This is a genomic window from Algiphilus aromaticivorans DG1253, assembly GCF_000733765.1.
Taxonomy (GTDB): Bacteria; Pseudomonadota; Gammaproteobacteria; order Nevskiales; family Nevskiaceae; genus Algiphilus; species Algiphilus aromaticivorans.
Map to the genome: position 1 here is coordinate 3,679,405 of NZ_JPOG01000001.1, position 57,072 is coordinate 3,736,476.

General features: G+C 67.4%; 48 protein-coding genes, 1 tRNA gene and 1 pseudogene (1 of these 50 only partly in view). 32 read left to right on the forward strand and 18 right to left on the reverse strand.

What is annotated here, in order from left to right:
- Positions 1–44: 44 nt before the first annotated feature.
- The 3 genes from U743_RS17165 to U743_RS17175 are packed head-to-tail and all read left to right on the forward strand — an operon-like array spanning position 45 to position 2,413.
- Complete coding sequence (locus U743_RS17165; RefSeq protein WP_043770160.1) at positions 45–752, forward strand: Abi-alpha family protein; 708 nt, start codon at positions 45–47, stop codon at positions 750–752.
- Between the two features lie 41 nt (positions 753–793).
- Complete coding sequence (locus U743_RS17170) at positions 794–2,116, forward strand: DUF445 domain-containing protein (RefSeq protein ID WP_084191642.1); 1,323 nt, start codon at positions 794–796, stop codon at positions 2,114–2,116.
- Between the two features lie 27 nt (positions 2,117–2,143).
- The gene (locus U743_RS17175; protein ID WP_043770163.1) at positions 2,144–2,413 is read left to right on the forward strand and encodes a hypothetical protein; all 270 of its coding nucleotides are present in this window, start codon (positions 2,144–2,146) and stop codon (positions 2,411–2,413) included.
- Positions 2,414–2,419: 6 nt separating this feature from the next.
- On the opposite strand, the gene U743_RS17180 is transcribed toward U743_RS17175, so the two are convergent.
- From U743_RS17180 to U743_RS17205, 6 genes are all read right to left on the reverse strand, one after another.
- Positions 2,420–6,046 carry a translocation/assembly module TamB domain-containing protein gene (locus U743_RS17180; RefSeq protein ID WP_043770166.1) on the reverse strand — a complete coding sequence of 1,209 codons (3,627 nt, stop codon included), beginning with the start codon at positions 6,044–6,046 and terminating at the stop codon, positions 2,420–2,422.
- Positions 6,043–7,770 (reverse strand): autotransporter assembly complex protein TamA, encoded by a 1,728-nt coding sequence (locus U743_RS17185; protein WP_043770169.1) that lies wholly within the window; start codon positions 7,768–7,770, stop codon positions 6,043–6,045. The genes U743_RS17180 and U743_RS17185 overlap by 4 nt, the downstream gene beginning before the upstream one ends.
- A 21-nt stretch (positions 7,771–7,791) precedes the next feature.
- Positions 7,792–8,955, reverse strand: a complete 1,164-nt coding sequence (locus U743_RS17190; protein ID WP_043770171.1) for an osmoprotectant NAGGN system M42 family peptidase — start codon at positions 8,953–8,955, stop codon at positions 7,792–7,794.
- A gap of 20 nt (positions 8,956–8,975) precedes the next feature.
- Positions 8,976–10,718 (reverse strand): N-acetylglutaminylglutamine synthetase, encoded by a 1,743-nt coding sequence (gene ngg, locus U743_RS17195; protein WP_043770174.1) that lies wholly within the window; start codon positions 10,716–10,718, stop codon positions 8,976–8,978.
- Between the two features lie 89 nt (positions 10,719–10,807).
- Complete coding sequence (locus U743_RS17200; RefSeq protein ID WP_043770177.1) at positions 10,808–12,577, reverse strand: N-acetylglutaminylglutamine amidotransferase; 1,770 nt, start codon at positions 12,575–12,577, stop codon at positions 10,808–10,810.
- Between the two features lie 133 nt (positions 12,578–12,710).
- Entirely contained in the window at positions 12,711–13,643 is a 933-nt protein-coding gene (locus U743_RS17205; protein ID WP_043770180.1) for an oxidoreductase, read from the reverse strand.
- A 79-nt stretch (positions 13,644–13,722) separates the two neighbouring features.
- Between U743_RS17205 and U743_RS17210 the strand changes: the two genes are divergently transcribed.
- Positions 13,723–14,688, forward strand: coding sequence for an alpha/beta fold hydrolase (locus U743_RS17210; protein WP_043770182.1), 966 nt, complete (start codon positions 13,723–13,725; stop codon positions 14,686–14,688).
- 10 nt (positions 14,689–14,698) lie between these two features.
- Here the strand turns inward: U743_RS17210 and U743_RS17215 are convergent, their stop codons facing one another.
- Positions 14,699–15,382 (reverse strand): alpha/beta hydrolase, encoded by a 684-nt coding sequence (locus U743_RS17215; protein ID WP_084191643.1) that lies wholly within the window; start codon positions 15,380–15,382, stop codon positions 14,699–14,701.
- Positions 15,383–15,453: 71 nt separating this feature from the next.
- Here U743_RS17215 and lptM point away from each other — a divergent pair, with 71 nt between their 5' ends.
- Genes lptM through polA form a run of 3 tightly spaced genes read left to right on the forward strand, consistent with a single transcriptional unit; the run spans position 15,454 to position 19,631 of the window.
- The gene (lptM, locus tag U743_RS19190; protein WP_232226821.1) at positions 15,454–15,651 is read left to right on the forward strand and encodes an LPS translocon maturation chaperone LptM; all 198 of its coding nucleotides are present in this window, start codon (positions 15,454–15,456) and stop codon (positions 15,649–15,651) included.
- Positions 15,641–16,915: a diaminopimelate decarboxylase gene (lysA, locus tag U743_RS17220; RefSeq protein WP_043770185.1), complete on the forward strand. Its 1,275-nt coding sequence runs from the start codon at positions 15,641–15,643 to the stop codon at positions 16,913–16,915. Before lptM ends, lysA begins: the two co-directional genes overlap by 11 nt.
- The gene (gene polA, locus U743_RS17225; protein ID WP_043770188.1) at positions 16,908–19,631 is read left to right on the forward strand and encodes a DNA polymerase I; all 2,724 of its coding nucleotides are present in this window, start codon (positions 16,908–16,910) and stop codon (positions 19,629–19,631) included. The genes lysA and polA overlap by 8 nt, the downstream gene beginning before the upstream one ends.
- Positions 19,632–19,883: 252 nt before the next feature.
- On the opposite strand, the gene yihA is transcribed toward polA, so the two are convergent.
- Positions 19,884–20,483 carry a ribosome biogenesis GTP-binding protein YihA/YsxC gene (gene yihA / locus U743_RS17230; protein ID WP_043770190.1) on the reverse strand — a complete coding sequence of 200 codons (600 nt, stop codon included), beginning with the start codon at positions 20,481–20,483 and terminating at the stop codon, positions 19,884–19,886.
- 98 nt (positions 20,484–20,581) lie between these two features.
- On the opposite strand from yihA, the gene U743_RS17235 reads away from it, so the two are divergent.
- Together U743_RS17235 and U743_RS17240 are read left to right on the forward strand one after the other, a co-directional pair.
- Positions 20,582–21,208, forward strand: a complete 627-nt coding sequence (locus U743_RS17235; RefSeq protein ID WP_043770193.1) for a c-type cytochrome — start codon at positions 20,582–20,584, stop codon at positions 21,206–21,208.
- Between the two features lie 29 nt (positions 21,209–21,237).
- A complete protein-coding gene (locus U743_RS17240) occupies positions 21,238–21,876 on the forward strand; it encodes a thiol:disulfide interchange protein DsbA/DsbL (protein WP_052368342.1) in 639 nt (212 codons plus the stop codon).
- A gap of 3 nt (positions 21,877–21,879) precedes the next feature.
- On the opposite strand, the gene U743_RS17245 is transcribed toward U743_RS17240, so the two are convergent.
- From U743_RS17245 to U743_RS17255, 3 genes are all read right to left on the reverse strand, one after another.
- Positions 21,880–23,187: a L,D-transpeptidase family protein gene (locus U743_RS17245; protein WP_156966495.1), complete on the reverse strand. Its 1,308-nt coding sequence runs from the start codon at positions 23,185–23,187 to the stop codon at positions 21,880–21,882.
- A gap of 32 nt (positions 23,188–23,219) precedes the next feature.
- Positions 23,220–24,218 (reverse strand): YybH family protein, encoded by a 999-nt coding sequence (locus tag U743_RS17250; RefSeq protein WP_043770196.1) that lies wholly within the window; start codon positions 24,216–24,218, stop codon positions 23,220–23,222.
- Between the two features lie 95 nt (positions 24,219–24,313).
- A complete protein-coding gene (locus U743_RS17255; protein WP_043770198.1) occupies positions 24,314–25,234 on the reverse strand; it encodes a lysophospholipid acyltransferase family protein in 921 nt (306 codons plus the stop codon).
- Between the two features lie 108 nt (positions 25,235–25,342).
- Between U743_RS17255 and U743_RS17260 the strand changes: the two genes are divergently transcribed.
- From U743_RS17260 to U743_RS17290, 7 genes and pseudogenes are all read left to right on the forward strand, one after another.
- Positions 25,343–26,089, forward strand: a complete 747-nt coding sequence (locus U743_RS17260) for a 3-deoxy-D-manno-octulosonic acid kinase (protein ID WP_052368344.1) — start codon at positions 25,343–25,345, stop codon at positions 26,087–26,089.
- Positions 26,089–27,381, forward strand: a complete 1,293-nt coding sequence (gene waaA, locus U743_RS17265; RefSeq protein ID WP_043770201.1) for a lipid IV(A) 3-deoxy-D-manno-octulosonic acid transferase — start codon at positions 26,089–26,091, stop codon at positions 27,379–27,381. The genes U743_RS17260 and waaA overlap by 1 nt, the downstream gene beginning before the upstream one ends.
- 9 nt (positions 27,382–27,390) lie before the next feature.
- Entirely contained in the window at positions 27,391–28,389 is a 999-nt protein-coding gene (locus U743_RS17270; RefSeq protein ID WP_043770204.1) for a ligase-associated DNA damage response exonuclease, read from the forward strand.
- A complete protein-coding gene (locus tag U743_RS17275; protein WP_043770206.1) occupies positions 28,386–29,966 on the forward strand; it encodes an ATP-dependent DNA ligase in 1,581 nt (526 codons plus the stop codon). The genes U743_RS17270 and U743_RS17275 overlap by 4 nt, the downstream gene beginning before the upstream one ends.
- Positions 29,967–30,251: 285 nt before the next feature.
- Positions 30,252–30,671 (forward strand): VOC family protein, encoded by a 420-nt coding sequence (locus U743_RS17280; RefSeq protein WP_043770209.1) that lies wholly within the window; start codon positions 30,252–30,254, stop codon positions 30,669–30,671.
- Positions 30,672–30,783: 112 nt separating this feature from the next.
- Positions 30,784–32,052: an EAL domain-containing response regulator gene (locus tag U743_RS17285; RefSeq protein WP_084191645.1), complete on the forward strand. Its 1,269-nt coding sequence runs from the start codon at positions 30,784–30,786 to the stop codon at positions 32,050–32,052.
- A gap of 95 nt (positions 32,053–32,147) precedes the next feature.
- Positions 32,148–32,468, forward strand: a pseudogene (locus U743_RS17290) (GNAT family N-acetyltransferase); the annotation flags it as partial.
- Between the two features lie 202 nt (positions 32,469–32,670).
- Here U743_RS17290 and rarD read toward each other — a convergent pair.
- Positions 32,671–33,531 carry an EamA family transporter RarD gene (rarD, locus tag U743_RS17295; protein ID WP_043770215.1) on the reverse strand — a complete coding sequence of 287 codons (861 nt, stop codon included), beginning with the start codon at positions 33,529–33,531 and terminating at the stop codon, positions 32,671–32,673.
- 53 nt (positions 33,532–33,584) lie between these two features.
- Between rarD and U743_RS17300 the strand changes: the two genes are divergently transcribed.
- From U743_RS17300 to U743_RS17310, 3 genes are read left to right on the forward strand one after another with little or no spacing between them, the layout of a single operon-like run.
- Positions 33,585–33,824: a hypothetical protein gene (locus tag U743_RS17300; RefSeq protein ID WP_043770217.1), complete on the forward strand. Its 240-nt coding sequence runs from the start codon at positions 33,585–33,587 to the stop codon at positions 33,822–33,824.
- Entirely contained in the window at positions 33,821–34,513 is a 693-nt protein-coding gene (pdeM, locus tag U743_RS17305) for a ligase-associated DNA damage response endonuclease PdeM (protein WP_052368346.1), read from the forward strand. The genes U743_RS17300 and pdeM overlap by 4 nt, the downstream gene beginning before the upstream one ends.
- On the forward strand, positions 34,501–35,406 hold the full coding sequence (locus U743_RS17310; RefSeq protein ID WP_043770219.1) for a TIGR01777 family oxidoreductase: 906 nt from the start codon (positions 34,501–34,503) through the stop codon (positions 35,404–35,406). Before pdeM ends, U743_RS17310 begins: the two co-directional genes overlap by 13 nt.
- Positions 35,407–35,409: 3 nt before the next feature.
- Here the strand turns inward: U743_RS17310 and U743_RS17315 are convergent, their stop codons facing one another.
- Both U743_RS17315 and U743_RS19820 read right to left on the reverse strand, forming a co-directional pair.
- Complete coding sequence (locus U743_RS17315) at positions 35,410–36,951, reverse strand: cryptochrome/photolyase family protein (RefSeq protein WP_043770221.1); 1,542 nt, start codon at positions 36,949–36,951, stop codon at positions 35,410–35,412.
- Positions 36,944–37,108: a DUF2256 domain-containing protein gene (locus U743_RS19820; protein ID WP_084191647.1), complete on the reverse strand. Its 165-nt coding sequence runs from the start codon at positions 37,106–37,108 to the stop codon at positions 36,944–36,946. The genes U743_RS17315 and U743_RS19820 overlap by 8 nt, the downstream gene beginning before the upstream one ends.
- A gap of 169 nt (positions 37,109–37,277) precedes the next feature.
- Here U743_RS19820 and U743_RS17320 point away from each other — a divergent pair, with 169 nt between their 5' ends.
- The 9 genes from U743_RS17320 to U743_RS18415 all read left to right on the forward strand — a co-directional run bounded on the left by U743_RS17320 (position 37,278) and on the right by U743_RS18415 (position 46,887).
- Complete coding sequence (locus U743_RS17320) at positions 37,278–37,538, forward strand: hypothetical protein (RefSeq protein ID WP_156966497.1); 261 nt, start codon at positions 37,278–37,280, stop codon at positions 37,536–37,538.
- Positions 37,539–37,581: 43 nt separating this feature from the next.
- Positions 37,582–37,658: transfer RNA gene (locus U743_RS17325), tRNA-Arg, on the forward strand.
- A gap of 337 nt (positions 37,659–37,995) precedes the next feature.
- Entirely contained in the window at positions 37,996–40,221 is a 2,226-nt protein-coding gene (gene katG, locus U743_RS17330; RefSeq protein WP_043770224.1) for a catalase/peroxidase HPI, read from the forward strand.
- Positions 40,222–40,481: 260 nt separating this feature from the next.
- The gene (locus U743_RS17335) at positions 40,482–41,321 is read left to right on the forward strand and encodes a DUF6544 family protein (RefSeq protein ID WP_043770226.1); all 840 of its coding nucleotides are present in this window, start codon (positions 40,482–40,484) and stop codon (positions 41,319–41,321) included.
- On the forward strand, positions 41,318–42,265 hold the full coding sequence (locus U743_RS17340) for a M23 family metallopeptidase (protein WP_043770229.1): 948 nt from the start codon (positions 41,318–41,320) through the stop codon (positions 42,263–42,265). Before U743_RS17335 ends, U743_RS17340 begins: the two co-directional genes overlap by 4 nt.
- 373 nt (positions 42,266–42,638) lie before the next feature.
- Positions 42,639–43,307: an endonuclease NucS domain-containing protein gene (locus tag U743_RS17345; RefSeq protein WP_232226851.1), complete on the forward strand. Its 669-nt coding sequence runs from the start codon at positions 42,639–42,641 to the stop codon at positions 43,305–43,307.
- A gap of 544 nt (positions 43,308–43,851) precedes the next feature.
- Positions 43,852–44,274: a MarR family winged helix-turn-helix transcriptional regulator gene (locus tag U743_RS18945; RefSeq protein WP_198022105.1), complete on the forward strand. Its 423-nt coding sequence runs from the start codon at positions 43,852–43,854 to the stop codon at positions 44,272–44,274.
- Positions 44,271–45,134, forward strand: coding sequence for an alpha/beta fold hydrolase (locus U743_RS18950; protein WP_084191649.1), 864 nt, complete (start codon positions 44,271–44,273; stop codon positions 45,132–45,134). Before U743_RS18945 ends, U743_RS18950 begins: the two co-directional genes overlap by 4 nt.
- 253 nt (positions 45,135–45,387) lie before the next feature.
- Positions 45,388–46,887, forward strand: a complete 1,500-nt coding sequence (locus U743_RS18415; RefSeq protein ID WP_052368347.1) for a serine hydrolase domain-containing protein — start codon at positions 45,388–45,390, stop codon at positions 46,885–46,887.
- 31 nt (positions 46,888–46,918) lie between these two features.
- Here the strand turns inward: U743_RS18415 and U743_RS17360 are convergent, their stop codons facing one another.
- On the reverse strand, positions 46,919–48,577 hold the full coding sequence (locus tag U743_RS17360; RefSeq protein ID WP_043770236.1) for a dihydroxy-acid dehydratase: 1,659 nt from the start codon (positions 48,575–48,577) through the stop codon (positions 46,919–46,921).
- Between the two features lie 92 nt (positions 48,578–48,669).
- Here U743_RS17360 and U743_RS17365 point away from each other — a divergent pair, with 92 nt between their 5' ends.
- Positions 48,670–49,584: a LysR family transcriptional regulator gene (locus U743_RS17365; RefSeq protein ID WP_052368348.1), complete on the forward strand. Its 915-nt coding sequence runs from the start codon at positions 48,670–48,672 to the stop codon at positions 49,582–49,584.
- Between the two features lie 307 nt (positions 49,585–49,891).
- On the opposite strand, the gene U743_RS17370 is transcribed toward U743_RS17365, so the two are convergent.
- From U743_RS17370 to U743_RS17380, 3 genes are all read right to left on the reverse strand, one after another.
- Positions 49,892–50,557 carry a cupin domain-containing protein gene (locus tag U743_RS17370; protein ID WP_043770238.1) on the reverse strand — a complete coding sequence of 222 codons (666 nt, stop codon included), beginning with the start codon at positions 50,555–50,557 and terminating at the stop codon, positions 49,892–49,894.
- Positions 50,558–50,609: 52 nt separating this feature from the next.
- Entirely contained in the window at positions 50,610–52,640 is a 2,031-nt protein-coding gene (locus U743_RS17375) for a DUF1631 family protein (protein WP_043770240.1), read from the reverse strand.
- A 171-nt stretch (positions 52,641–52,811) separates the two neighbouring features.
- On the reverse strand, positions 52,812–53,939 hold the full coding sequence (locus tag U743_RS17380) for an aminotransferase class V-fold PLP-dependent enzyme (protein ID WP_052368349.1): 1,128 nt from the start codon (positions 53,937–53,939) through the stop codon (positions 52,812–52,814).
- Positions 53,940–54,045: 106 nt separating this feature from the next.
- On the opposite strand from U743_RS17380, the gene egtB reads away from it, so the two are divergent.
- The 3 genes from egtB to U743_RS17395 form a co-directional block, all read left to right on the forward strand.
- On the forward strand, positions 54,046–55,308 hold the full coding sequence (egtB, locus tag U743_RS17385) for an ergothioneine biosynthesis protein EgtB (RefSeq protein ID WP_043770242.1): 1,263 nt from the start codon (positions 54,046–54,048) through the stop codon (positions 55,306–55,308).
- Positions 55,308–56,291 (forward strand): L-histidine N(alpha)-methyltransferase, encoded by a 984-nt coding sequence (gene egtD, locus U743_RS17390; RefSeq protein ID WP_043770244.1) that lies wholly within the window; start codon positions 55,308–55,310, stop codon positions 56,289–56,291. The genes egtB and egtD overlap by 1 nt, the downstream gene beginning before the upstream one ends.
- A 75-nt stretch (positions 56,292–56,366) precedes the next feature.
- Positions 56,367–57,072, forward strand: the 5' portion of a protein-coding gene (locus U743_RS17395) for an efflux RND transporter periplasmic adaptor subunit (RefSeq protein WP_043770247.1). 458 nt of this gene lie beyond the right edge of the window; only the first 706 of its 1,164 coding nucleotides appear in the window; it begins with the start codon at positions 56,367–56,369; its stop codon lies beyond the right edge, outside the window.

Consider the following 57,072-nt stretch of genomic DNA (forward strand, 5'->3'; position numbering starts at 1 on the left):
GGCGCAAGCCGCGAAGCCGCCCAATGGCGGCATGGCAGGGAGACATGACGAGAGGAGGCCCCCGGCAATCCGACGAGCCCGAGCGCGAGGACGCCTCGCGTTTGCTGGAAACGTTGCCCTTCGCGGCGTACGCATTGCGGCAGGCGCAGGCTGTGGAGTCGCGCCTGCTCGCGACGCTCAAGCGCAAGCTCGACGACATGACGCCAGCCGGCGGCAGCGCGCCGCTGCCGCTTCGTGGAGAGGACCCCGGCGATGCCGAGCGCGAGCCGGGCGCGATCCTCGCGCAGCTGCTGGACCGTTCACTGGAGCAGCGCGAGGAAGCTGCCGAGCGCCAGCTGCTGCTGCGCGTGGTCGATCAGCTCGGCTGTGACGAGGCACGCATTCTCGCCGCGCTCTCCGACGGTCAGGCAGCAGCCGCCTGCCAGGTCGGCGCGGCCTCGCGCGTCGGTCTCACCGCCGTGCCGGTGCTGCGCTATGCCTCGCGCGTCGGTGTCGAGGCCGGCGTCATGCTGCGCGCCCAGGTGCCCGCCTACATCGGCCATCTGCTGGCGCTGGGGCTCATCGAGACTGCGCCGGAGGATCGCGAGCAGGCCGAGGCCTACGACATGCTGATGAGCGACGAGGCGGTGCGCGAGGCCGTGCGCCATATCCAGCAGGAACTGAAGCTGCAGGTGCGCATCAGCCGCTTCAGCCTGCAGCTTTCCGGCCTGGGTCGCCGACTCTGGGAGTGCGGCGACGCTGCACGTAGCTGAGACCGCCGCGCAGCGCACCGAAAAGAACTTGGGGGTGACTCATGATTGAAGCCGGTATCGCCGATTTCCTCGCCAATCCGTGGGTCTATCTTTCGATGCCGGTGATCAGCGCCATCGTCGGCTATGGCACGAATGTGGTGGCCATCTACATGATGTTCCACCCGGTAGAGTTCCTGGGCATCAAGGTCAAGGGCTGGCCGAACATCCTCGGCTGGCAGGGGATCATTCCCCGCCGGGCGGCACATATGGCCGGCGTCTGCGTCGACACCATCACCACCCATCTCATCACCCAGGAGGAGATGTTCGAGCGCCTCGACACCGAGCGCATCGCACGTGAGCTGGAAGGGCCGCTCAACACGATGGTCGAGGAGATCACCGACGCAGTGATGCTGCAGCACCAGCCAACGCTGTGGGAGTCGCTGCCGGAAGTGGTCAAGCGCCGGATCTACAAGCGCATCAAGCGCGACATGCCGGCGGTGATCAGCGAGATCATGGCTGAGATCAAGGTCAACATCAATCGCATGTATGACCTCAAGGACATGGTCATCACCAACCTCACCCGCGACAAGGCGCTGCTCAACGAGATCTTCGCCGAGGTGGGGCACGCCGAGTTCAAGTTCATCGCGCGCTCGGGCATTTACTTCGGCGGGCTCTTTGGCGTGCTGCAGATGGGGGTCTGGGTCTTCTATCAGGCCTGGTGGTTGCTACCGGCCTTCGGGCTGGCAGTGGGGTACGCCACCAACTGGATCGCCCTGCAGATGATCTTCAACCCCAAGGAGATCGTGCGCGTCGGCCCCTTCAATATCCAGGGCCTCTTCATGAAGCGCCAGCCCGAAGTGGCACGCGACTTCGGCAAGCTGGTCGCCGCCAAGGTGCTGACGCCGGCCAATATCATCGAGGGCATTCTCAAGGGGCCCTATTCGGACAAGGTCTTCACCACCATCGCGCGGCATGCTCAGCGCACCATCGACGAGCAGACCAGCATCGTGAAACCCTTCGTGACCTTCACGGTGGGCACGCAGGCCTACCGCGACATGAAGGCAATGGCGGTGGAGCGGATCATCCTTCAGCTGCCCGAGGCACTGCACCACGTCGAAGCCTACGCCGACGAAGCGCTGGATCTGGAGAGCACCCTGTCGACGCGCCTGGCGGGGCTGCCGCCGCACGATTTCGAGAGCATGCTGCGGCCGGCCTTCGAACAGGACGAGTGGATCCTCATCGCGGTCGGCGCTCTGCTCGGCATGTTGGTAGGCGTCTTCCAGCTCGTCGTTCTCTTCGGTGACGAGATGGGCATCTGGGACGGTGGCGCCTCCGGCACGGCCCAGGCGGCGCTGGTCGTGCTTCGAGGGATCGGCCTTGGCTGAGACGCTTTGGCGCCCGCTCATGCGGCCATGAGCACGACCGGTACGGTACTACTGGTGTTGTTGTCGGCTGTCTTCTTCGGTGCCGGCTTCGGGCTGTCCTGGGTGCGCGCACGGCGTCGCGTGCAGGCGCGCATGGAGGCTCGGCTGCGCGAGGAAATGGAGCGCCGCATCGCCGAAGAGGTTCTGCAGCGCCTGCAGGACGGTGAGCTGGCCGAGCGCGTCGACGCCGCGATGCGCGAGGAAGTGGCCGGCCGTGACGCCGCCGAAGCGGATGGAGGGCGGGCGCCGCCGCGCTGAGCGGCTTCAGCGCTCGAGCGTGTAGAGCAGATCGCCGCCGCTTTCGACGCCGGTTTCTGTCTGCAGTGCGAAGCCGCGGCCGATGTCGTAGCGCATGCGGAAGACGTGGCCCGGCTGAAAGAGGCTGACGCCGTAGGCGACGTAGAGACGGGTTCCGATGTATTTGCCAACGGTGAGCTGGGCCTGCGAGTTCTCCTGCCCGTCCTTGGTGCCCACGGAGATCTCGTCCACCCCCAGCGTGCTGCCCAGGCGCTCTGCGATCCAGTTGCCGCCGGACAGCCCCATCGCCAGCGCTGCTGCTGCCATTGCGTCACCGTCGCCCGCGCTCTGGCCGCGCTTGGGTGGCGGGCGCCCGAGCACCAGCCAGGACAGCTGTGCGTTCTGCTCCATGTTGGGGTCGGAGAAGAGCTGGAACTCAGGCTGATCAATGGAGCCGCGCACGCGTATGCCGACGCGGATATTCTCGCGCGGCGTGCGCACGGCCTCGAAGTCCAGCCCTGGCTGGGTAATGGGGCCGCCGGCGAAGACGATGCGCCCGCGCTCGATCTTCAGGCGCTGGCCGTAGGCGTCGTAGCGGCCGTCAATAAGGGTGAGCGCGCCGCGTGCGCGGGTGACGCGGTTCGGCTCTTCGATCACCGTGATCGAGCCGCCGAGGCGGGTATCGAGCCCGTAGCCGCTGAGCGAGACAGCGTCGCCCAGGGCCACGATCACGTTCGCATCGATAGGAAGGCCGCGGCCGCTTACGTTGCCTTCGGCGTCGACGATGATCTGATCGGCATGTGCACTCTGGCCGCTGTCGCCACCGGAGAATTTCTGAGGCTCGATGACCGCGCGCGGCACGTCGACGCGCCCCCGGATGTTCACGGTTTCGGCGATCTGGATCTTCAGATCCGGTGAGATCCAGACGCGTGCCTCCGGGAGGTTTGCGATCTGGAAGTCCTGGCCCTGCAACTGCAACTCCGCGCGCAGTGGATCGGCATCGAGCGCTGCTTCGCCGTCGAGCTGTACCGTGCCCTGATCCGAGCGCGCCGAACCCGTCAGCGTCAGCTTGCGGCCATCGCGGCTCTCGACACGCGCGCTGATGTCGGCGATCTCCAGACCCGGCGTGAACAGGCGCAGGCGGCCATCGCTCAGCTGCAGGCTCGCGCTCCACTGCGGCTCGGCCAGCGTGCCACCAATGTCGGCACGGCCGCTGATACGCCCGGCGGCTTCGGTGACTTCCGCTGTGAACAGCGGCAGGAAATCGATCTGCGGAAGATCGAGCGCGAGACTCCCATCCACCGCCCGCGTTTCATCGGGATCCACGGCCAGATCGCCCGTCAGTTCGCCTCCGGCAATGGCCAGCTCCAGCTCGCCGCGAAGACGTTGCTCGTCCTCGTCGCGCGCCACCAGCCGGCCGGGGCCGAAGCGCAACTCGGGCCGCCTGGGCACGCTCAGCGTGCCCTCGCTGATGTCGAGGCCGGCCGCCAGCTCGGCAATAGCGCCCTCGCGCAGCCGCAGTCGGCCCTCGCCGGAGGCGCTGCCTTCGATGCGCATGCCGGCGGGCAGGAAGGCGCTCAGCACGGCGAAGTCCAGGCGTTCGAGCTGATAGCCGGCAGTCACCTCGCCGTCAGCCATCGTCGCCTCCAGGCAGAGTGCGTTGTCATCCTCGTCGCCCAGGCAGAAGTTCTTCAGCACGAAATTGCCGGGGCCGGCGCGCAGCGGCGCGGCTTCGCGTAGCCGCAGCGGTGCGACACGCGAATCGGCAGGGTCGAGCGCCAGCGCAGACAGTCGGCCGTCCCACTGCCGTTCTTCGATATCGGCGCCGCCGTCGAGCTGCAGCGCCAGCGCGCCCTGGGGGAATTGCGCATCGAGGCGGAGCTGGTGCGCGTCGATGCGGCCATCGAGATTCAGCTGCAGGCGCTCGACCTGCGGCTCGGCGGCGCCTCCCGCGCGCAGATCCGCCAGCACAAGACGCGCGCGGGTGTCGCCGTCGAGGGCGATATCGGCGTCGATCTCGGCGCGGCCGAGCTGTTGGCCGGCCGCCACGACATCCTGCAGCCACCCGTCGAGGCGGGCGGTGAGCGCCGGCATTTCGCCGCGGAGGCGCGCTTGCAGTTCCGCGCTGCCGCTCAGCTCGGGCGCCATCTCGCCGAGATCGGGGCTTTTCAGTGTGGCGCGCAGGTCGAAGGGCGGCGTAGCGCGGCCGGAGGCGGTGAGCGTGGACTGCCCCGACTGCAGTCGCGCGCGTTGCAGGCTCAGCACGGCGTCACGGAAGCCGCCTTCCAGCGCCAGGCTCAGGGAATGGCCACGCAGAGTGCTGTCGCCCAGCGCCAGCTGGAAACCGGCGTCCGGCCCCGATTCCTTCATGGTCAGGTCAAGGCGGCCGTCGCCGTTGAACCGACCCGGGAAGTCGGCCAGCAGCGTCCCGGGGTTGAGGTCTTCCAGCCGCAGTTCCAACCCCGCCTTCAGCTGCGGTACCCACGCAACCTCCCCTGTAGCGCGCAGCACACCGTCGAGCGTCTCCAGCGCCAGCTGCTCGATGCGCGCGCTCTCGAGATCGCCGCGCGCGGCCAATGCCAGGGAGGCCTCCAGCGTCTCCGCCAGCGTGCCGCCCGCCTCGGCGACGCGCAGGCTGGCGCGGGTCTGCAACTCGGCCTGCCAGTCCTCGGGATGGCCGCTGGCCTGCAGGCTCCCCTCCGGACTGCGCCACAGCGGCTGTTCGGGATCGAGCGGGTCGGCGAAGTCGCGCCAGTCCAGCTGGGCCTCGAAGCCGGCGTCGCCGCGCCACTGGCCGGTAACCGCGATCTCGCCCTGCGGCGCCACAGTTGCCGTGGCCTCGATTTCCGGCTGCGTGAGGGAGCCGGCGATTCGTGCGCCGCCCTGCGGGCTGGTGAAGAGCCGCTCCGCATCCGGAGCGCCGGCCGGCCAGTGCAGGTCCTTCCAGTCCAGCTGTAGCGCCAGCGGTCCGTCACTGCCGACGGGGATGTCGCCGGAAGCCGTCAGTGTGCCGGGGCCCTCCAGGCGGAGGCTGTCGATGCGGATGCCGCCGGTGGGTGTGCCAAGCCTCGCCTCCAGACGGTAGTTGCCGAACTCGGGCTGCTCGACGACCAATTGCTCGATGGCGATGCGCCGGCCCGCTGCCCAGCCGCTGAATGCCAGTCGATCCAGGCCGGGCAGCGCCTCGCCGTCGCGCGTGATGCGCAGGTCGCGCAGTTCCGCCTCGGCAATCACCACGCGCAGCGGCAGCGACAGGTCGAGCGGTGTGCTCTCGGTGTCTTCCTCGGGCGTGGTCTCGCCGGCATCCTTCAGCGCCACCTGCACGCCTTCTATCTGCAGGCTGCGCACGTGGAAGCGCAGGCCGGGCAGCCAGCCGGCAGTCCATCCGAAGCTCAGACGCTCGATGTCGACATCGGCTGCGGGTGTCTCGCTACGAATGCCGCTGAGCCGCATCGTTCCGAAGAGGCGGCCTTCGGCATGCTCGACACTGAAGGCCGGCCCGGCGACGAGATCGGCCGTCTGCACGGCGAAGCGCAGGCCGCTCTTGCTCATCAGGAGCCATCCCGTCGCCAGCAGCAGGAGCAGCAGCAGCGCCGTGGTGATTCCGCCGAGAAGGCGCGTCAGCGCCTGCAGCCAGTCGGTCAGCCTTTTCATAAGCCCACCCGGATCCCGATATGAAGCCGCACGCTGCGCGTGGCGTCCAGCGGATGTGCCAGATCCAGGCGCAGCGACCCAATGGGCGAGCGGTAGCGCACGCCAACCCCGACGCTGCGAGAAAGCTCGGGGAAGCTCTTGTTGGCTGCCCCGCCGGCGTCCATGAAGATGGCGGCGCCGGTGTTGCCCCAGAAGAGGTACTCGGCCTCGGCGCTCATGGTCGCCAGATAGCGCCCGCCGATGACGTTGCCTTCCGCGTCGCGCTCGCCCAGCGACTGATAGGCGTAGCCGCGCACACTCTGGTCACCGCCGGCGTAGAAGCGCTCCGACAGCGGCAGACGCTCGAAACTGTCGACGAAGCTGGCGCCATATTCGAAGCGGCCGAGCAGCCGGGCCTTGTCCCAGAGTGGGAGGATGCCGTTGGTGGCTACGCGCGTCTGCGCGAAGCTCGTGCTGGACAGCACCGGCTCGCCGGCGCCATGTACATCGAAGAAGACGCGCCAGCCGTTGCGCGGATAGATCGGGTCGTCCGACTCGCTGCGCTCGAAGGAGACGCCGGGAACGAGCAGATCGGTAGTGCGGCGCAGGTCGCCGACGTTGAAGCGCTCGCTGGAGTACTCCAGATAGGTGCGCCGGCGCCATGAACCCGGCTGGCGCGACAGCGATACGCCCAGCTCGTAGCGCTCCGACGTGCCGTCCTCGAAGCGCTCGTCGCTGTAAGTTCCGGTGAAACTGAGGCGCTCGCCGGGCACATCGCCCAACGGGATGTTGTAGCTGATGCCGGCGTTGCTGCGCCGCTCGGCCAGGCGGATGTCGCTGTCGATCCAGTGGCCGCGGCGATTGATGCGACGCAGCTCGGTCTTCAGCGACAGCCGCGCCCCAGTATCGGTGCCGTAGCCGATGCCGGTGCTGTAGCGCTGCGACGGCAGATACTCGGGCGCGATGCGGATGGGCATCCGGCCCTCCTCCGCCTCCTCGCGCATCGGGTGGACGTCGACACGTGAGAAATAGCCCAGGTCCATCAACTGGAATTGCGTGTCGAGCAGCTTGTCGGGAGCGAAGGGCTCGCCTTCGTGGATGGGTAGATAGCGGCGCAGCACGTCGTCGTCGAGGGTGTGCTGGTCGATGCTGATGGCACCGATGCTGTAGCTCGGCCCGGTGTCCAGCACCAGCGCGACGGCGGCGCTGTTGGTGGAGGGGGTCACGCGGATCTCCGCGGATTCGTAGCTCGTGTCGAAATAGCCCAGGCCGAAGGCGGCGCGGCTCAGTCTCTCCTTCGCCCTGCCGTAGCGCTCGTGGCGCAGTGGTTGTCCCTCGTGCATGTCCAGCTTCGCCAGCTCGCGCCGCAGCCGGCGGTCCTTGGCGCCTTCGCCCTTGAAGCCGACGCGGAGTTCCTCGATATACGTGCGCGGCCCCGCTTCCACGCGGTATGTCGCGCGCAGACGCTCTTCGTCCAGGCTTTCCAGTTCGGCTTCGATGATCGGGTTGTAATAGCCGAAGGGCTGCAGCGCGCCGCGAATGTCATCGGGCGCGCGCTCATGCATTCGCTCCAGCATGTAGCGCGGCTGGCTGCCGCCCTGAGCGGCGTTACGGATGCCCAAACGCGCTCGAACATTCGCCAGCAGCTCGCCATCGAGCCCTTCGATGCGCACTTCCGCCGTGGCTCCGGCGGCTGGAGTCGACAAGCCGGCCGCCAGCAGAAGGGCTGCGGCGCTGAGGGCCATCCGGAGCACGAGCGCTTCCGGCTAGAGGAATTCCTTCGGGTCGGGCAGCTCCTGATGCGGGTGGGTCATCTCCTCCAGATCGACCTGGTGTGGGAAACCTTCCATCGGGCCGAGCATGCGCTGGTCACGCGCGATCACCGGGCCGTTCTGCGCGTAGAGGGTCATCAGCTCGGCGATGGCCGTCAGCGAGGACAGATGCGTGCGCTCCCAGCCGTGCGAGGAGTCCGCGCCGAAGCCGATCAGCGCATGCCGGATGTCGTAGCCGGCGCGCAGCGCGGCGGCCGAATCCGAAAAGTAGTAGGGAAAGACGTCGCGCTGGTGGTCGATGTGGTGCTCCTCGCAGAGGTGCAGCAGCTTGCGCGTCAGGTGGTAGTCGAAGGGCCCGGAGGAATCGGCGATAGCCAGCGTCACGCCGCGCTCGCGCGAGTTCTGCCCGGTGCCGGGGATGGCGATGTCGATACCCACCATCTCGCTGATGCGCTCGTCGAGAATGGCCGAGGCGCCGAAGCCGACTTCCTCGGTGACCGTGAACATGGGGTGGAAGTACACCGGAAGTTTCAGGTCGGATTCGACGATGGCCTTGCAGGCGGCCAGCAGAGCGGCGACGCCGGCCTTGTCGTCGAGATGCCGCGAGGAGATGTAGCCGCTGGGCGTGATCTCCGGCTGCGGGTCGACGGCGACGAAGTCACCGACATTTACGCCCAGATTGCGCAGATCCTCATCGTTGTCGGCGTACTCGTCGATGCGCAGCTCGACCTGCTGCCAGTTCACGGGCTGGTCGTCGACGGCGGTGTTGTAGGCGTGCCCCGAGGCCATCAGCGGCAGGATCGTGCCGCGGTAGGCATGGAGATCGGTGAACAGCGTCACGCGCGCGCCTTCAGCGAAGCGGCTCGACCAGGTGCCGATGGGCAGCAGGCTCATGCGCCCGTTCGGCTTGATGGCGCGGATATTGGCGCCGAGGGTGTCGACGTGCGCGACCACTGCGCAGGCCGGCCGATCGGTCTCGCCCTTGATGGTGGCGCGGATGGCGCCGCGCCGGGTCAGTTCGAAGGGGATGCCGAGCTGGCTCAGCTTGCCGCCGACGTAGTGCACCACTTCATCGGTGAAGCCCACGGGGCTCGGGATCGCCAGCAGCTCGAGCAGCGTCTGGCGGATGTAATCGTTGTCGATGGGGAGTTTTTGCATGGCTCTATTGTGGCGTCTCCTCAGGCCACCGCGCTGCGCGGAAAGAGGAAATCGATGAAGCGCTGCGCCGTGGGTTGCGGCTCGTGATTGGCGAGGCCGGGTCGCTCGTTGGCCTCGATGATGACGTACTCGGCCTCCGAGGCCGCCGGTACCAGGAAGTCCAGGCCGGTGACCGGAATCTCCAGCGCCCGCGCCGCGCTGACCGCTGCCTGCACTAAGCGTGGGTGCAGCATGGGGGTGACATCCTGCAGCGTTCCACCGGTGTGCAGATTCGCGGTCTTGCGCACGGCCAGTGTCTCGCCTTGTGGCAGCACCGCGTCCATGCTGTGACCTGCGAGTTTGACGCAGCGTTCCGTTTCTTCGTCGAGCGGGATGCGCGCCTCGCCGTCGGTGGCGGCCTCGCGCCGTCGCGACAGCTTCTCGACCAGCTCGCGGATGGGGGTGACGCCGTCGCCGGTAATGATCGGCGGCCGGCGAATCGCGGCGGCCACGACCTTGTAGCCGATGACGATGATGCGCAGGTCATCGCCGGCGCAGAACTGCTCCAGAAGTACGTTCTGATCGTGCTTGCTGGCACTGGCGATGGCAGTGCGCAGGCTGCTTTCGTCGCGGACATCCACCGAGATGCCGGCGCCCTGTTCGCCGTCGGCGGGCTTGACCACCACCGAGCCGTGTTCGCGCAGGAAATCAATGTCGGCCTCACTGCCGTCGGCCAGCCGCTGGTCGGGCACGTTCAGTCCGGCGCGATCCAGGATGCGGCGGGTGACGCGCTTGTCCGCGCAGCGCGACATGGCGATGGCCGAGGTCAGCGCCGACAGCGACTCGCGGCAGGTGATGGCGCGGCCACCCAGCGTCAGCTTGAAGTAGCCCGCCTCGGCGTCGAGGATCTCGACGCGGATGCCGCGGCGGCGCGCTTCATTGGTGATGATGGCGGCGTAGACGTTGAGGCCGGAATCGTCCTCGGCCGGCTCGGTGAACAGCGGTTCGTTGATGGCGTTCTTGCACTTGACGGTGAACACCGGAACGCGCGTGAAGCCGAGTTTCTCGTAGAGGGCAATGGCCTGCTTGTTGTCGTGCATCACCGACAGATCCATGAAGCCCCGGCCACGCGCCTGATAGTGCTCGGCGAGGAAGCGCACCAGCGACTGCCCCAGTCCGGGCAGGGTCGCGTCCGGATCCACCGCCAGACACCACAGCGAGGAACCGCCTTCCGGATCGCCGAAGGCCTCGACGTGATCGACGCCGGTGGTCGTGCCCACCACGCGCCCGGTGGCCAGGTCTTCCGCCACGACGTAGATCGCCTGCTTCGAGGCGCGCTGTTTCCAGGCCATGCCCTCGTCGATGGGCACCATGTTGTGCGAGCTGTAGATGCGGTTGATGGCCTGGGCGTCCTCCAGCGTGCGCAACCGGCGCACGGCGTAGCCACGTGAGCGGCGCGCCGGCGAGCGGTAGTGCGCCAGCCACAGCCGGAAAGTGTGGCTGGGATCGAGGAAGAGTCGCTGCGGGTTCTGCGCCAGGATGACGTGCGGATCCCGCACATAGATGGCGAGGTTGCGCCGCCCCGTCGGCTCGTCGAGCAGCGCCTTCGCCACCGTGTTCGGGCCGCTGAAAGTGTGCGCGAAGATGAGATCGCCCCATCCCATGTCGAGGGCGACGCTCTCGGCCTCCAGCGGTTGGTTGGGTTGCGGTGTGTTCTGCTGGTGATCCAGGCTCAGCGCGTGGCGCTGCTCAAGGCGGGGATCGCTGTGTCCGCGACGTGACATGGCTCAGCTCCAGTACGTTTGCCGTTGCCGGCCCGTCGATGCAAAACAGGGGCCGTCGTGGACGCGTGCGCCGGTCGTGAGCCAGCCCTTCATACCCCGTGGGCCTGCAGCCAGCCTTCGAGCGCCGCGCACTGCCACAGCTTGGAGCCTCTGAGCGGCGTGATGTGTGCTTCCGGATCGGCCAGCAGCGTGTCCAGATAGGCGCGTTGGAAGATGCCGCGGTCGCGTGCGACCTGGGCATCGAGCAAGTCGCGCGTGTAGTCCAGGAAGTCGCCCTGCAGATACTTCAGCGCCGGCACCGGGAAATAGCCCTTGGGCCGGTCGATGACCGCCGCCGGGATGACCTTGCGCGCGGCCTCCTTCAGAACGTATTTGCCACCCTCGGCGATCTTGTGCTGCGCTGGGATGCGCGCGGCCAGCTCCACCAGCTCGTGGTCGAGGAAGGGCACGCGCGCCTCCAGGCCGTGCGCCATGGTCATGTTGTCGACCCGCTTGACTGGGTCGTCGACCAGCATGATCTGGGTGTCCATGCGCAGCGTCTTGTCCACCGGCTCGATGGCGCCGGGGCGCGAGAACCAGTCGGCGATGAAGGCCCGGGCGTGGTCGTCACCGTGGAAGCGCGGGTTCACCGCCTGCAGGAACTCCTCGTGGCTGCGGTCGCAGAAGCCCTTGGCGTAGTCGGCAGCGGCATCCGAGGACTCCATCATCGGCGGGTACCAGTGGTAGCCGCCGAAGACCTCGTCGGCGCCCTGGCCGGACTGCACCACCTTGCTGCGCTTGGAGACCTCCTGGGAGAGCAGATAGAAGGCCACGCAGTCGTGGCTGACCATGGGCTCGCTCATCGCCTTCATGGCTTCCGGCAGCCGCGGCAGCAGCTCGCGCGAGTCGATGAAGATCTTCTCGTGCTGCGTGCCGAAGTGTTGCGCGACGACGTCCGAATACTCGAACTCGTTGCCCTTCTCGTCGCCGACATCCTCGAAGCCGATGGAGTAGCTGCGCAGATTGGCGCCGGCCTCGGCCATCAGCCCGACGATGAGGCTGGAATCGACACCGCCCGAGAGCAGTGCGCCCACCGGCTCGTCCGACACCAGGCGGCGCTTCACCGCCAGGCGCAGGCCGTCCAGTACCTGGTCGCGCCAATCCTCGAAGCTGCGCGCGCGGTCGGCGTCGCTGCGTTCGAAGGAGAGATCCCAGTAGGTCTTCTCGCGCGTGGCGCCGTCGGCCTCGACGATCATCAGCGTGCCGGGTGCGAGCTTGCGCACGCCCTTGAGCATGGTGTGCGGCGCCGGTACCACGGCGTGGAAATGCATGTAGTAGTGCAGCGCCACCGGATCGATGTCGCGGTCGATGCCGTCTGCGCAGAGCAGCGCCGGTAGTGTCGAAGCGAAGCGCAGCGCGATGGCGTCGCGGGCGAAGTACAGCGGCTTGATGCCGAGCCGGTCGCGGCCCAGCACCATGCGGCCGCTGTCGCGCTCGAAGATGGCGAAGGCGAACATGCCCTGCAGGTGGTCGACGAAATCGAGGCCCCAGCAGTCATAGGCCTTGAGCAGCACCTCGGTGTCGCCCTCGGAGTAGAAGCGATAGCCCAGGCCGGACAGCTCGGCGCGCAACTCGGGATGGTTGTAGATGGCGCCGTTGAAGACGATGCTCAGCCCCAGCGCCGGATCGACCATGGGCTGCTGCGAGAGATCGCTGCGATCCATGATCTTGAGCCGGCGATGGCCGAGGCCGACCAGGCCGTGCACCTGCACGCCCAGGCCATCGGGGCCGCGCGGGGCGTGACAGTCGTTCATGCGCGCGATCAGCCCGATATCGGCCGAGCGGCCGTCGAAACGGCGTTCTCCGGCAATGCCACACATGCGTTATCTCCTGCTCGTCTCTTGGTTGGGGGGCGACCGGCCGAGGTGACCGGCTCAGCCGTGCAGCAGCTGCCTACAGTCTGCCCCCTGAGCCTCGAGCCTGCCAGCTGCGTCGGGCGTGCGGCGCGCTTTCTCAGCCCAGCGCGAAGCTGCAGCCGGTGAGTCGCTCCGACAGTTCCCACAGTCGATCGGCCAGATCTTCGTCGCGCGCGGCGCGGCGGCAGGGAACGCGGGTGGGGTGGCCGCGCATCTGCTGGAAGCCGTCGGGGCCGAAGAAGTCGCCGGAGCGGACGTCCGGGGCGGTGGCGGCGTAAAGGCTGGGCAGCGCGCCCATCGCCCCGCTCTGCGCGAGGACCCGGTTGCCCAGATTCATGATGGCGGCCTCCAGCTTCGACTGCTTCTGCTCGGCCGCCACCAGCTGCAGGTGGGTGGCAGCGTAACCGGGGTGCGCGGCGACCACGGTCCAGCCGCGGCCGGCGGCCTCGGCGCGCCGCGCCAGTCCGAAGTGGAAGAGCAGATTCGCCAGCTTGCTGTCGCCGTAAGCCTGCCAGCGCTTGTAGTTGCGCTGCTGCCAGTTGATGTCATCGAGATCGATGCCCGGCGTCCAGCGATGCGCCTGGCTGGAGACCGTCACAACGCGTGCGTCGTCGGCGAGCACGGGGGCGAGCAGGGCGGTGAGCGCGAAGTGGCCGAAGTGGTTGGTGCCGATCTGCGTTTCGAAGCCGTCCTCGGTGCGCGCGTAGGGCACGGCCATGACGCCGGCGTTGTTGAGCAGCACGTCGATGCGGGCGCCGGCCTGCGCCTGCTCGGACGCGAAGCGACGCACCGAGGCGAGACTGGCGAGGTCCAGCGCTGCCACTTCGACGCTGGCGCCTGGCGTGACTGCCATCACCTCGTCGCGCGCCTGCGCGCCCTTCTGCTGGTTGCGGCAGGCCATCACGAGCTGGGCGCCGGCCGCGGCCAGGGCGGTGGCGCTGTGCAGGCCCAGTCCCGAGCTGGCGCCGGTGATGACGATGCGTTGTCCCTTGAGATCGCCGATATCGGCGCTTGTCCATTTCTGCTTCATCGCTTTGCCTCCCTGCTCCGTAGATGGGGCAGGATAGCGGCGCGTCGGTCATCCGTGTCGGCGCGCGAAGGGAGGATGGATGGCGCGCATGCTGATGATCACTGCACTGCTGATCGCGGGGCTGCTGCTGATACTGGTGCTGTACAGCGCCTGGGGCGCAACCCGCGTCGAGCAGCGCTTCCCGCCGGCGGGCGATTTCGTCACCGTCGACGGACTGCGTCTGCACTATCGTGAGCGGGGCAGCGGGAGCGGTACGCCGCTGCTGCTGGTGCATGGCGCCAGCTCGAATCTGCGCGACTTCGGACGCATTCAGCCGCTGATCGCCACCAATCGCCGCGTCATCGCCTTCGACCGGCCCGGTTACGGCTACAGCCAGCGGCCGGAGGGCGACTGGCCCGACCCGGCGCGGGTGGCACGGCTGTTGCTGGACGCCGCCGCCAAGCTGGGCGTCGAGCGGCCGGTCATGCTGGGGCATTCCTGGGCCGGTTCCGTCGTCATGGCCGGTCTCGTCGAGATGCCCGAACGTCTGGCCGGCGGCGTATTGCTCTCCGGCGTAGCGGGCCATTGGGCAGGGTCTGTGGGTTGGAGCTACGACGTCGGCGGCCTGCCTGTGCTTGGGCCGTTGTTCGCACGCACGCTGGTTTATCCGGCCGGAAGCCGGATGCTCGACGATGTGGTCAAGAGCGTGCTGGCGCCGAATCCCGTGCCCGATGACTATGTCGAGTCCATCGGCGCGCCCCTGGCTTTGCGTCCGCGGCAGTTCCGTCACAACGTGCAGGACATGAAGCGACTCAGCACCTATCTGCAGCGGCTGAGTCCGCGCTATCGCAAGATCGACAAGCCGTTGCTGCTGATCCACGGCGCCGACGATGAACTGGTGCCCTTCTGGAATCACGGCGAGCGCCTGCTGCCCGTGGTCGAGAAGGCGCAGGTCGAAATGCTCCCGGACACCGGTCATGCGCCCCATCACGCCCGACCGGAGAGAACGGCAGAGCTGCTGAGCGATTTTCTCGCCACGCAGATCGACGCGCGGCCGGGCGACTGAAGGGAGGGGGTCAGTTGCCCAGCACGCGCTGCAGCCAGTCGGCTATGTCGCGGATTTCCTCCATGCAGACCTGATGCTCCATGGGGTACTCGCGCCACTCCGGCTGCCAGCCCAGGCGCGCCAGTTGCTGGCAGCTGCCCTGGCCGAGCGTCATGGGGAGCATGGGGTCGCGGCTGCCGTGGCACATCAGGATGGGGATGTCCCGATTGGCGGCGCTGGCCTCGGCCTCCAGCGTGTGATCCAGCGGCAGATAGGTGGATAGGCCCATGATCCCGGCCAGGCGCTGCGGGTGCCGCAGGCCCGCATGCAGCGCGATGGCACCGCCCTGCGAGAAACCGGCGACCACGATGCGCGAGCGCGCCACACCGGCTGACTCCTGCTCTTCGATGAGGGTGTCGACGCGCGCCGCCGAGGCGCGGACGCCGGCCTCGTCCTGCTTGCCGCCGCGATCCAGGGAGAGGATGTCGTACCAGGCGCGCATGGCCATGCCGCCGTTGAGCGTCACCGGCCGCACCTCGGCATGCGGAAACACGAAGCGCGGCTGCAGCGCCTCGGGCAGGCTCAGTTCGGGCACGATGGGCACGAAGTCGAAGCCATCGGCGCCCAGGCCGTGCAGCCAGATGACGGCCGCATCGGGCGTGCGCTCGGGCTCCATGACAACGGCGGATTCGGACTCGCTCTGGCGGTAGGACATCGGGGACTCGCTGGGAACAATTCGGCGCGCGATTGTCGACGCCGGGGGCGCCCGCGGCAAGCGCGCTAGACTTGCGGATTGACCCGATCCGGCTGGAGACCCGCCGCCGTATGGCTCGCGCGCTGATTCCCCTGCTCCTGCTCCTGCTCCTGCTCGCTGGCTGTGGCCAGTCCGGCGATCTCTATCTGCCCGAGAAGGCCGACGATGCGTCGAACGGGCAGGCCGAGGCATCCGACAACGACGAGGCCGAGCGCGGCGATGACGACTGACGATCCCTTCCACTGGCGCGCCGGCGTGTTGTATGCCGAGGACGTTTCCTGCGAGCAACTCGCCCAGCGCTTCGGCACGCCGCTCTACGTCTATTCGCGCGCCGCGCTGGAGTCGGCCTATCGCGCCTTCGATGAGGCCTTTGCCGAGCTGCCGCACCGCGTCTGCTTCGCGGTCAAGGCCAACAGCAATCTTGCCGTTCTGCAGACGCTGGCGCGCGCCGGAAGCGGCTTCGACATCGTCTCCGGCGGCGAGCTGGCGCGCGTGCTGGCCGCGGGCGGCGACCCGGCGGGCATCGTCTTCTCCGGCGTCGGCAAGGCGCGCGAGGAAATGGCCGCAGCCCTGGATGCCGGCATTGGCTGCTTCAACATCGAGTCGGTGGCCGAGCTCGATCTGCTCGACCGCACCGCCCGCGACAAGGGCATGTCCGCGCCGGTGGCGCTGCGCGTGAACCCGGACGTGGACCCGAAGACGCATCCCTACATCGCCACCGGCCTGGCGCAGAGCAAGTTCGGCATTGCCATCGCCGACGCCCCGGCCCTCTACGCCGAGGCCATGCAGCGCCCCGGCTTGCAGGTGGTGGGGCTGGCCTGCCACATCGGCTCGCAGCTGCTCGATCTCGACCCCTTCGAGGATGCCCTCGACCGGCTGCTGGAGCTGGCCGGGCAGCTGCAGGCGCAGGGCGTGCCGCTGGCGCATCTCGACATCGGCGGCGGTCTCGGCGTGCGCTACGGCGACGAGCTGCCGCCCTCGCCGGCGGCCTATGCCGCAAGGCTGAAGCCGAAGCTGGCCGCGACCGGGCTGGCGGTGCATCTGGAGCCGGGCCGCGCCATTGCCGCCAACGCCGGCCTGCTGCTGACGCGGGTGCACTACCTGAAGGCGAGCAGCGCGCGCAACTTCGCCATCGTCGACGCGGCGATGAATGATCTGCTGCGCCCGGCGCTCTACGACGCCTGGCAGGAGATCGTCGCCGTGCATCCGCACAATGGTGAGGACGAGCAGCTGCTCTACGACATCGTCGGCCCGGTCTGCGAAAGCGGCGACTTCCTCGGCAAGCAGCGGCCGCTGGCGCTGCGCGCGGACGATCTGCTGGCCGTGCGCGGCGCCGGCGCCTACGGCTTCGTCATGGCCTCGAACTACAACACGCGCCCGCGGCCGGCGGAAGTCCTGGTCGACGGCGGCAACGAGCATCTGGCGCGCGCCCGCGAAACTCTCGAAGACCTGATGCGCGGCGAGCAGTTGCTGCCGGAGGCCGGCAATGGCTGAAGCCCGGGAAGCAGGCCCGCTGATCCTGATCGACGGCTCCAGCTGGCTGTATCGCGCCTTCCACGCGCTGCCGGCGCTGACGGCACCGGACGGCAGCCCCACCGGCGCCATCTACGGCATGGCGAACATGCTCAAGAAGCTCTTCGCCGACTACGACTGCTCGCGCATCGCCGTGATCTTCGACCCGCGCGGGCCGACCTTCCGCAACGATCTCTACGCCGACTACAAGGCCAACCGCCCGCCGGTCCCCGAGGAGCTGGGATCGCAGTTCGGGCCGATGAAGGAGCTGATTGCCGCACTCGGCGTGCCGCTTTTGCAGGTCGACGGCTATGAGGCTGACGACGTCATCGCCACGCTGTCGCGCGCCGCCAGCGCCGACGGCCAGCAGGTGCTCATCGTCAGCGGCGACAAGGATCTCGCCCAGCTGGTCGACGAGCGTGTGCAGCTGCTCGACACCATGAAGCAGACCACCCTCGACCCCGAGGCCGTGAAGACGAAGTACGGCGTGTCGCCGGAACGCATCGTCGACTGGCTGGCGTTGATGGGTGATACCTCCGACAACATCCCCGGCATTCCCGGCGTCGGCCCCAAGACTGCCGCCAAGTGGCTCGACGAGCACGGCAGCCTGGACGCGCTGCTGGAGGCGGCCGACTCGATCAAGGGCAAGGCCGGCGAGCGCCTGCGCGAGCACGCCGAGCAGCTGCCGATGTCGCGCGAGCTGGCCACGGTGCGCGACGATGTCGACCTCGACCGCAGCTGGCGCGAGCTGCAGCGCAGCGCCCCCGACAACGACACCCTGCTGGCGCTCTACCGCCAGCTCGGCTTCCGCCGCTGGGTGGAAGCGCTGGAGGCCGAGGCCGGCGGCAGCGCCGAAGCCGGCAGCGCCGACGCCGAGCCGCCGGCCGCCCCCATCACCGTCACCACGGTTCGCGATGACGCCGCGCTCAAGGAACTGGTTGCCGCGCTGGTTGCCGCCGAACTGATCTGCCTGGATACCGAGACCGACAGTCTGGATGCGGTCAGCGCCGGCCTGGTCGGCATGTCCTTCGCCGTCGCGCCGGGCGCGGCCTGGTACCTGCCGCTGGCGCATCGCGGCATGGATACGCCCGAGCAGCTCGACGCCGATGTTGTGCGCAAGGCGCTGGCGCCAATACTGGAGGACGCCAAACGGCCCAAGGTCGGCCAGAATCTGAAATTCGACATCAACGTTCTGGCCGGCGCCGGCTATCGGCTGGCGGGCGTGGTGCACGACACCATGCTGCAGTCCTACGTGCTCGACCCGACCTCGCGCCACGACATGGACGCGCTGGCCGAGGCCGAGCTGGGGCACAAGACCATCCCCTACAGCGCCATCACCGGCACCGGCAAGAAGCAGATCGGCTTCGAGGAAGTCGCCATCGAGCAGGCCGCCGAGTACGCCGGCGAGGACGCCGAGGTGACGCTGCGCCTGCATCAGTCGATGTGGCCGCGGTTGTCCGCCGACGCCACCCTGAAGCGCGTCTACGAGGCCATCGACATGCCGCTGGTGCCGGTGCTGGCCGAGATGGAGGCTGCCGGCGTGCGCGTCGACGGCGACGTACTGGCGCGTGTCTCCAAGGAGCTGGGCGGTCGCATGGAGACGCTGCAGGCCGAATGCTGGGAGCTGGCCGGCGAGCAGTTCAACCTGGCCTCCTCGCAGCAGCTGCAGCGCGTGCTCTTCGACAAGCTGGAGCTGCCGGTCTCCGTGCGTACGCCCAAGGGCGCGCCCTCCACTAACGAGGAGGCGCTGGAGGCACTGGCCGATCGCCACGAGCTGCCGGCGCGCATCCTGGAGTGGCGCAGCCTCTCCAAGCTGCGCGGCACCTACGCCGACGCGCTGCCGAAGAAGATCAACCCCGCCACCGGGCGCATCCACACGCACTACCACCAGGCCGGCACCACCACGGGGCGTCTGTCCTCATCCGAGCCGAATCTACAGAACATCCCCATCCGCAGCGAGGAAGGCCGGCGCATCCGCGACGCCTTCGTCGCGGAAGAGGGGCAGACGCTGATGGCGGTGGATTACTCCCAGATCGAGCTGCGCCTGATGGCGCATTTCTCCGAAGATGAGCGCCTGATTGCGGCTTTTCGCGACGGCCAGGATATTCATCGCGCCACGGCGGCCGAAGTTTTCGACAGCCCCATCGATGAAGTGAGCGGCGAGCAGCGGCGCGCGGCCAAGGCCATCAATTTCGGGCTGATCTACGGGATTTCCGCCTTCGGCCTGGCGCGCAACCTCGGCATCGGCCGCGATGAAGCGGCGCAGACCATCGAGCGCTTCTTCCATCGCTATCCCGGCGTCAAGGCCTATATGGATGGCCAGCGCGAGAAAGGGCGAGAGCAGGGCTTTGTGGAGACTCTGTGGGGGCGGCGATTACAGCTGCCGCAGATCCGTTCGCGTAACGCCAACCAGCGGCAGTACGCCGAACGCACGGCCATCAATGCGCCGCTGCAGGGCACGGCCGCCGATCTCATCAAGCTGGCGATGATCGATCTGCATGCCTGGCTGAGCGACAAGCACCCCGAGGTGCGCATGATCATGCAGGTGCACGACGAACTGGTCTTCGAGGGGCCGGAAAAGGCCCTGCGCGCGGCCGCCGACGACGTGGCGGCGCGCATGTGCGGGGTGACCGAACTCGCCGTGCCGCTGTTGGCGGAGCCGGGCTTCGGCCGCAGCTGGAACGAGGCGCATGCCTGAGAAAATTTTTCGCAAATACAGTGGATTGCGATAAAGCAGGCGGCTGGAGGCCCTTGGCGGCGAAATTTTTCCAGTCAGCCGGGAACCCGCGCCCGCACCCTCTGTCTGATCTGGTGAGCGTTATCCCCTTGACGCTCCTCTGTCTCCACTCCCTGGACAGAGTTCCGGCATTCCCCCCTGAAGCCGGAGATGCTGCCGGGCGATTTCCCCCGAGTCGCCCGGCACTTTTTTGGGCGCCCTGATAGTTTTTGACTATAGCCCCGGTTCTCCCTTCAACCAGGCTCCCAGCTTGGTCTGCGCCTGCTCGCAGCCGCTGCCGTCGGCGGCCGAGAAGGTTTGACAGGTGGCGCGCTCGCCCAGCGCCTTCTGCACCTGCTGGCGGACGTTGGCGGCGCGGCCGCGCGAGAATTTGTCGGCCTTGGTCAGCAGCACGTGCACGCGCCGTCCGGATGACTCCGCCCAGGTCAGCATCTGCTCGTCGTGCGGTGTCAGCGGGTGGCGGATGTCCATGATCAGCGCGATGCCCACCAGCTGGTCGCGGCTCGCGATGTAGCCGCCCACCATCACGTTCCATTCCCGGCGGATCTTCTCTGGAACATTGGCGTAGCCGTAGCCGGGCAGGTCCACCAGATGGCCGCCGGGCAGACTGAAGATATTGAGCAGCTGCGTGCGACCGGGCGTCTTCGACGTGCGCGCGAGCTTACGGCGCTGGCAGATCTTGTTCAGCGCGCTGGACTTGCCGGCGTTGGAGCGGCCGGCGAAGGCGATCTCCGGAAGCGACTCGGTGGGCAGCTGCTCGTGGCGCGCGCAGGAGCGCAGGAACTCGGCTTTGGGGAAGGGGTTGTCGCTCACGGGAGGGCCGCATCGGGTATATTTGCGCGCGGCAAACCTTAAACCTTTCCGCCGTCGGCCGTACGAAAAGCCGGCGCGTGACACTCCACGGAGCAGCAATGAAGCGCATCCTCCTTGCCGCCTGGCTGTTAGCCAGCGGCTCCGCATTGGCCGCAGAGAATCCGCTGGTCGGAGGCGACGCCGAGGCCGGTCAGCAGAAAGCGGCGGTCTGCGCCGCCTGCCACGGTCCGAACGGCAACAGCAACAATCCGGAGTGGCCGGTACTCGCCGGGCAGCATGCACGCTACACCGTCGACCAGCTCAAGGCCTACAAGAGTGGCGCGCGCAAGAACGCGGTCATGCAGGGCCAGGCCGCAGGCCTGTCCGAGCAGGACATGCAGGATCTCGCCGCCTATTTCGCCGAGCAGGAGCCGAAGCCGCGCACCGCCCGCGAAGAGGCGGTGGCGATCGCTCAGCCGCTGTGGCGCGCCGGTGACGCCGAGCGCGATCTGCCCGCCTGCGCGGCCTGTCACGGTCCCGCCGGTATCGGTAATGCGGGGGCGGCTTATCCACGCATCGCCAATCAGCATCCGCAGTACACCGCCACCCAGCTGCGCGCTTACCGCGCCGGTGAACGTGGACAGGGCACCTCGGGTCAGATGATGCAGCGCGTGGCTACCGAGCTGACGGACGAGGAAATCGAGGCACTCGCCTCCTACGCTGCCGGCCTGCAGCCGCGCCACTGAACTTCACCGTACGAAAGGAGCACAGCCGCATGCTGAGAACGATCGCGACCCGACTTCTGACCGCCGCGGCCATCCTGCTGCCTGTGGCCTGTAGCGCCCAGCCCGAGACTTACGTCGAGGGCGAGCACTACAAGGAAGTGCGCAATGTCGAGCAGAGCGAAGGGGCTGACATCCGCGTCACCGAGGTTTTCTGGTACGGCTGCCCGCATTGCTTCAGATTCGAGCCGCACGTACGCGAATGGAAGGCGGATCTGCCCGAAGACGTCGTATTCGAGCGCCTTCCTACCGCCCTCGGGCGTGCGGCGGGTCGTCTGCAGGTGAAAGCCTTCTACGCCGCCAGTGTTCTCGACGTGCAGGAAGAGGTGCACAGCGCCATCTTCGATGCCGTCCATAACAAGCGGCGCCAGCTGGCGAGCGAGGAAGCCCTCGCCGGCATTTTCGAGTCAGCCGGCGTGTCGCGCGAGGAGTTCGAGAAGGCCTTCAACGGTTTCACTGTGGAAAGCCGGACGCGTCAATCCGAGAAGCGCGTCAGCGACTTCGGCATCTCCTCGGTGCCCACCGTCATCGTCGACGGGCGCTGGCAGGTCGGGGCTGGCAGTGCCGGTAGCTTCGAGGAGATGATCGCCATCGTCGACTTTCTGGTCGCCAAGGCGCGCAGCGCGCGTTAGGCGCTAGTCTCCGCGCGCTGCCATCTCGGCGGTACGCAGCGCTTCGGGCGGCATTGGTCGCTCGTCGTGTTCGAAAACGCGTTCGATGCGCCAACTGCCATCGGCCTGCCGCCGCCAGAACTGACGCTTGCGTGATATCGAGGCGTAATTGTCGCTGGCGTAGCGCTGCTCGAAGCTGACCAGGCGCAGGCCCTCTTCGCCCGGATAGTCGTAGATCGCCAGCCCGCGCAGCTCCACGGAGACCCAGCGCTTGGCGGCATTGACCGCGCGCTTGTGCGCGGCGAAGTCGGCGAAGTCCCGGCCAGCGTCGTCCTCGAAGTTCTCGGCGTAGAACGACAGGTAGGCGTCGGTGTCGCGGTGCTCCCAGGCGCGGCGCCACGCTTCCAGCTCGGCCTCGAAGTTCTCGCGCCGCTCGCGCAGTTGCTCTGGCGTCTGCCAGCGCAGCCGGTCGGCCAGGATCACCGGCGTATGCCCGAGCGAGACGATTTCGCCGAGAGCGCTCAGATCGGCGTTGGCCAGCGTCACGCAGCCCTCCGATGAGCGCGGCAAGCGCGCGTAAGAGTCGCCGGGCACGCCGTGCAGCCAGATGCCGTAGCCGGTGCGGCCATGGGCGCGGTCCCAGTCGTTGGGGTAATCCACCGGAAAGGCGCCGCTGCCGTAGAGTTCCGGTAGCGTCCCGCCGTCCAGCCAGCGCAGGATGCGATAGACGCCCAGCGGCGTACGGTTATCGCCCTCACGTTCCTTGCCGAAACCGGCGCTGCCCATGGCCGCATAGTGATCGCGCGTCACGCGCAGGCTGTCGTCGCCACGCGAGATGACATAGAGGCGCGCCGCGGAGAGGTCGACGGCGATGGCATGCGCGACGTTCTCGGGTAGCCGCAGCAGGGCGGAGGGAAGATTCCCGGCTTCGTGCGCGTCAGGGGCGATGCGCAGCCGTGCCTCCTCGGCGAGCTGCGCATGCCTGTCACCCATCTCACCGGTGAGGGCGGGGCGGACGCCGCCGCGCGCGGCGAGAATCTCGGCGCGAAGGAAGTGCGCAGCGCGGAAGTCCGGCTGTTTCTGCAGGAGCTGATCCAGCGCCCCCAGCGCGGCACGCCAGTCGCCGTGTCGCCACTCGCGTGCGGCTGCGCGCAGCATGGTGTCGGGGTCCTGCCTGTCGGCCGGACGCGAGAGGAGTGGCGTGGACACTGCCTGCCCGACATCCAGGTCGGGCAGCAGCAGGCGCGACAGAGACTGCTCGGCATCGCTGACAGCGAGGCCGGGGGGAGTCAGAGCCAGCAGGAGCAAGCCGAGGAAGCTTTGCCGGCGCACTGCCGGGCTGCGCAATGGGGCGAAGCTCCGGTTCAGCGGGTGGTCTCCCGCAGGATCAGCCAACGATTACCGGCGCGGCGCAGGTCGAGCACCTTGTTGGTGACGTCGCTGTAGCTGTCCGACTCGTATTCCTGCTCGAAGGTGACGCGCGCACGCTCGTCGTTGACGATCTCGATGTCGGGGTTGCGCACGCGCACGCGAATGCTGTCGGGGCTGCCGACGCGATCGCGGCGCTGGGCCTCCCAGGCTTCGCGGCTGAGACCGCCTGCAGGCTGGAAGTCCGGTGCGTAGGCGGCGAGATAGGCGTCGAGGTTCTGGTCCTGCCAGGCCTGCGCCCAGTCATAGACCGCCGCCGAGATGCGCTCGCGCGTGGCGCGCTCGCTGCCCGAGGTGGGGGCGGCCGGCGCCTGTGCCGGCGGTGCCATGGTCGCGTCGGTTTCTGCCGCGGTCGTCGTCGTCTCCGCCGCACGCTCCTGCGTTGGCTGTCCATCCGTTGAGGACGGCGCTACGCTGGCGGTCACCGCGCCGGTGCCGCTCAGCTGTTCGAGAACGCGCAGCTTCTGGCGGGCGCTGCCCCTGTCGCCATCGTCGAGCGACAGCGCGCGGCCGTAAGAGGCAGAGGCCAGCGCGGCGTAGATGTCGCCGAGGTTCTCGTGCGCGGTGGCGTAGCTCGGGTGCGTGGCCAGTGCCGATTCCAGCGCCTTGCGGGCCTTCTCGTAGTCGCCCTGCTGGGCATAGATGACGGCCAGATTGTTGTAGGGCTCGGGCAGCTGCGGGTAATCGCTGCTCAGCTTCTTGAAGTTCTCGATGGCCTCTTCGCGGCGGCCGGTGCGCGACAGCGCCAGCCCGCGCAGGAAGCGCGCCTCGGCGTCCTGTGGGCTGCCGGCGAGCTGCTCGTCCAGCACGCGCAGAGCCTGCCCGGCGCGGCCTTCGGCGAGCAACTTGCGCGCCTGCTCGGTGTCGGCCTGCGCGGGCAGGGTGACCGCCGCCGCGAGCAGCGCGGCGGCAAAGGGAAGAAGCTTGAAGACCATGGCGGTGCCGGGGCTCGAGGGAATTGGGATCAAAGCGCTCCAATACTACCCAACCGCGACCGGCTCGCGCAGCCGGTCGGCAACGACCCCGGCTTTCAACGCCGCTCAGGGTAGACCGGCGGGGCTCCGAGCGGCTGGAGTTTGAAGCGGCGGTGGATCCAGAAATAGTCCGGCACGGCCTCGCGGACCGCTGCCTCGATGGCGGCGTTCACTCTGCGCGCGTCGGCCTCTTCATCGCCGCTCGGGAAATTCTCCCAGGCGGGGAGCACGCGCACCACCAGTTCGCCGTTCTCGCGGTGTGGAAAGAAGGGCACCACGCTTGCCCGGCCAAAGCCCGCCAGCTTGGCGGTAGCGGTGAGAGTGGGCGTGGGCACACCGAAGAAGTCCACGAAGACGCTGTCGCGGGGTAGCGTCTGATCCGGGCCATACCAAATAGCGCCGCCGTCGCGCAGCGCGCGCAGAAGTGGGCGTAGGCGCTCGCGCGGTAGCGGCTCCGCGCCCGAGCGTTTTCGGCGCAGGCGACACATGATGTGGTCGATGACCGGATTGCCGTGCGAGCGATACATGGCGTGGAAGACCACGCCAGCATCACAGAGTGCACGCGCTGCCAGTTCGAGCGTGGTGAAGTGACCGGTCAGCAGGATGACGCCGCCCTTCGCCTGGGCTTCATGCAGATGCTCGATGCCTTCGACGCGCAGCCGCGACGCGAGCACCTTCGGCGGCTTCCACCAGGCTGCGAGCGTTTCCAGCATGCCGCGGCCGAGGGAAACGAAATGCGCGTGAACCAGCGCTTCGATGGCCTCGGAGGATTTGTCCGGAAAGCAGCGCCGCAGATTGATGCGCGTGACGCGCCGTCGCGCCGGAAGCAGCCAATAGGTCAGCCTGCCGATGCCGCTGCCCAGCGCGCTCAGCAGCCCCATCGGCAACAGTGCGATGACACGGAGCAGGCCCACGAGCAGCCAGACAGGCCAGTGTCGCGGGTGGGCGAGATGGGTTTCAGTTCGCTTCTTGGCCATGGAGGGCTTTCGCGGCGCGTGCGAAAGTCGTACAGAAGGGTGGCGCCTGCAGCGGCTAGACTGCGCAGTGTATCTATCGTCCTAAGAGTCCGGGAGGCACGGCGCCCGATGCCGGCAGCAGCCAGTGAAGAAAGCGGGGCGCTCGTGGAGCAGGACGGGTTGGCGATGCTCTGTGATCGCCGCCTGATCGATGCGCCCGGCGCCTGGCTCTTCGACGCGCAGGGCTGGCGCGCCCGCGGCGCCGAAGCGCATGCCGGCGGGCGCGATAGCGTGCTCTACATCGACGACGCCGAACGCCACTGGGTGCTGCGCTTCTACCGGCGTGGCGGGCTGCCCGGAAAGCTTGTCGAGCAGCGCTATGTTTGGCCCGGTCTCTGGCGCACGCGCCCCTTTCGCGAATACCGCCTGCTCGAGCGGCTGAGTGAGGAGGGCTTCCCGGTGCCGGCGCCGGTGGCTGCCGGCGTATGGCGCGAGGGCGCGGCCTATCGAGGTGCCCTGCTCATGCAGCGCATCACCGGCGTGACGACGCTGGGCGAGCGGCTGCGCGCCGAGGCACTGGACGCGAGCGCATGGCAGAGGATCGGCGCGCTGATCGGACGGCTGCACGCCCGCGCCGTGCACCACGCCGACATCAACGTCGCCAATGTGCTGCTCGATGCCGACGATGACCCCTGGCTGGTCGACTTTGACCGCGGGCGCGAAGAGGCGCCGGAATGGCTGCTCGGCTTGGGGTTGGCGCGCTTCCGGCGCTCGCTGCGCCGTGCGGTGAACGCCAGCGCGATGTGCCACTACGACGACGTCGCGGACTGGCAGCAGCTGCTGCAGGCTTATCGCGTGGCGCGGAACAACGGCTGATGCTGCGATTGGCTTATCAGCTGCTGCTCTGGATCTCCGTAGTGCCGGCGCTGGTCTTCCTCGCGTTGCGCGCGCGCCGCCAGGGTGACGCGCCTGGGCGCTGGGCCGAGCGGCTCGGCTGGATTCCCCGGCCGAAGGCGCCGGTATCGGTCTGGTTGCATGCCGCTTCGCTGGGCGAGGTCGTGGCTGCGAAGCCGCTGATCGATGCCCTGGTCGAGCGCCACGGTACGGAAGGGATCTGGATCACGACCATGACCACCAGCGGCTCGCAGGCCGTGCGCCGCATGTGGGGAGATGCCATCGGGCACAGTTATCTGCCCTTCGATCTGGAGCGCCCGCTAGGCCGCTTCCTGAGGCGCGTTCAGCCGCAGCGCTGCATCGTCCTGGAAACCGAAATCTGGCCGAACTGCTACGACCTGCTCGCGCGCTATCGCATCCCGCTGCTGATCGCCAACGCGCGCCTGTCGCCGCGCTCGGCCACCGGATACCGGCGCGTGCGCGGCGCCATCGCGCGCGTGCTGGCAAAGGTCACCATCGTCGCCGCCCAGTCCGAGGCCGACGCCGAGCGCTTCCGTGCTCTGGGTGCGCCGAGGGTGGTGACTGCCGGCAATATCAAATTCGATCTCTCCGCCCCCGAGGCGCAGATCGAGCAAGGGTGGCGATGGCGCCAGGCCTGCGGCGAGCGCCCCGTCTGGGTCGCCGCCAGCACGCACGACGGCGAGGAGGCCGCCGTGCTGGCGGCGCACCGCGACCTGCTGCGCTGGTATCCGGAAGCCCTGCTGGTGCTCGTGCCTCGCCACCCGCAGCGCTTCGAGACGGTGGCGCGCAGCCTGGGCCGCGACGGCTGGTCCTTCGCGCGGCGGAGCGCGCACGGCGAGAGCGTGGAAGTCCACTGCGAGCAGCCCATCCTGCTGGGCGACAGCACCGGCGATATGTTTGCCTACTTGGCGATGGCCGATACCGCCTTCGTCGGCGGCAGCCTTGTCGAGATCGGCGGCCACAACATCCTGGAGCCTGCAGCCATCGGTTTGCCGGTGCTTTTCGGCCCGCACATGTTTCATTTCGTCGATGCCCGACGTCTGCTGCTCGACGCCGGTGGCGCGCAGGAGGTCGCCAGCGCGCAGGACCTCGCCGTGGCCGTGGCCGCCTTTTTCGCACGGCCGGCGCGCCGCCACGAAGTCGGGCAGGCGGCGGCCAATGCCGTGGCAGCCAACCGCGGCGCCGTCGCCCGGCATCTCGAATTGTTGGATGAATTGCGGGCAGCGTGGCCGCCGGAGCCGGGCGGAAGCTAGCCTGCGGGCATGACCGATCTCATCGTGCGCGCGGCCGAGGGGCTCTACTGCCCGGCCGGCGACTTCCATATCGACCCCTGGCGCCCGGTGCCACGCGCGGTCATCACCCATGCCCACGCCGACCACGCGCGCGCCGGTCATGGCGCGATCTGGGCGGCCGAGGAGGGTCTGGGTGTCCTGCGCCGGCGGCTGGGCGCCGAGGCACCCATTCGGCCGCTGGCCTACGGCGAAACGCTTGATCTGGGTCGGGTGCGCGTCAGCCTGCATCCGGCCGGTCATATCCTGGGCTCCGCCCAGGTGCGCGTGGAAGCCGCCGAGGGGGTCTGGGTGGCCTCGGGCGACTACAAGCGGGATGCCGACCCCACCTGCACGCCCTTCGAGGTCGTGCCCTGCGATACCTTCATCAGCGAGGCCACCTTCGCGCTGCCGATCTACCGCTGGCCGGAACCGCAGGTCGTCTTCGCTGAGATCTTTGCATGGTGGCAACAGGCGGCCGCCGAGCAGCGCCCCGCCGTGCTCTTCAGCTACGCCCTGGGCAAGGCGCAGCGGGTGCTCAACGGGCTGCTCGCACACACGCGGGACACGGTCTATCTGCACGGCGCGATGTCGCCGCTGGTGGCCGACTATCGTGCCGCCGGCGTGGCGATGGTGCCGACAATGCCCGTGTCCGAAGCGCCGGGCGACATGGACTGGCGCGGCCGCTTGCTGCTGGCGCCCCCGAGCGCAGCCGGCGGCGCGTGGATGAAGCGCTTCCGCGGTGCGGCCACTGGCTTCGTATCGGGCTGGATGCGGCTGCGCGGCAACCGCCGCCGACGCGGCTACGACCGCGGCTTCGTGCTCTCCGACCACGCCGACTGGCCGGCGCTGGTGAATACCATCACGGCCACCGGCGCGCGTCGCGTACTGGTGACCCACGGCCGCAGCGACACCCTGGTGCGCCATCTGCGCGAGCGCGGCCTGCGCGCCGAGGCACTTGGCACCGAGTTCGAGGGCGAGGCCGATACATGAAGCGCTTCGCCGCGCTGTATGAGCAGCTCGACGGCACCCGCGCCACCAGCCGCAAGCTGACGTTGATGCGCGACTGCTTCAAGGATGCCGCGGACGCTGACGCTGCCTGGATGCTCTACTTCCTGAGCGGCCGGCGCCTCAAGCGCGTGGTGGCACCAGCACGGCTGCGCGCGGCAGCCGCTCAGGTTGCCGGCATTCCGGACTGGATGCTGGAAGCCAGTCACGCCCACGTCGGCGATCTCGCCGAGACCATAGCCCTGCTCACCGACGACGGCCGCGCACCGGACCCGCAGCTTGCCGAACGCGGATTGGCGGAATGGGTGGACGCGCTGCGTGAGGCCGAGGAAGCGGAGCGCATCGAAAGCCTCGGGCAGTGGTGGCACGGCCTGCCGGTACGCGAGGCCTTCCTGCTCAACAAGCTGCGCACCGGCGCGTTGCGCGTGGGCGTGTCGCGCGGGCTCGCCACGCGCGCGCTGGCTGAGGCGCTGGAACAGGACGAGAATCTGGTCGCCCAGCGCCTGATGGGCGACTGGCAGCCCGACGCCGGTCTCATGCAGCGCCTGCGCGCGCCGCCGGCGGCCGGCACGGTGGCCTCCGCGCCCTATCCCTTCTGCCTGGCGGCGCCCTTCGAGGACGCGCCGGCTGATCTCGGGCCGGCGACGGACTATCTGGTTGAATGGAAGTGGGACGGCATCCGCGCCCAGCTGATTCGGCGCGAGGGTCAGGTCTTCCTCTGGTCGCGCGGCGAGGAACTGCTCGCCGGCCGCTTTCCCGAAGTCGAGGCCGCCGCGATGGAATCGCTGCCCGACGGCACCGTGCTCGACGGCGAGCTACTGGCCTGGAATGACGGCGTGCTGCCTTTTACCCAGCTGCAGCGGCGCATCAACAAGCTGAAGCCCGGCCCCAAGCTGCTGCGCGAGGCACCGGTGGTCTTCCAGGCCTACGATCTGCTGGAAGCCGAGGGCCACGACATCCGCGAGGAACGCCAGCGCGCGCGCCGCGAGCAGCTGGAGGCCGTGACCACGCAGGCCGGCAGCCCGCAGCTACGCCTGTCGCCGCAGGTCGACGGCGATTGGGAGGCGCTGGCGAAGCTGCGCGGCGAGGCTCGCTCGCGCGGCGTCGAGGGGCTGATGGTCAAGCGCCTGGACGTGCCCTACACGCGCGGCCGCCGGCGCGGCATCTGGTGGAAATGGAAGGTCGCGCCCATGATCGTCGATGCCGTGCTCATCTACGCCCAGGCTGGCCACGGTCGCCGTTCCAATCTCTACACCGACTACACGCTGGCGGTCTGGGAAGGCGAGGCGCTGGTGCCAGTGGCCAAGGCCTACTCGGGTCTGACCGACGAAGAGCTCACCGCCATGGACCGCTGGATTCGCCGCAACACCCGCGAGCGCTTCGGGCCGGTGCGCAGCGTCACTCCCGAGCAGGTCTTCGAGATCGCCTTCGAGAACATCCAGCTCAGCAGCCGCCACAAGGCCGGCCTGGCGCTACGCTTTCCGCGCATCCACCGCTGGCGGCACGACAAGCCGGCCGCGGAGGCCGATACGCTGGACACCCTCAAGCGCCTGCTGCCCTGAGCTTCCGTGTGCCCCGGCTCGGTTCTTTCTGTACGCGCGGGCCGCGTTGTCGCCGATATCGTGTTCGCCGCGACGGTATGGGTGCCGTGCCCGGAATGGTGTACCGGATGCCCCGCCTCGCACTCCTTCTCAAGGCGTAGTGGCACCATTGGCACCTGAGCGCCAAATGCTACCGCCGACCGCATGGGTGGTACTGGGGCTGGCAAGCACCGCGCGTCATCAGGGTATTGCCTGCTGAGCGTCAGCTCATGTCGGCCCCCGACAATCGCCGCGAGGCCAACCCCGATGCCCTGTCCCTTTCATCTCGCCATTCCCGTTGACGATCTCGCCGCGGCCCGCCATTTCTACGGCGTGTTGATGGGTTGCCGCGAGGGGCGCAGCGCCGCCCACTGGATCGACTTCGACTTCTTCGGCCATCAACTGGTCACGCACTTGGCCGATCTCGGTATGAAGCATGGGACGCACAATGCCGTCGACGGCGACGACGTGCCGGTACCGCATTTCGGCATCGTGCTCGACATGGGACAGTGGCGCGATCTGGCCGCTCGACTGCGAGAAGCCGATGTGGATTTCCTGATCGCACCGCGCATCCGTTTCGCGGGCGAGGTCGGCGAGCAAGGCACCCTTTTCGTCCGCGATCCGGCCGGCAACGCGCTTGAGTTCAAGGGCTTTGTCGACGTCGAAGGCCAGTTGTTTCGTCGCTGATCGGTGGTCGATCTTCCCGACGCACCGCTACCGCTGACAAACGGTAGGCCGTGGCTGTCGCGCCCAGGCCAATATGGCTCGGTAATTGGGACAGTCCTGTCAGACGACCGAAATGCTCAGCGACACGCCAGTCACACCCCCAAAAATGGCCGCCACGGCCATGACGGATAAACCCGACGAAGCGCTGCGCATACTGGTCGTCGACGATTCGCTGTCGATCCGTCAGTTCCTTGAAGAGATACTGAAGCGGATCGGTGTTCGCGAGGTCCTCACCGCCGAGGATGGTAATGCGGCCATCCGTCGTCTCGACCAGAGTCAGGAAGCCATCGATCTAGTGTTCTGCAACTTGATGATGCCGGGCATGGACGGTGTGGAGTTGCTGCGAGAAGTCGGACGGCGCTGTCCGGGTGTTGCGGTTCTCACCATTTCCTCTCTTGACGCGCGGTTGCGGCTCTCGGTGTCCGAGATGGCGCGACGCATGGGCATGACCGTGCTCGGCGTACTGGGCAAGCCATTCACCGAGGCCGACATCAGAAAGGCGCTGGCGGGCTTTCACGATGCCCGCCAGAAGGGTGTCAAGCCGTGCAGCGCGCCGATGACCGATGCCGAGATCGACAGCGCGCTCAACAACAAGCAGGTCGTGGTGCACTACCAACCCAAGGTTCGGGTCGACAGCGCCCATGTGGTTGGTGTGGAAGCCCTAGTGCGTTTGCGCGATCCGCAGCGCGGTCTGGTATCACCCGACGCCTTCATCGAGTTGACCGAGGCTGGCGGGCACATCGAGAACCTCACTTATCAGGTGATCGACATCGCACTGCGCGAGACCGGCGTCTGGGCGCGGGAAGGGCTTCGTCTGAATATCGGCATCAATCTTTCCAGCTCGGCCATCCACCGCCTGGACCTCCCCGAACACGTCCAGTCCGTCGCGCATAACCATGGCCTCAGTCCCTCGCAGGTCACCCTGGAAATCACCGAGTCCGAGTTGGCCAATGCCACCGAGCTGCTGGATGTGTGCGCGCGCTTCCGGATGCGCGGTTTCGGCCTGTCTATCGACGATTACGGTACCGGCGAATCCGGGCTGTCCCGCCTGAGTTCCCTGCCTTTCACCGAACTCAAGATCGACAGGCAGTATGTCGACGGTGCCTCCGAGAGCGACGAATTGCGGGCCATCCTGTCGACCTCCATCGACCTGGGAAAGCGTCTGGGCATGACCGTGGTGGCCGAAGGCGTGCAGCAGGTTGCCGACTGGGAGCTCCTTGAATCTCTGGGCTGCGACGTTGCCCAGGGATTCCTGATCAGCCGTCCGCTGCCAGGGGACAAGATCATGAAATGGGCGTTGCGTTGGCAGCGCCTCACGGACGAAGGAACCAACAACGGCTAGCCTAAGGCTCTGCTAACGCGGGCGGTGCCCGCGAAGCCGGGCAGCGTCTAGTGATGCGCCTTGCCTGCGGCATTGCTTGCAGGACAGGGGCTTTCACGGGCGATGGCTGGCTGACCACGCACGATCCGAACGGCGACGTGCTCTATGGGGTCGATGTCTGCGTCGATCCGGAGTACCGGAAGATGCGCCTCGGCCGCCGTCTCTACGACGCGCGCAAGGAGTTCTGCCGACGGCTGAACCTGCGCGCGATCGTCGCCGGCGGACGCATCCCGGGCTATCGCGCGCACGCCGACCGGATGTCGCCCGAGGAATACATCGAGCTGGTACGCCGCAGCGAGATCTACGACCCGATACTCAGCTTCCAGCTCGCCAACGAGTTTCACGTGCGCCGCGTGATTCGGAAATACGTCCCCGATGCGGCCTTGCAGGACAATGTGGAGAACATGGACATCCAGTACTCGCAGTCGGCCGTGTTCTCCCTGGCCGATTTTGCCTTTCGGCCCGACGCGATTCGAGTGGCTCGGCGGTAGCGGGAGCATGAGCGGCACAGGCGGTTAACGCTACACGCGAGTCGAGCGCGAATGAATGTCCGTATTGATGGGGTAGAACCCGCCGCGCTCAGCTTGCTCGCGGCCGCAGGCTCCGCCACAGATGAATCGCCAGCGCCGCCCAGATCATGCCGAAGCCGATCGCGCGGGCGCCGTCGAAGGGTTCGCCGAAGAGCAGCACGCCCAGCAGCAGCTGCGTGGTGGGCGCCATGTACTGCAGCAGGCCGAGGCTGGCCAGCGGCATGCCGCGCGCGGCCAGTGCGTAGAGCGCCAGCGGCAGCGCGGTGACGGCGCCGCCACCGGCAAGCAGCAACCAGTCGACCGCGCCGCGCTCGGCCGGCCCGCTCAGCCAGACCACCATTGCCAGCGCCGGTACGGCCCAGAGACAGGTTTCGGCGGCCAGGCCGGTGACGGCGTCGACATCCAGCCGTTTACGCACCAGACCGTAGAGCGCGAAGCTTGTCGCCAGCACCAGCGCCACCCAGGGCAGGCCGCCGGCGCGCGTCGTCAGCCAGACCACGCCGGCTGCGGCCAGGCCGACCGCCATCCAGCGCAGCGGCTCCAGGCGCTCGCCGAGCACGATCACGCCGAGGGCCACCGACATCAGCGGCGAGATGAAATAGCCCAGGCTGGCCTCGACCACGCGCTCGGCCGCCACGGCCCAGACGTAGATGCCCCAGTTCGCCGAGATCACCCCGCCCGAGGCGGCCAGCCACAGCCATTGGCGGCGGCTCAGCGTCGTCAGATTGCGCAGCTGCCCGCGCAGCAGCAGGAAAGCGACGACGAAGACGAAGCTCCAGAACAGCCGGTGCGCGGCGACTTCCAGCGCCGGCACGTGCGCCAGTGCCTTCCAGTACAGCGGGAAGAGCCCCCAGATCCCGAAGGCTCCAAGGGCGGCGAGCAGGGCGTGTTGGCGTTCGACGGCGGGCACGGCGGACTTCGACGAGGGTCGGACACGGCGGGGCGGCCGGGCATCATAGATTGATGACCGATTCGGTGCCTTTGGAGACGAGCGAGTCCGGTGTGCGCTTCGCAGCGTGCTACGGGCGCGTGGGCGGCGCGGGCGAGTGCGTGAAGCAGGCGTGGGCCTCCAGTGGTCTGATCTCAGACGGGTTGTCGCGCTACGATCCGGAATACCTGCTCACTGCCCAGGCGCAGGAGGAAGGCTTGGCCCAGAAGCATGACCCGGCGCGCGTGTTCTGTCGCCTGAGAGCGCGGATATGAGCGCAGCGCTGCCTATCACGCTGGCCGGCGAGCCGGTCATGCTCGATTCTCGCCGCGCGCTCTACTGGCCGGGTGGCGGCGTGCTGGCGCTGGCCGACGTGCATCTGGGCAAAGGCGCGCTGCTGCGCAGCCGTGACGCCGCCGGCCTGCACACGGCCGCCGATATTGAGGAGATCGCTGATCTGCTCGATGACTACCGCCCGCAGCGGCTTATCTTCTGCGGCAATCCCGTGCACCCGCTCGCGCGTGACAACGAGGCATGGTTGGACGCTCTGCGCGGTCTGCGCCAGCGCTACAAAGACACGCACTTCGAGGTCGCACTGGGCAACGACGACTCCGGTGCGCAGCTGCCGGCCGATCTCGACACTTCGGTTGCCGAACGCATAACAGCGCCACCCTTCGTTTTCCTGCACGAGCCGGAGGAGTTGACCGAGGGTTACGGCATTGCCGGACACTGGCATCCGGTGACGGTGCTGCGCGGCATGGGTGATGCGCTAAGCCAGCCCGTCTTCTGGACGCGCGCCGGCTTTGCGGTGCTGCCGGCCTTCGGCAGCTTCACCGGCGGCATGGAAGCCGCGCCCGAGCCCGGCGATCAACTATTTGCTGTCAGCCCGCAGGCTGTGCAGGCCATCCCGCTCCCGCATTCGTCATCCAACGCATCCCAAAGGAATCCCCCATGCGCATCCTGATCACCGGCGGTACCGGCTTTATCGGTCGGCCTTTGACGCAGCATCTGATGGCGCGCGAGCACGAGGTCGTAGTTTGGTCGCGCGATCCTGAGGCTGCGCGCGCGCTCCTTCCCGACGGCGCCGAGGTTGTGGCTACGCCGGAGGAGGCCACGGGCGTCGACGCCGCCATCAATCTGGCCGGCGAGAATCTTGGCTCCGGGCGCTGGACGGTGAAGCGCAAGCAGCGCTTCCTGGAGAGCCGGCTGAATGTCACGCAGCGGCTAACCGAGGCCCTGCGCACGGCCGGCGTGCAGCGGTTGGTATCGGCCTCGGCCATCGGCTTCTACGGCGCGCGCGGCGACGAGATCGTCACCGAAAACGATCCGCCGTCCGCCAAGCTGCAGGGCGGGCTGGATATCTGCGCTGCCTGGGAGGCCGAGGCCTGCCGCGCCGAGGATTTCGGAGCGCGCGTGGCGCGGGTGCGCATCGGCCTGGTGCTGCATCCGGAGGGCGGCGGCCTGCAGCAGATGCTGACGCCCTTCAAGTTTGGAATCGGCGGCCCGATGGGCTCGGGCCGGCAGTGGTGGAGCTGGATCCACCGCCATGATCTGGTCCAGCTCTTCGCTTTCCTGGTCGAGAACGATGCAGCCTCCGGCGCCTTCAACGGCACGGCACCGAATCCGCTGACGCAGCGTGACTTTGCCCGCACCCTCGGCCGCGTCATGGGCCGGCCCAGCTTCATGCCGACGCCGGCCTTTGCGCTCAAGCTCGCCCTCGGCGACATGGCCGAATTGCTCACCACGGGGCAGCGCGTGCTGCCCAAGCGCACGCAGGAGGCCGGCTTCGAGTTCGAGTACCCGGAGCTGGAGCCGGCCCTGCGCGATCTGCTGGCCCGGCCGGCGCAGGCGGCCTGAGCCTCAGGCCGCGTCCGGGTTGGCGCGGTGGGCGTCGGCCGCTTCCCGGATCGCCGTGCGTGCCTCATCGCCCTTCCGGCGCAGATTGTTGATCTGCATCTTCAGCCGCGGGTGTCCCGCAAAGCGGTTCTCGTGGCGATCGAGAAAATCCCAGTACAGCGTCGTGAAGGGGCAGGCCTTCGGGCCCGTAGCGGTGTCGGGCCGGTAGCGGCAGCCGTCGCAGTAATTCGACATGCGCTGGATGTACTTCCCGGAGGCGACATAGGGCTTGGAGGCCATGACGCCGCCGTCGGCCCACTGGCTCATTCCGAGGACATTGGGCAGCTCCACCCACTCCACAGCGTCGACGTAGATGGCCAGATACCAGGCGTGGATGGCGCCCGGTCGCACGCCCAGCAGCAGCGCATAAAGGCCGGTGACCATCAGTCGCTGGATGTGGTGGGCGTAGCCGTTCTCCAGCGTGTCACCGACGGTTTCACGCAGGCAGTTCATGCTGGTGTCGCCGCTCCAGTAGAAGGCGGGCAGTGGCGCATCGGCTTCCAGCGCGTTCGCTTCGCGATAGCCCGGCATGCGCGCCCAGTACAGCCCGCGCACGTACTCGCGCCAGCCTAGGATCTGGCGCACGAAGCCCTCGACGGCGTTCAGCGGCGCGTGGCCGTCGCGCCAGGCGGACTCGGCCGCCGCACAGGCCTCGCGCGGGTCGAGCAGCTTCAGGTTCAGCGCCGCCGCGATGCGGGCGTGGTACAGCCAGGGCGCGCCCGTCCACATGGCGTCCTGGTAGTCGCCGAAATGCGGCAGGCGATGCGTGATGAAGTCCGCGAGCGCGGCCTGCGCCAGATCCGGCGTCACCGGCCAGTCAAAGTTGTCCAGCGACCCCGGGTGTCCGCCAAAGTGGGTCTCGACATCGGCGATCGCCTGCTGCGTCAGGGTATCCGGCGCGAAGCTGACGGGCTGCGGCAGCGCGCCCGGGCCATCCTTGCCGAAGCTGGCGCGGTTGTCGGCGTCGAAGTTCCAGCGCCCGCCGGCGGGCTCCAAACCTTCCATCAGCAGCCCGCTCTCGCGTCGCATGACACGGTAGAAGTGCTCCATGCGCGGCTGCTTGCGGTCAGCCAGCCAGTCGGCGAAGGCGGCGCGGCTGCAGAGGAAGTGCTCGTCCTCCCGCGTTTCCAGCGACAGACCGGCGGCATCCACCGTCGCCGCGACCTCGCTGGCGACATCCCACTCGCCGGCCTCGGTCATCGCCACGGTAGCCGGCTTCAGCGCGCGCAGATCCTCGGCCAGCGCCTCGCCGAGGCGGTTGTGCGCGTGCTCGCCGATGTGTCGGTAGTGCACCGTCCAACCGCGCGCACGCAACGCCTCCGCGAAGTGCCGCATCGCGGCGAAGAAGAGCGTGATGCGCGCCTTGTGCGACCAGACCTTGTCCGCCTCGAAGGCGCACTCGCACATCCAGATGGCGTCGCGGGCCGGATCGGCGTTGTGCAGCAGCGGTGCATTCGCGTCGAGCTGGTCGCCCAGTACGACGAGCAGCCGGCGCGGCTCAGCCATGGGCCGCCCCGCGGTTGCGGCTGCAGCGCTCCGAGCAATAGCGCACCGCCTCCCAGTCCCTTGCCCACTTGCGACGCCAGGCGAAAGGCCTGCGGCAGACCGGACAGTTCTTTTCGGGAAGTGTCGACTTTTTCCGACTTTCGGTAACCCGTGGCATCGCCGCATGATAGGCAAGCGGTTCCGGCAGCGCCGGCCGAGATCCGCGTTCACTTCGACAGGCGCTGAGAGCAGGGATGCAACGACCGAGGCAGGAAGCCCATGACCCCATGCGCGGGGTGCCGCCCGTGGCCCCGAATGGCACGTCGCGCGCCGCTTGCGCGGGCCGCATGGATCTCGATGGCCGGCTGGCCGCGCCGCCTTCCCGCGGCCAGCTCGATTATGCCGGCCTGTTCAGCGAAGACGAGCGAGAGCGTGGTCTGCCCACCGAGCTTATGCGCCTGGCCCGCCGCCACGGCTGCGTGCGTGACCGCGTGAAGCGCAGCGATGGCCAAGGCCACATCCGCATGCAGCGGATCTCCCTTCAATCGCTGCATGACGACGATGGCCGCGTGATCGGCTTCGTCGAGACGCTGGAGAGCACCGACTGAGCCTGTGCCCGCCGGCGGCCAGTCTGTATCATGTCCGCCCTACGCGCCCGTAGCTCAGCTGGATAGAGTGTCGGCCTCCGAAGCCGAAGGTCGCAGGTTCGAATCCTGCCGGGCGCGCCAATTCCTTCTCGTACGCAGAGTGGCCGGATTCTCACCTGCGACGTTGTCGCAGGTTACTCGGGCCATCCTTGGCCCTCGCCCTTCGGGCTCCCTTCGGTCGTGCGAAGAGCCCCTCCATGGGCTCTTCGTCGAATCCGGCCGGGCGCGCTAGATCTGGGGTAATGCACCACGCAGCTCAGGGCTGTGTTCCCTTCGCCGCGCGCGCTGAAAGCGCAGCGGCCTCCAGCGGAGCCACTGCTCGGGTGCCTCATAGCCTGAAGCTTTGTGTAGGTATAGCTGGCGCCTATTTTTTAATCGATAGACTCAACGCTCCAACGTGCGAATGGGGAGCGTGGTTATGACTAGAAAAGCGATATCCGTACTGACGGCGGCCCTGCTGGGCGGACAAGCCGCGATGTTTTCAGGGCTGGCTGTAGCGCAGGCCGAGCCGAAACCCAATTCCTTCTGGTGGCCGGAGCAGCTGGATCTGTCCCCGCTGCGCGACCACGACGCCTCGTCCAATCCCTACGGCGAGGACTTCGACTACGCCGAGGCCTTCGCCAAGCTGGATGTTGACGCCGTCAAGGCCGACATCCGCGAGACCCTTACCGACTCGAAGGACTGGTGGCCGGCGGACTGGGGGCACTACGGCCCGCTCATGATCCGTATGGCGTGGCACAGCGCCGGCACCTATCGCACCTCCGACGGACGCGGCGGCGCCGGCGGCGGCCAGCAGCGTTTCGACCCGCTCAACAGCTGGCCGGACAACGCCAACCTCGACAAGGCGCGCCGGCTGCTCTGGCCGGTCAAGCAGAAGTATGGCCGCAACCTCTCCTGGGCCGACCTCATGGTGCTGACCGGCAATGTCGCCATGGAGGACATGGGCCTCAAGACCTTCGGCTTCGCCGGTGGCCGCGCCGACGACTGGGAGCCGGACCTCGTCTACTGGGGCCCCGAGATGGAGATGATGGGCAGCGACCGCCATGACGATGAGGGCAACCTGGACAAGCGCCTGGGTGCCACCCACATGGGGCTGATATACGTCAATCCGGAAGGCCCCGGTGGCAATCCGGACCCGCTGGCCTCCGCCAAGCAGATCCGCCAGGCCTTCGGTCACATGGCGATGAATGACGAAGAGACCGTCGCGCTGATCGCCGGCGGCCACACCTTCGGCAAGGTGCACGGCGCCCACGACCCGGGCGACTGCGTCGGCCCCGAGCCGGCGGCTGCCGACATCGAGGAGCAGGGCCTGGGCTGGAAGAACGAGTGCGGCAAGGGTAATGCCGAAGACACCGTCACCAGCGGCCTGGAAGGCGCCTGGACACAGTCGCCCACGCGCTGGACGCACCTCTATCTGACCAACCTCTTCAACCACGAGTGGGAGCTGACGGAGAGCCCCGCCGGTGCCAAGCAGTGGGAGGCCAAGGACGGTGCATTGGATGCCACGGTCGCCGACGCCCACGTCGAAGGCAAGCGCAACGCGCCGATCATGCTGACCACGGACATCGCGCTGAAGAAGGACCCCGAGTACCGCAAGATCTCCAAGCGCTTCATGGAGAACCCCGAGGCGTTCGAGGACGCCTTCGCCCGCGCCTGGTTCAAGCTCACCCACCGCGACATGGGCCCGCGCGCCCGCTACGTGGGTGACAACGTGCCGGAGGAGCAGCTGATCTGGCAGGACCCGCTGCCCGAGGCCGACTACAAGGTCATCAGCGACAAGGACATCAAGCGCCTGAAGGCCGCCATCCTTGATTCTGGCCTGAGCGTTCCGGAGCTGGTCCGCACCGCCTGGGCATCCGCCGCCAGCTACCGCGGCAGCGACATGCGTGGCGGCGCCAACGGCGCACGCGTCCGTCTCGCCCCGCAGAAGGACTGGCCGGCGAACAACCCGGACGAGCTGCAGAAGGTGCTGAACCGTCTCGAGGAAATCCGCGCCGACTTCAACGACGACCTGGGCAGCAGGAAGCGCGTCTCGCTGGCGGACACCATCGTTATCGGCGGTGCTGCGGCCATCGAAAAGGCCGCGGCTGATTCTGGTCACGACATCGAGGTGCCCGTCGAGCCCGGCCGCGTCGACGCCAGCGCCGAGCAGACCGACGCCGACTCCTTCGCCGAGCTGGAGCCCACCGCGGACGGCTTCCGCAACTACTTCGGCGACGACAACGAGCGTTCGCCCGCCGAGATGCTCGTCGAGCGCGCCGATCTGCTGACCCTGACCGTGCCCGAGATGACGGTGCTGGTTGGCGGCATGCGGGCGCTGGATGCCAACACCGGCGGCGCCGACCACGGCGTATTCACCGACGAGCCCGGCCAGCTGAGCAACGACTTCTTCGTCAACCTGCTCAGCATGCAGACCGAGTGGAGCAAGGCCGACGGCGCCGACGGCGTCTACATCGGCCGCGACCGCGCCAGCGGCGAGCAGAAGTGGACCGCCACGCCGGTCGACCTCATCTTCGGCTCCAACTCCGAGCTGCGCGCCGTCGCCGAGGTCTACGCCGCCGACGATGCCAACGATAAGTTTGTGCAGGACTTCGTCGACGCCTGGACCAAGGTCATGCGGCTGGACCGCTTCGACCTGAGCTGAAGCAAGCCCAACGCGTGGCGGCCGCAAGGCCGCTGCGCGGCAGGCTCTAGAAAACCCAACGGCGGCGCCATCGGTGCCGCCGTTGTCGTTCTGGAGGCCGCTCGCCGCCGTACCCCGTGCCACCCCGGGCGTCTGGTGCGGCCGTCCCGGTCGTGGCGGCCCCGCCCGCACATCTGTAGATTCCGTGTGGAAGGTGGCGCCCGCTCCACCTCTTCCCGGCTGCAATCGCGCCACGCGTCAGGGAGTTCAAGGTCGCGAATATGCTCATCCTCGCTTTCGGACTCGCGCTGCTCGCGCTCCTACTGCTGGCCGGACTTGCCCTGCGGCTCCTGGACGCCCGCGCCGACCGCGCCGAATGGCGCCGGCTGGTGGCAAAGCAAACCCCGGCCGGCAAGACTTTCGACCCGGCGCAGATCGCGCACCTGCCGGAGCCCGCACGGCGCTACTTCGGCTACGTCATCGCACCCGGCGTGCCCCTGCACAGCGTGGTCGAGATCGCCATGGCCGGCAGCTTCAGCCTGGGCAGCCAGGCTAAGCCCGACTACCAGCCCATGCACGCCGAGCAGATTCTTGCCGTGCCCCACGGCTTCGTCTGGCGCGTGCGCTTGCATGGCGGCATGTGCATATCCGGCTCCGACACCGGCCGATGGACGCGCTTCCGCATTCTCGGCATCGTCCCGGTCGCGCGGCTGGGCGGCGGGCCGGATCACGCGCTGGCCGCTTACGGCCGCTTCGTTGCCGAGGCCGTCTTCTGGGCGCCGGCCTCGCTGCTACCCGGCCCGGGCGTGCGCTGGGAAGCCGTCGACGATAATACGGCACGCGTCACCGTCACCAGTGGCGAGCTGGAGCAGGTCGTCGACGTCACCGTCGCAGAGAACGGCTGCCCGAAAGTTGTCGCTTTCCAGCGCTGGAGCAACGCCAATCCCGAAAAGGTCTGGCGCCGCCAGCCCTTCGGCGGCTACCTCTCCGACTTCCGCACCAAGGACGGCTACTGCCTGCCGTACCGGGTAGAGGCCGGCAACATGTTCGACACGCCGGACTACTTCCCCTTCTTCCGCGCCGAAGTCACCGCCATCCGTTACCCCGAGGGTGCTGCGTGATCTTCGTGGCCTTCCAGGTCGGCCTGCCGCTGCTGCTGATCGCCTGGCTGGCTTTCCTCCCGGCGAAGAGTCTTCTCGCATACGCATTCCAGCTACTCGGCGTCGGCCTCGTCCTGCTCGCCCTTGGCCTGGTAGCGCTGTGGGCGCTGCCACCGTGGTGGACGCCTTGGCTGTTCGCGGCCCTTTGGCTTGTAGCCGTCGTCCGCCATCTCGCGCGATCCGCTCGCATATCGCCGCTATGGCCGACAGGCACAAGCTGGGTCCCCCTGATCTGCGGACTCGCGCTAGCGGCAGTCGGAGGATGGGCCAGCGTCACCGCCCTGGCCGGCAGAAGCCCATCGCCGGGCGAGATCGTCGATATCCCCAACCCCATGGGGCCGGGCCGCTACCTCGTCGCGCACGGCGGCTCGCGCGAGCTCATCAACGTCCATCTCAAGACGCTCAACCCCGATGTGCCGCGCTTCGCCGACTGGCGCGGCCAGAGCTATGCCATCGACCTGCTGGCCATCAACAAGCTCGGCCTGCGCGTCGACGGCCTGCTGCCGCCGGACCCGGCGCGCTACGTCATCTTCGGGCGGCCCCTCCACGCCCCCTGCGCCGGCACCGTTACCAGCGCGGAAGACGCGCTGCCGGACAACCGCGTGCCCCGAATGAACCGGGACCGGATGCTGGGCAACCATGTCCTGCTGCGCTGTGGCGATGTCGAACTGGTATTCGCCCACCTGCGTCATGGGACGGTGCAGGTCGAGCAAGGCCAGTCCGTCAGCAAGGGCGCGCTGCTCGGCGAAGTCGGCAACTCCGGCAACAGCTCCGAGCCCCACCTGCACATCCACGCCCAGCGCCCCAGCCTGAGTGATGCACCGGCGGCAGGCGAGCCGCTGGCCCTGCGGATCGATGGTCGGTATCCAGTTCGGAATGATGTGATCAGCGGGCACGAATGGTAAGGGCGCCGGTGGAGCGAGTGTTGGAGTGTTACGCGCGAGTCGGCTTGTGGCATTGTCGGCTTACAGCCCGAACCGGACGTCCACGGCGAGTCGATGCGCCTGAGCCCCCGATCGTTGGCGGCGTAGCCATGGTCCGGAGGGGTATGAACCGTCCGAGGAGCGCGTGATGACTAAGTGCGAAATGAAGCGGTCACGCGAATGCATGGACGAGACCATCGTTGCAGCACAAAACTATGATTCCATTGACTTCGTTATGCCTACAGGCCGTCCCGCGCGGCGGACTTATGAAGCGCGCAACATGATTGCTTCAACGAGCGCGCGGTCTATGCACTGTTCGGCGTCACAGGAAAGGGAGAGCTAAATTTTGACGACAATGGCGCGTGCAATTCGGGAAGTCCTTGAGCCAATGAGTAGGCCCGCCACTTCGGACGAGATCAAAGCCGCTGTGATGTCGGCGTATCCTGGCAAATGGCAAAGATCAACTTTGCAGGCTCATCTGTACGGCTGCGCGGTCAACAACCCGAAGGGTTACATTCATCATCCTAATGCTCAAAAGTTTCTGTACAAGAACTCGGATGGAACGTTTGAGATTTATGCGGAAGAGAAGCATGGCCCGAATGAATGGGAACCAACTGAAGGCGAAGACGAATCGTCCGGAACAGCCGAACTCGTCGAGGCTTCTATTGGGTTAGAACGAGACATCGAAGACCATCTTGTCAACAACCTTGAGTTGATTGAAAGGGGCTTGGAGTTCGTTGCGCGGCAATTTGTGACAGAGGTAGGCCGAATAGACATATTGGCCCGTGATTCCAGCGGAAACCGGGTCGTGATTGAACTCAAGGTCGGGGAGGCGAAAGATTCGTCCGTGGGGCAAATTGCACGATATCTCGGGTGGTTCAGAAAGCTAGATGGAAAGGATTGCAGAGGTCTCCTCATCGCAAGTGGATTCCCCGAAGGAGCGCGCTACGCGGCATCCGTATTTCCGAACTTGAAACTGCTTGCCTACAGAGTTCAGTTTAGCTTTGGCGATTCCGGCCTGTGAGTCTGGTGAAGGTGACGCCGAACAAATCGCGGCAGGTGACATTTGACCCGCCACCCATTTCTGGCGAAGTGGGCGCTATGGCTGCTTCCCGCGTTCTTCCTCGTTTTCGCGGGCGCGCAGCTACAGGTTGCTGCCCAGTTGGCAGATCCGGCTGGGCTCACGTTGATGGAAGCCGTACACCTTTGGATTGTCGGTGTTGAGCCCGGGGGTGCCTACAGTGGTCTTTTGCTCGCGGCCATTGTTCGCGTCGAACGCGCACTCGGAATGTTTTGCGTCGGCCTCGCATTCGCGGGGTTCGCAGCCGCTGCGACAGTCTTGCGGGGCCGGGAGCGGCGCCTCTATGCAGCGTGTTCCATCCGCGGTGAGGAAGAGTCCAATGCATAACAATGCGCTGCAGTGCGACGCGGAACCGCTGGGCGGTTTCCGCGCGGCTGAGCGCCGCCGTTAGGCTGCGCTGTTTAGCTTGAAATGATTGCGCAATACTTGAACTCGCAATTATTCCGGTGTATAGTTGCGAGCTCAAGGAGTACGCAAAGAGGTGCTCGTGTCGAAAAATGTAGAAGCTGGATTGGTGATAAGCATCATCAATATGCAAAGCAAAATTCAGAGAAGGATTGGCGCCGCACTTTCTCCGCACGGTATTGGTCTATCAGAATATCTTGTTCTAAATCAGCTATGTGTCGCTACAAATCAGAAAATTCGGCGTAGCGATCTTGCGGAGAAAGTAGGTTTAAGCCCGTCCGGCGTTACCCGTCTTCTAAACCCTATGGAAAAAATAGGTCTTATTATAAAAGAAGAAAATCCTCGTGATGCCAGGGTTAGCCTGGTCGCTCTTTCAGAGGCTGGGAAAAAACTTATTGAAGATGCGCAAATTTCGTTCGACCATGCTTCGGTCACGCTATTTGATTCACTCGACCAAAAAAGGTTAAGCGCATTCTCGGATCTACTTAAGGTTGTAATAAAATGACTAGCAAACACTACCGGCAAGCTTTGATAGATAAAATCGAAACATCTGTCACTCAAAGCAATGTTATGGTTGGTTTGGTTAAAACGGCCTACTTATCCTCCGGCTCTGGTCAACCTCTGATTTTTCTACATGGAGCCGGAGCAGGGGCGGTGACTTGGTATCCGTCCATTGGGGCTGTATCACAGCATTTCCACGTGATTGCTCCTGACATAGTTGGTTACGGTGAATCCGATAAGCCTGAGGGAGCCTATGATCGCGCTTATTTTTCCAACTGGTTAAAGGGCTTCCTGTTGGCAGTAAATATCCCTAAAGCACATATTGTGGGCTTGTCTCAGGGAGGGGCAATTGCCCTCCAGTTCGTTCTGGATAATCCTGAAATGGTCGACAAGCTCGTTCTGGCTGATTCTGGTGCACTTGGTGCTCAGCCTTCTTTTGCTTCTTTTTTGGGTATGCTTTGGCTGAACAGTTTCCCGTCTTCTCTGGCTAATCGATTCTACTCGAGATTTATATTGTTCAATCCCGAGAAAAGAGATTCCAATCATGCGCACTATTCCGTCGAAATTATTAAGAGTAAGGGCGGTAAGAATGCGTTTCGCCAGGGTCGAGGGGCGGCTGTGTCAGAAATGTCAGAAAATTCGCTTCGTCAGATAGTAAAAGATACTCTGATTATTTGGGGGGAGAATGATCAATTATTTTCTGTTGAACATGGCAAAGCCGCGGCTGAGGTTATGCGTAATGCGAGGTTTTGTAGCATTCCGAACGCTGGGCACCTGCCGCTGATGGATCAGCCTGAGGTCTTTAACAATGCTCTTCTTGGATTTTTAATAGAAAGTGAAAAAGTCGAGGAAAAACAGGCCTAACAATGCATTGCACCGGACAAGCCGGTGAATGCGGCGTTAGACAGAAGTCCACTTATTGGCACAAAGCCGTCAAGGAGCGCGCTGACGGCAAGAGAGCTACGCCGTGGCGCAACCTCCAAGACCGGCCAGCTGGGTGACGGCAGCAAATGGCTCAAGGCCGTGAAGCTCCCACAAACGGAGTAGAAGCCAGCGGCGGCTTTTGGCCATACTTGCCGGCATTACAGTGGGGTTACAACAGCCCGGGGGAGAGTTCATGGAGGCATCCGTCTGGCGCCGTCTTGCCGGCGTATTTGTCGTGTCGTTGGCGCTTGTGGCGTGCGGCTCATCCGGGGACCAGAGTCAGGCTGACGTTCAGGGGCCGGACGACACGGGGGCCGAGCCGCCGAATGAGGGCGTGATCCTCGCGCAGGAGCTGGCGCACATGGTCGAGCGGGCTGGCCTGCTTTCGCTGCCGACCGATCTCGAAACGGTGCAGAACGCCATCACGACCCTGCCCAATGGGCTGGGCGATGTGGTCGCGATGCATGTCGGGCGGCTGTATGCGACGCCGAACGACGCCCTGCCCGCCGTCGGGCCGCTGCTGGACCTGCTGCAGGCGCGCCTGGAGCTGTTGCTGGGCGGCGAGCAGGCGACGCGCCTGGCGCAGGACCTGGCGGATGGCGAGGCCTCCATCCTGTTGCTGCCGGTGGATGCGACGACGGTGATCGTGATCCTGCCGACGCAGGTGGTGAAAGCCGCGCCTTCCGGCCCGGCGCTTCCGGAAGCCAAGGTCGACCTCGGTCAGATCACCTATGAGGTAAACGGCCGCACGCGCACGGTCGACGAGTTCATGCAGAGCGGCACGACGAACGCGATCGGGTTCATGCACAACGGCCAGTTCATCTACGAGGACTACCAGAACGGCTACAACCCCGACACCCGGGCGCATATGTGGTCGGTGACGAAGTCGGTGACGACGGCGCTGGTGGGCATCGCCGTTTCGGAGGGCCTGGTCGACTCGATTCACGACCCCATCAAGAAGTACATCCCGGATGCAGCCGACACGGTCTGGGAAGGCGTGACCGTCGAGGATCTGCTGCAGATGGAGTCCGGCACCTACTGGGTGGATGTGCCCGTGCACCAGCCCGAGCAGCTCGTGCTGATGGGCGCGGACTTCCACACCAACGGCCTGTTCGGGATGACCCGCGACGAGTACCTGCTGCGGTTGACGCGCGTCTCCGAGCCGGGCGAGTTCTACCGCTACAACAGCGGCGATGCGCAGATGCTGGCGTGGCTGCTGGAGAACGTCTACGACCGACCCTATGCGGAGATTCTGTCGGAGAAGATCTGGCGGCCCGCGGGCATGCAGGACGATGCGCTGGTCGCGGTCGACCGCCTGGGCAACACCTTCGCGTCGATGGGGCTGATGGCCACGCCGCGGGACATGCTCCGCTTCGGCGAGATCTTCCGCAACGGCGGGCGCACCTTCGACGGGCTGCAAATCGTGCCGGAGGCCTGGGTGGAAGCCTCGCACAACTACGACAAGGCCAACGGCGGCGGCCCGCGCGGCTACATGTGGCCGCACTGGGGCGGCGTCGAGTCCGGCAACTACACGGCCGCGGGGTACGGGCACCAGCGCGTCAGCGTGGCGCCGTCCCTGAACATGGTCGGCGTCCGTTTCGGCAACGACCCGGTCGATTCGGTGGCGCCGAAGGAGTGGGACGCCCTTCTGACGGCGGTGGGCAACTACCTGCAGTTCGGCGAGACGCAGTAGGCACCGAGGGAGGCTTCGCGCTTCCGGCCCGCTAGCGAATGCAGCCCATGGAGGCAACCGCCACGGTTTCCCGATAGTGCGCCAGCATGCCCGTGAGGCGCTCCGGCGAAGCCGGCCGATGGGGCGCTTCCCCGCGCTCGTCGAGGGCAGCGCAGTCGATGCGGTTGTTGCGCAGGTCGATCGTCACGGTGTCGCCGCTCTGCAGCCTTGCGATCGGCCCGTGGTCGTAGGCTTCCGGGACCACATGGCCGATCAGCAGGCCGTGTGATCCTCCGGAGAAGCGGCCGTCGGTCACCAGGGCGACCCGGCCGGCCAGCCCCGCGCCGGCCAGCGCCGCGCTGGGGGTGAGCATTTCCGGCATGCCGGGGCCGCCGCGCGGGCCCTGATTGCGGATGACCACCACGTCGCCCTCGACGATCGCGCCCTCGGAGAGGCCGTCGAGCATGGCCTGCTCGGTTTCGAAGACCCTGGCCGGGCCGGTGAAAGCGTCCGGGATGCCGTGGCCGACCTTGGCGATGGCACCGCCCGGCGCGAAATTTCCGCGCAGCACGTGGATATGGCCGCGATCCCGGATGAAGGGCGCGCTGAGGCGCACCACCTCCTGGTCGGCGCCCAGCTCGGGCGCCGCCGCGACGTTCTCGGCCAGTGACCTGCCGGTGATGGTGGGCGTGTCCCCGTTGACGAGGCCACGCGCGATCAGGTGCCTGAGGACGGCCGGTGTGCCGCCGATGCGGTGCACATCGGCCATGACGAAGCGCCCGGCTGGCTTCATGTCGGCAAGCACCGGCACGGACTCGGCGACGGCGTGCACATCCTCCAGCGACAGCGGCACGCCGGCGCTGTGCGCGATGGCCAGCAGATGCAGCACCGCATTCGTCGAGCCGCCCATGGCCATGACCACTGCCAGCGCATTGCGCAGGCTTGCCGGCGTCAAGAGGTCGCGGGGCAGCGGGCCGTCCGTCATCACGCTGCGGATGGTCTCGCCGACCCGGTCGCACTCGCGGCGCTTGTCGTCGCTCAGCGCCGGCGCGGAGGAGCTTCCCGGCAGGCAGAAGCCCAGCGTCTCGATGACCATCGCCATGGTGCTGGCCGTGTACATGCCGCCGCAGGCACCGGCCCCCGGGCAGGCGCTGCGCACGATGGCACGGTGGCGGCCTTCGTCGATGCTTCCCCGGACCAGCTCGCCATAGGCCTGGAAGGCGCTGATGACGTCGACATCCCGCCCGTCCAGGCGGCCGGGCGCGATGTGCCCGCCGAAGAGCACCATCGCGGGCCGGTTCATTCGCGCGATCGCCATGAGGGAGCCCGGGAGATTCTTGTCGCATCCGGGGATGGCCACGAGGGCGTCGTAGCCGTGCGCGCACATCACCGTCTCCATGGAGTCCGCGATGAGGTCGCGCGATGGCAGCGAGTAGCGCATCGCCTCCCTGCCCATCGCGATGGCGTCGTTCACGCCGGCGGCGACGAAGCGCATGCCGACCATGTCCGCACCGGCAACCGCCTCGCGGACCCGTGTCGCGAAGTCCAGCAGATGCTGATTGCAGGTGCTGCCGTCGTACCAGACGGTGCCGATGCCGACTTGCGCCTTTCCGAGCTGATCCGGCGTCAGGCCGGTTCCGCAGAGAATGGCCTGCGCCGCCCCCTGCGAGGCGGGCTGGGTGACCTTGCGGCTGTGGCGGTTGAGGGACATCGCGATTTCTCCATGGCGTGGGCCATGAAGACTGGACATGCGGACCGATACCTTCCAATACTATCTAGGTTGCAATATATAAAGTTTTCGGTATGGATCCAGCGATCACGCTTCGCCACATCCGCTGTTTCGGCGTGGTGGCAGAGGAAGCGCACATCGGCCGCGCCGCGCAGCGGCTGCATGTCTCCCAGCCACCGCTCACGCGGACGATCCGCGAGCTGGAGGAGCGCCTCGGCTTCGCCCTGATCGAGAAGCGGGGCCGGGGCATCCGGATCACGGCCGCCGGTCGGTGCTTCGCGAGCAGGGCGGCCGAAGCCGTGCAGGGCCTGGACGAGGCGGTGGCATCCGCCCGGCGCGTGGCGGAAGGCACGGTCGGCGAGATTCGCATGGGTTTCGTGAGCACGGCGCTCTACGGCCCGCTCCTGGCGCGCCTGGCAAGCTTTCAGCAAGACAAGCCCGAGGTGTCGGTCCTGCTCAGCGAACAGACGCTGGTCGATCAGCTTGCCGGCCTGCACGCGGGCAAGCTCGATGTCGGCATCGCCATCGAGGTGCAGGGTATCGAACCGCTGCTTGCGGTCCCGTTATGGGACGAGGCGCTGAGCGTTTGCCTGCCGCGCCGGCATCCGCTTGCGCGCAGCGAAGAAGCGCTGAGCCCCGAGGGGATTCTCCGCGAGCCGATGGTCGGCTTTCCCTCGGAGCGCGCGCCCGGCCTCCAGAAGAAGATCGCCCGCGCGCTGGCAACCGAGCCGGACCGGCTGCGCTTCGCGCAGGTCGCCGTGCAGATGCAGACCATCATCGGGCTGGTCGCGGCCGGCTACGGCCTGAGCATCGTGCCGGCCTCCATGCGGAATCTGGGGCGCTCGGAAGTGGTGTACCGGGATATCGCGGGCAGCCGGGAGCGGGCCACGACCTACCTGCTGCGACGCAGCTTCCCGCCGCCGCTGGTGCAGAAGCTCGAAGCGGCACTGGCAACCGCCGACAGCGAGCACCGCGACGCGAGCGATTGAGGCAGCGCTTTCGCGCCAACCGTCTGCGACAAGCCAGCGGGTACCGCCTGCTTTCGGCCATTGGGCGGCGGGATGCGGTGGCTGAGAAATCCGGGCGCAGGAATATGCCCGGCAGCCCTGCTACATCGTGACCCGCGCCGAAGGCAACCACGCGCCCGCCGGGCCCGAGCTCGAGGTGGTGGTCGAAGACCTTGAGATCCCGAGGAGTAGTAGGGTAATCGGGGATCGACCATGGCCCATTTCGACCGGTGCTTCCGGAAGACCGCTTTTGGCACATATTCGCCTTACGGCTCCTGCACGCAGACAATTAGACGACGTCGGCCAATCCGCCACTCTTGATCCACACGCGGCAGCCATTCGCCCCGGCCGTGGCGGCCAGCGGCTCGCCCGGTGGCAGGCGCAGCCAGCTGTGCTTGCTTAGCGCTTCGCCGGATTCGATGCAGTCGCCTTCCAGTAGCAGTAGCTCGATGCCGCCTTCGGCTTTCAGACGCACGGCGGTGTCGGCTTCCCAGTGCTCGATGCGCACCTGCTCGCGATTGTCGGCGTGCAGGGTGGCGGCGGTTACGCCGGGACGGGTGGGCGTCATGTGCGTAGCGATGTCTACCGGGAAAACGCTTACCTGGCTGCAGTCGTCGGGGTGGAACTGGCGCAGCTTGACGAAGATGGTGCAGCCGGTCTCGGAAGCCGGTACGTGCTCGGAGCCGGGTGGGTTGCGTACGTAGGTTCCGGCGGGGAAGTCGCCGGACTCGTCCTGGAAGACGCCCGCCAGCACCAGGAACTCTTCGCCCAGTTCGTGGCGGTGGGCGGAGAAGGCGCTGCCTGGGGCGTAGCGCACTAGCGAGGTGGCGCGGGCGACTTCGTCGCCGACGCGGTCGAGCATGCGGCGCTCGACGCCGGGCATGGGCGATGCCACCCAATCGAGCTCGCCGGCGTGGACCACGGCGCGTTGTTGGAAGTCGGCGTTGATCCTCATGCGCTGATTCTGCGCTGCGCACGGCTTCGGCGCAGCGGCGTCGATGCGCGCTTCAGGCAGCCTGGCGGCGGATGTAGGTGCTGAAGCCGGGTGAGGGGTGCAGCGGCCGCGAGCGGCCGGCCATGACGGAGTCCCTCAGCGCATTCCAGTCGATGCGCTCAAGGCCGCTGTCATCGATGGGGGAGAAGTGCAGGTCCTCATCGCGGCGAGCGCTGCTTTCCAGGCGCGCGAAGAGAGGACGGTCGCCTTCGCTGACGGCGATGCGCCACCAGTCGCCGACGCGCAGCTGGCCGACCAGCCAGCTGTCCTGCCCGCCCGGCTCGTTGTCCTCGATGGCCGCGGCGGGCTCATCGCCTGCCTCTGACGGGGCGGTGGGCGCTTGGCCGGCGTCGGCACTTGCCATGGCCTGCGGCGCCGGGGCGTCGCGGTCCTGGAAGCGCTGGTCGCCCATCAGCTCGTCGAGGGAGACGCCGGCTTCGCGTGCCTTGGCGTAGAGCTCGCGCAGCCGCACCATGATGCGGTTGAGGGCGGGGAGCTTGGCACCGGCGCCGCGCAGCATCTGCGCGCCACGCTCGATGACGGCTTCCATCTCCTCGTGCATGGCGATGGCGGCCTTGGGTTCCAGCAGCGACGCGAGGTCTTCCAGCAGGCCGCGTGCCTGCTGCATGGCCTGGGTGCGCTCGCCCTTGCTAGCCCATACCCAGGCCAGGTAGGGAACCATCACCGTGCGCATCCAGGCGTTGCCGCCGGCGACGAAGGTGCGGCGGGAGATGAGATATTCGATCTCGTCGCTGGCGAAGCGGCGGGCTCGCTCCAGCATGCGCTGGCTGCGCAGCCGGCGGCTTTCGCCGAGGGATTCGCTGACGGCTTCCTCGTCCGGGATGCGGCGCTGCTGGTGCGCGAGGTCGCGCGGCAGGTCGACGGTATCGGCGAGGCGGGAAATGACGTCCTGCAGCTCTTCGAGGATGCGCGCGGTGTGCTCGTCGCGCGTTGGCGAGGCGCCTTCGGCGACGACCTGGTCGAGCAGGCCGCGGATGCGGTGGCGTGGGTCGGCGAGCAGCTCGGGCTGTGCGGCGGAGAGCCGCATCAGCGGCACCACCATCGGCTGCAGCACGTTGCGGGCCTGCTCGCGCGACGGCGCCATGGAGGCGTAACCGCCCAGCATCTGGTCCAGCCGCTGGCTGTGCAGTTGAGCGAACTGCTGTGCCATCTGCACCTGCGATCCACCGAAGCCGCCCTGACCGCCGCCCCATTGGCCGGGCGCGGCTGGCATGCCGGCTAGCTGCTGCGCGAACTGCTGCGTCACACCGCTCTGGCCGACGCCGAAAGGCTGGGTGTTGTAGTGCGAGGCAGCCTGGGCGGCGGCCGCGGCCTGCTCCATGAAGGAGTAGGGACTTTCCTGCTCGGCGGCTTTCTCGTCCTCGTCGTCGTTGACGTCGCGCGGCGCGACGACGCCGGCGGCGGTGAGGTCGCGGTCGATGAGGGCGTAGCCCGCGCTCAGCGCCGGGGTGGCACAGCGTTCGAAGAGCTTGAAGAGCACGATCTGCATGCCCGGCTCCATCTCCAGCCGGCCGGCAGCCTCACGGAAAGTCTCCGCGACGTGCTCGGTGGACATGCGCCAGGACAGCCCGCGCTTGGGCTTCTTCTCGTGCGGGTCGGCTTCCGGGTCGATGACGGCCAGCCGCCGCAGCAGGTCACCGTGCAGCGAATCCGAATGATTGGTGACCGTGCTGATGAAGTTCTGCACGGCGCATTCCAGCTCCTGCTGCTCGTCCGATTTCAGCTCCAGCTTGAATTCGCCGACGGTGGCCTTCTGCTGCTCCTCGGGCGAGGGGGATCCGCGGTCGAAGTGCTCCAGGAAGGTCTCGACGAAGCTCTCGCGACGCAGGCGCAGCATGCGCATCAGGTCGATGCAGTCCTGCGTGGTCTTGCTCTTCAGGCTCTGCGTGTAGGCCCAGTCGAAGAGCACGTCGTCCGCTGCGCGCAATGCGCCTTCGACGGCGCTTTTCAGCTGATCACGGAAACGCGTCGAGATGCTTTCACGCAGCTCGTCGAATTCGGCTTCCGGTTTGGTTTCGCTCATGCGCGGGCGAATACGGGTCTAGAGATTGCGGAATGTAGCAGGGCGCAGAGCCGGATAGAAGCGCCATTCCTGCTTACCCGAGAGAAGGCAGCAGCGGCGCGACGAACTGCGTCTTGTGACGGCGGTGCCTGCCGCGTCTCGGCGACGTCTATGCCGCATTCATCCACGGTCCTACAACACTGCAGTCAGGACTTCCACGACGCGGTCCAGCTGCTGCGTCGTGACGTGGCGGTGTGGCGCCACGCGCAGGGCGCCGTCGCGGATGGAGAGCACCACGCCCGCCTCGCGCAGCGCGTTGGCGGCGGCTTGCAGGTGCTCGGCGGGCGGGCGGATGGCGCAGAGATGCGGCAGATGGCCGTTCGGCATCAGCGCGCCCATGCCGGCGGCCTCCATGCGTGCGTGCAGATGCGTCGTCAGTGCGCCCAGGGCGGCTTCGACCTCGGCGATGCGCCAGTCGTGCAGCTGCTGCATGGCAGCGGTGGCGATGGGCGTGAGCAGCGGATGCGCACTGCTGCCGGCGTCGAAACGCGCCGCGCCGGGGCGATAGGGCGGCAGGCGCTGGGCGATGGCGTTGAAGTCGCCGCGCAGCTCGCGCGCCAGCCAGGTCTGCTCGATGGGCTCGCCCTGCGCGCGCCAGCGCGGCGCGGCCCACAACCAGCCCAGGCCGTGGGCGCCGAGCAGCCACTTGTGGCCGACGCAGACGACGAAATCGGCGCCCAGTGCGTCCAGATCCATGCTGACGGCACCCAGTGCCTGGCTGGCGTCGACCACCAGCGCCGCGCCCTGGGCGTGTGCGCGCTCGCGGATGGCGAAGAGATCCAGTGGCGCGCCGTCGCACCAGAAGCAGGGCGGGGCGCTGACGACCTTGGTATGTGGATCGATGCCGCGCAGCACGGCGTCGGTCCAGCTTTCTCCGGCTTCGGGGCGGACCTCGATGCAGCGCGCCCCAGTGGCCTCGGCCGCCACCTGCCAGACGCTGCGGTTGGAAGGGTATTCGCCGGCAAGTAGCACCACCGTATCGCCTTCGGCGAGCGGCAGATTGCGCGCCGCCACGGCCATGCCGTAGCTCGCCGAGGGCACGTAGGCCAGCGCTTCGGCCTCGGTGCCGAAGGTGGCAGCGGCCAGCTCGCGCAGATGCTCCACGGCGCCGAACCAGTCGGCCATGTCGCCCTCCCAGGGACGCGCGCTCGACGCTAGGGCGCTGCGCGCGGCGTCGTTGACCGCGTGCAGACGCGCACCCTGTCCGGCGCTGTTGAGGTAGATGAGGTTGTCGGGCAGGTCGAAGATGTTTTCGGACATGGACTGGCTCGGCTGCGGCGAAGGCGGGACAGCCGGCGCGCGCCCGGCTGCAGGTATCGTATCGTGACGATCCACACGAAAGCTCCGGCACCACCGGATCGCAGAAATGAGCAAGGAGACCGCGACGGCCCACGCGCCGCGCACCACGGAAGAGCTGCAGGCCGCCTATGCCCGCGTGCGCGGCAGGACGCTGGCCCTGGCCGCGCCGCTGTCGGCCGAGGACGCCTGCGTGCAGTCCATGCCGGAGGCGAGCCCGACGAAGTGGCATCTGGCGCACACCACCTGGTTCTTCGAGCAGTTCCTGCTCGGCCGCGATGCGGGCTACGAACCGGTGAATCGCGACTGGCACTTCCTCTTCAATTCCTACTACCAGTCGGTGGGGCCGATGCACGCGCGGCCGCACCGCGGGCTGCTGACCCGGCCGTCGCTGGACGAGGTTCTGCGCTACCGCGCCATCGTCGACGAGCGCATGGCTGCACTCATCGCCGACCACGACGACGCCGAAACCGTCGAGCGCGTCACTCTGGGCCTGCATCACGAGCAGCAGCATCAGGAGCTGATCCTCACCGACATCAAGCATCTGCTGTCCTGCAATCCGCTGGAGCCGGCCTATCGCGACACCGGTCCGAGCGCGCGGAGTGCTGCGGTCGCGCTGGACTTCATTCCCGGCGCCGAGGGCATCCACGACATCGGCCACGGCGGCGACGGCTTCGCCTTCGACTGCGAGACGCCGCGTCATCGCACGCTGCTGCATCCGCACGCGCTGGCCAACCGCCTCGTCACCAACGCCGAATTCCGCGAGTTCATCGCCGACGGTGGCTACGAAACACCCACCCTCTGGCTGTCCGAGGGCTGGGAAACGGTGCAGGCGCGCGGCTGGCGGCATCCGCTGTACTGGTCGGAGGATCTGGCCAGCGAGTTCACCCTCGCCGGTCGGCGTGACCTCGACCCGAATGCGCCGGTGGTGCACGTCAGCTACTTCGAGGCCGATGCCTTCGCCCACTGGGCGGGTATGCGCCTGCCGGCCGAAGCGGAATGGGAGTGCGCGGCGGCGGGCCAGCCGGTGGCCGGCAATCTGCTCTACGAAGGTGCTCTGCATCCGCGCGCAGCAACGCCGGGCGACGGCCTGCTGCAGCTCTGGGGCGACGTCTGGGAATGGACGGCCAGCCCCTACGTCAGCTATCCGGGCTACAAGCCGCTGCCGGGTGCTCTGGGCGAGTACAACGGCAAGTTCATGTGCGGGCAGTTCGTGCTGCGCGGCGGCTCGGTGGCCACGCCCGCCGATCACATCCGTGCCAGCTATCGCAATTTCTTCGCGCCGGCGGATCGCTGGCAGTTCAAGGGTCTGCGCCTGGCGAGGGATCTCTGATGGGTTCTCAGGAAAGCGCCGCACCCATTGCGCGGACGGCGCCGGACGCCGATTTCGCTGCCGATGTTCTGGATGGCCTGAGCGGGGCGCAGAAGCGCATTCCCTCGAAGTATCTCTACGACGCCCGCGGCTCGGAGCTCTTCGAGCGCATCTGCGACCAGCCCGAGTACTACCCGACGCGCACCGAGCTGGGCATCCTGCAGAGCGAGGGCGCGGCCATCGCCGAGGCCGTCGGCCCGCGCGCGCTGGTACTGGAGTACGGCAGCGGCAGCGGCGTCAAGACGCGGCTGCTGCTCGATGCCCTCGACGCGCCGGTGGCCTATATGCCGGTGGAGATCTCCTACAGCGCGCTGGCGGCCAGCGTCGCCGAGCTGGCGGCGGATTTTCCGGACATCGAGATGCGCGCGCTCTGCGCCGATTTCACCCAGCCGCTGACGCTGCCCGCACCGCAGCGTGCGGCGGATCGGGTGCTGGTCTTCTTCCCGGGCTCGACGCTGGGCAACTTCGCGACCGAGGATGCCGTCGATCTGCTCGCTGTGATGCGCGCGGACATGGGCGCCGACGGCCTGGCCCTGGTGGGCGTGGATCTGCAGAAGGACCCGGCCGAGATCGAGGCCGCCTACAACGACGCCGCCGGCGTCACCGCCGCCTTCACGCTGAATCTGCTCACCCGCATCAACCGCGAGCTGGGCGCCGACTTCGACCTCGACGGCTTCGTGCACGAGGCGCGCTACAACCCCGAGGCCGGCCGTATCGAGACGCGCATCCGCAGCCGGCGTGCGCAGCGCGTGACGGTGGCCGGGCAGCGCTTCGACTTCGCCGAGGGCGAGGGCATCCTCGTCGAATACAGCTGCAAGTACACGCAGACGGGCTTCGCGGAAATGGCACAGCGCGCCGGGCTGCGCGTGCACAGCAGCTGGACGGATCCCGACGGTCGCTTTGCGTTGCAGCTACTGTGCAGCGAGGATGTAACAAGCGCTTGATTCAATTTGCGGCCCGTCGCACCGCGCTGTAGGCGCGTGCGACCGCGGCCGGACGGTTCTTCCCTGGGAGATGCGATGCGCAAGGGCATGCTCGCTGCGAGCGCGCTCGTGGTTCTGCTCGGTGTAGTGGCAGCGGCTGCGCTCGCGCCGACGCCGGCACCGGAGGAAGGCGACAGCGCCGAGCGTGCCGTCGCCGTCGAGACTGCGCCGCTTGAAGTGGGCTCGCTGGTTGCCTCGCGCCGTTTCCCGGCCAGCCTGGAGGCGGCCGCCGAGTACACGGTGGCGCCGCGCGTTGCCGGTCGCGTGCAGGCGGTGCATGTCGACATCGGCGATGTCGTCGAGCGCGGCGACTTGCTGGTGGCCCTCGACGATGCCGAGTTCCGGCAGGAGCTGGCCGCGACACGCGCGGATCTGCAAGTGGCCGAGGCCGAGCGCGAGCAGGCGGCCAGCGCGCTGGCGCTCGCCGAGCGCCGGCTGGCGCGCGTCCAGCGGCTGGAGGCCGACGGCATAGCCGCGGCATCCGAGCTGGAGGACGCCGAAGCCGAGGTCGACGCCCAGCGCTCGGCGCTGGCGGTGGCCGAGGCGCGCATCGCCCGCGCGCGCTCGGCGCGCGAGACGGCCGCGCTGCAGCTGGCCGATACCCGCATCACGGCGGACTGGAGTGGCGAAGACGGCCCGCGCGTGGTCGGCGAACGCATGGTCGACGCGGGCGACACCGTCGCCGCCAATACGCCGCTGCTACGCATTCTGGACACGCGCGAGCTGCGTGCGGTGATCCAGG

Bases quoted from the DNA above. Each gene is read 5' to 3' on its own strand.
- U743_RS17165 (WP_043770160.1), top strand. From the start codon at position 45: ATGACGAGAGGAGGCCCCCGGCAATCCGACGAGCCCGAGCGCGAGGAC.
- U743_RS17170 (WP_084191642.1), top strand. From the start codon at position 794: ATGATTGAAGCCGGTATCGCCGATTTCCTCGCCAATCCGTGGGTCTAT.
- U743_RS17175 (WP_043770163.1), top strand. From the start codon at position 2,144: ATGAGCACGACCGGTACGGTACTACTGGTGTTGTTGTCGGCTGTCTTC.
- U743_RS17180 (WP_043770166.1), bottom strand. From the start codon at position 6,046: ATGAAAAGGCTGACCGACTGGCTGCAGGCGCTGACGCGCCTTCTCGGC.
- U743_RS17185 (WP_043770169.1), bottom strand. From the start codon at position 7,770: ATGGCCCTCAGCGCCGCAGCCCTTCTGCTGGCGGCCGGCTTGTCGACT.
- U743_RS17190 (WP_043770171.1), bottom strand. From the start codon at position 8,955: ATGCAAAAACTCCCCATCGACAACGATTACATCCGCCAGACGCTGCTC.
- ngg (WP_043770174.1), bottom strand. From the start codon at position 10,718: ATGTCACGTCGCGGACACAGCGATCCCCGCCTTGAGCAGCGCCACGCG.
- U743_RS17200 (WP_043770177.1), bottom strand. From the start codon at position 12,577: ATGTGTGGCATTGCCGGAGAACGCCGTTTCGACGGCCGCTCGGCCGAT.
- U743_RS17205 (WP_043770180.1), bottom strand. From the start codon at position 13,643: ATGAAGCAGAAATGGACAAGCGCCGATATCGGCGATCTCAAGGGACAA.
- U743_RS17210 (WP_043770182.1), top strand. From the start codon at position 13,723: ATGGCGCGCATGCTGATGATCACTGCACTGCTGATCGCGGGGCTGCTG.
- U743_RS17215 (WP_084191643.1), bottom strand. From the start codon at position 15,382: ATGTCCTACCGCCAGAGCGAGTCCGAATCCGCCGTTGTCATGGAGCCC.
- lysA (WP_043770185.1), top strand. From the start codon at position 15,641: ATGACGACTGACGATCCCTTCCACTGGCGCGCCGGCGTGTTGTATGCC.
- polA (WP_043770188.1), top strand. From the start codon at position 16,908: ATGGCTGAAGCCCGGGAAGCAGGCCCGCTGATCCTGATCGACGGCTCC.
- U743_RS17235 (WP_043770193.1), top strand. From the start codon at position 20,582: ATGAAGCGCATCCTCCTTGCCGCCTGGCTGTTAGCCAGCGGCTCCGCA.
- U743_RS17240 (WP_052368342.1), top strand. From the start codon at position 21,238: ATGCTGAGAACGATCGCGACCCGACTTCTGACCGCCGCGGCCATCCTG.
- U743_RS17250 (WP_043770196.1), bottom strand. From the start codon at position 24,218: ATGGTCTTCAAGCTTCTTCCCTTTGCCGCCGCGCTGCTCGCGGCGGCG.
- U743_RS17255 (WP_043770198.1), bottom strand. From the start codon at position 25,234: ATGGCCAAGAAGCGAACTGAAACCCATCTCGCCCACCCGCGACACTGG.
- U743_RS17260 (WP_052368344.1), top strand. From the start codon at position 25,343: ATGCCGGCAGCAGCCAGTGAAGAAAGCGGGGCGCTCGTGGAGCAGGAC.
- waaA (WP_043770201.1), top strand. From the start codon at position 26,089: ATGCTGCGATTGGCTTATCAGCTGCTGCTCTGGATCTCCGTAGTGCCG.
- U743_RS17270 (WP_043770204.1), top strand. From the start codon at position 27,391: ATGACCGATCTCATCGTGCGCGCGGCCGAGGGGCTCTACTGCCCGGCC.
- U743_RS17275 (WP_043770206.1), top strand. From the start codon at position 28,386: ATGAAGCGCTTCGCCGCGCTGTATGAGCAGCTCGACGGCACCCGCGCC.
- U743_RS17280 (WP_043770209.1), top strand. From the start codon at position 30,252: ATGCCCTGTCCCTTTCATCTCGCCATTCCCGTTGACGATCTCGCCGCG.
- U743_RS17285 (WP_084191645.1), top strand. From the start codon at position 30,784: ATGCTCAGCGACACGCCAGTCACACCCCCAAAAATGGCCGCCACGGCC.
- U743_RS17300 (WP_043770217.1), top strand. From the start codon at position 33,585: ATGACCGATTCGGTGCCTTTGGAGACGAGCGAGTCCGGTGTGCGCTTC.
- pdeM (WP_052368346.1), top strand. From the start codon at position 33,821: ATGAGCGCAGCGCTGCCTATCACGCTGGCCGGCGAGCCGGTCATGCTC.
- U743_RS17310 (WP_043770219.1), top strand. From the start codon at position 34,501: ATGCGCATCCTGATCACCGGCGGTACCGGCTTTATCGGTCGGCCTTTG.
- U743_RS17315 (WP_043770221.1), bottom strand. From the start codon at position 36,951: ATGGCTGAGCCGCGCCGGCTGCTCGTCGTACTGGGCGACCAGCTCGAC.
- U743_RS19820 (WP_084191647.1), bottom strand. From the start codon at position 37,108: ATGCCACGGGTTACCGAAAGTCGGAAAAAGTCGACACTTCCCGAAAAG.
- U743_RS17320 (WP_156966497.1), top strand. From the start codon at position 37,278: ATGGATCTCGATGGCCGGCTGGCCGCGCCGCCTTCCCGCGGCCAGCTC.
- katG (WP_043770224.1), top strand. From the start codon at position 37,996: ATGACTAGAAAAGCGATATCCGTACTGACGGCGGCCCTGCTGGGCGGA.
- U743_RS17335 (WP_043770226.1), top strand. From the start codon at position 40,482: ATGCTCATCCTCGCTTTCGGACTCGCGCTGCTCGCGCTCCTACTGCTG.
- U743_RS17345 (WP_232226851.1), top strand. From the start codon at position 42,639: ATGGCGCGTGCAATTCGGGAAGTCCTTGAGCCAATGAGTAGGCCCGCC.
- U743_RS18950 (WP_084191649.1), top strand. From the start codon at position 44,271: ATGACTAGCAAACACTACCGGCAAGCTTTGATAGATAAAATCGAAACA.
- U743_RS18415 (WP_052368347.1), top strand. From the start codon at position 45,388: ATGGAGGCATCCGTCTGGCGCCGTCTTGCCGGCGTATTTGTCGTGTCG.
- U743_RS17360 (WP_043770236.1), bottom strand. From the start codon at position 48,577: ATGTCCCTCAACCGCCACAGCCGCAAGGTCACCCAGCCCGCCTCGCAG.
- U743_RS17365 (WP_052368348.1), top strand. From the start codon at position 48,670: ATGGATCCAGCGATCACGCTTCGCCACATCCGCTGTTTCGGCGTGGTG.
- U743_RS17370 (WP_043770238.1), bottom strand. From the start codon at position 50,557: ATGAGGATCAACGCCGACTTCCAACAACGCGCCGTGGTCCACGCCGGC.
- U743_RS17375 (WP_043770240.1), bottom strand. From the start codon at position 52,640: ATGAGCGAAACCAAACCGGAAGCCGAATTCGACGAGCTGCGTGAAAGC.
- U743_RS17380 (WP_052368349.1), bottom strand. From the start codon at position 53,939: ATGTCCGAAAACATCTTCGACCTGCCCGACAACCTCATCTACCTCAAC.
- egtB (WP_043770242.1), top strand. From the start codon at position 54,046: ATGAGCAAGGAGACCGCGACGGCCCACGCGCCGCGCACCACGGAAGAG.
- egtD (WP_043770244.1), top strand. From the start codon at position 55,308: ATGGGTTCTCAGGAAAGCGCCGCACCCATTGCGCGGACGGCGCCGGAC.